This is a genomic window from Alteromonas sp. CNT1-28 (assembly GCF_022348345.1).
Taxonomy (GTDB): Bacteria; Pseudomonadota; Gammaproteobacteria; order Enterobacterales; family Alteromonadaceae; genus Alteromonas; species Alteromonas macleodii.
In genome coordinates, this window is sequence record NZ_JAKREZ010000016.1 from 57,672 (window position 1) to 115,342 (window position 57,671).

Here is a 57,671-nt window from a genome sequence, read left to right on the forward strand (position 1 = left end):
TGGCAGCCATTACTACCATACTGGGTATGATCCCGCTGTTTTCTGACGCGTTCTTCGCGTCAATGGCAGTTGTTATTGTATTTGGTCTGACCGTTGCCACCGTACTTACACTGCTTATATTGCCTGTGCTGCACTGTACGTTCCACGGTATTAAGTCAGAATAAAAAGTACGCACAACAAATTCGATTAGCTGTGCGCTAGTTCGTGTAGGTAGCACAAAAACGGGGCGGACCTAATATTGTTAACAGCCAGCATGAGGAGAGTCTACTCATGCTGGCTGCATACTATCGCTTAGCTGCAATCTATCCTTCTCAACAAAAACTACACCCACCAGTTTACTTTTAACAAAATTAGTTTATTATGGGTAAACTACACTGTGCAGTATACTTTTTATTTAAGGTGAGAGCATGCCCGTTTTTAATCGCACACGCTTTCTTGTTGGAGTTTTATTTATGACATCTTTCTGTGGTTCTTCAAACACCCTTGCTGCAAGCGCGCCGCAACCTGAAAAATTCACTAATACTCATATTGAATATAAAACGACGTGGCGAGACATGTGGAAAGTCACCAAAGCGTATTTTCGTGACAATAGAGATGCTGCAACGCCAACGTTTGACATACCCGTGTCGGCACTTACACCACAGATGCTTGACGCAGTTGCAGAAGACAGCGTGATAAAGCTGGGCCACTCTACTACCCTATTGAAACTTGCCGAGCGTTATATATTGATCGATCCGGTCTTTAGTGAGCGTGCTTCTCCCGTTCAATGGATGGGACCCAAGCGTTTCCACCAAGCGCCAATTTCACTGGAAGACTTGCCTAAATTGGATGCCGTTATCATAAGTCACGACCATTACGACCATTTAGATAAGGGCAGTATTGAAATACTAAAAAACAAAGTCGACGTGTTTATTACACCGCTAAAAGTAGGCAATCATTTACGTGACTGGGGTGTGGATGCAAATAAAGTTGTTGAGCTAAATTGGTGGCAAAGTACAAAGCTGAGCGACATTGAAATAGTGGCCACACCGTCTCAGCATTTCTCAGGGCGAGGTTTATTTGATAGAGACGAAACTCTTTGGGCAAGTTGGGTTATCAAGTCTGCAAATACCAATATCTTTTACAGCGGTGACTCGGGCTATTTTGACGGATTTAAAGCTATTGGTGAAAAGTACGGTCCGTTTGATTTATCGATGATTGAAACCGGCGCGTACAACGAGCTATGGTCTGACATTCACATGCTGCCTGAAGAGAGCTTGCAAGCCCATATTGATATTCAAGCTAGTGTCATGATGCCCGTGCACAACAGTACCTTTGATTTAGCACTACATAATTGGAATGAGCCTTTAATAAAAATCACAGACCTTGCTGGTGCTAAGGGTGTTCCCACCAGTATTCCTATCTTTGGCGAAGTTGTTCCAGTTAAGGGTGCAGGCGAAGCTCCGAACAAAACCTGGTGGTTAGACGAAAGGTGAGTAGCTAATAAACAGCGCTTGCTTCATTATTCTGGGCTTTAATTGCTCGCTTAACTCTATGTTTTGCAGTACATTTATTATTCGCCGCTTAGGCACTATTGGCGGGTATAACAAAAGCCTCAATCAAAGTGATAGTACTCGATTTGGTTGAGGCGAATAATAAATTTCTCAGTTAAAGGAGCTAACTGCTAGCAATGAAGCTGTCTAGTCAAATTAATTTGGGCGTTTTTGCCCTTATGCTTTTAGCATTTACGGTGTTGTCGAGTATTGAGCTAAGCGAAATAAAATCTCGCACTTCAGTGTCAATCGAGCAAGAAGCTGAAGAAGCACGGCTGCGTTACGAAACAACCGTCTTACAAACCTCTGCCTTGTCGTCTCAGTCGAAGCAATCAGTGATTGATGCCATGCTTCGTCAAATGGTATTGCAGCCGTTTTTATCTGCAGCCAAAGTCATTGATGTCGAAGGAAATGTGTTTGCGAAGTACGAGCGCTCGCCTAACACTATTGTTCCTAATTGGTACTTACAGCTGGACTCCGCACCTGCCGTTAACAAGAAAATTCCTTTTTCGAACAATGATGGTTATTTGTTAGTTACGTCAGACACGTCTTATATTTACACTGAAATCACCGCTATTCTCATCAAAAATGCTATTATCTTTTGTGGGCTATTTTTCGCCCTCGCGCTATATATCGTCACGGTAACCAAATTTGCTAGGCGCCCCATTGCCAACACCATTAAGAAGCTTAATGAGATAAATAGCCACGACTTCACCCCCTCGCAGGTAAATGCGTTTACAACAGATTACCGCCAACTTACCAGCACAGTGAACACCCTAACCACGTCGTTAGCATCAAAATTTAATGACATTGCTCAGCAATCTGAGCGATTCAAAACAGAAGCCAATAAAGATACATTGACGAAGTTGTCGAACCGCAGTGCATTCGAGCGACACACTCGCGCGCTGTTGTCTGACACGTCTAATTTCCAGGAAAAAGAGCTTATTCTCATCAGGCTCGCTCAACTTACCACTATAAATACTAAGTTGGGCATGTTAGCTGGTGACAATTATGTAAAATCTATCGCGGACTTTCTTGTGCATGAGGCGAAGCACAATTGCAAAAGTGGCTTTGTATTTCGGTTATCAGGCGGAGATTTCGCCTTGATAAGTGAAATTATGGGGCGGGACGAACGGGATTTGATGTTAGAAAATATGTCGAAGCAGTTTGCAAACGCCACGCCACTTCGAGATGGAAGCAAAGCAACGTGGATGGGCGTTACACGTTTTTCTAGCCAAATGTCGTTACAGCAGGTAATGGAAAGTGCTGACAGTGCGTTGATGGCGGCAATGAAAACGCAAAAAGGATGGCAGTTTTCTTCAGAAGTGTCTCAGGTTCATAGCAATACAAAATGGCGTGAGCGCCTCAATTACATCGTGGCGCAGCAATATGCCGATATTCTCATTCAACCCGTGATGAATGTAGAGCGAAACGCACCAGCATATTACGAAACGTTTGCTCGATTTAAAGACAAAGACACCAATGATGTTATACCCATGGCGCAACTTATCCCCGCATCAGAGCGATTGGACCTTATTCCTCAAGTCGATAAGTTGGTAGCAGGCATTGTGTTTAAAAAACTAACGGTAACGTCTCATCAGGTTGCTATAAATATTAGTAACGCCTCAATTGCCAACGGCGAGTTTAGAAAATGGTTAATTGAAGAGCTTCGAACACGGGAAACGCTATGCCCACGACTTATTTTTGAAGTCGAAGATGCAGCGCTTATTCACCATCGAGAAGTAGCCGAGAACTTTTGCCGTCAACTCATACAGCTGGGCTGTAGAATTACCATAGAACACTTTGGCGATAACTTTGCCTCGCTTGCGGGTTTAAGGGCAATTCAGCCTCAATTCGTTAAGCTTTCGGGACGGCTAACCCAGGGAATTCATACCAACAAAGATAATCAGTTATTTGTCTCTAGCCTTATCAATATTGCGAAAGGCCTTAATATCCATGTTATTGCGGAAATGGTAGAAAACGAGGCTGAGTCTGTTGCACTGAGCAAACTAGACGTTGAACACCAACAAGGCTATTACTTTTCTAAACCCTCACTTTGGACAATGTACTAAGTGTAAGCTCGCTGGTCTGAGGCACTGAACGTCAGGATAGGTATTGACGCTTTATGTGAGCCCCCGCGCTTTATACGACTTAATTGTGCGTAGATTCAATGAAACGTTTAAGGCGGTGTTGTGAAAATCTCTTTCATATACACCTCCTTTTAACCGCATTTACTGTTCGTTAAGCAGCTTTATAATGGCGTCAGAGCTAATGGGTTTTGAATACAGAAAGCCTTGCACATATTCAACGTTAAGAGACTTACAGTAGTTCGATTGATTTTGAGTTTCCACGCCTTCAACAACAATGTTTAAATCGAGTTTGTGACCAACATTCACGATAGCCTCCATTAACGCGCTATCGTAGGCATTTTCCGGAGCACCTCTTAAAAATGAACGATCTATTTTTAAGTGGCTAACGGGAAACTGTTTTAAATAACTAAGCGAAGAATAACCCGTACCAAAGTCATCAATCGATATTTCAACGCCTTGGTCGCGTTGCGCTCTCAAATTCTCTAAAATCGTATTGTCAGACTTAATGAGCACATTCTCAGTAAGCTCTAACCCAATATCTTTAGGCATTAAACCGTGCCGCTCTCGACACTCCCTTAGGCGTTCGAAATAAGCATTCTGCTCTAACTCTTTTCCTGAAACATTGATATCAACGCGAATATTAATGCCCTGCTCTTTCCATAGCTGTGCCTGTTTGCACGCCTTTTCTAACACCCAATTTCCAATGTGAACAATTAACTCACTGCGCTCAGCGATGGGGATGAAGATATTGGGTGGAACAGCCTGCTCCTCATCTTTAGGACGCCACCTTAACAGCGCTTCACACGATGCCACTTTTTCAGTGAGCAAATCGATTTGAGGTTGATACAAGAGTTCAAACTCATCGTTAACCAAAGACTCATGCAGATAAGCTGCGATACTTCGCTGTTGTCGAACTTTCTGACTTAAAGCGTGGGTGAAAAAATGAAAACGGTTTCGGCCTTCAGCTTTCGCCTGATACATTGCGACGTCTGCATTTTTCAGAAGATCATCAATCTCACTTCCGTCTTTAGGGTACATACTAATACCGATACTTGAAGTGATATGCACGTTTTCAGTGCTAAGTGCGAAGCTCTGCTTGAAACACTCAGTAAGTTTCTTAGCAATGTCAGCACTTTCATTTTCAGAAGTCACTTGTGTGGCGACAAAAACAAATTCGTCTCCACCAAACCGAGCCAGTAAGCCTTGTTCGCTTAGACAATCTGACAGCCGCTTAGAAACAGAGCGCAGTAATTCATCACCCCAGGTATGCCCAAGCGTGTCATTAACTTCTTTGAACATATCTAAGTCAATGAAAAACAAAGCGAAGCCAGACTCATTGCGCGATGCATCCTCGATGGACGACGTCAAAAACTGCTCTAACAGGCGTCGATTAGGCAACTCGGTTAACAAATCTGTGGATGCCATTCGCTCAAGTTCTTGCCTGATGTTGTGCTGCTCACTCAGGTCAATATCCACACAATACATTTCGGGTGAATCTGTGCCTTCTTTCAGCATGACGTGAGATGAGAAAACATGGATAGGCTCGCCACTTTTCTTCTCAAGCACGAGTTCGTCTGAAGGAATTGCCTCACCGTAATCTATCCATCGCTGATGTAACTTTATCACTTCACTTTTCATGAACGAGGGAATGATGAGATCTTCAAGTTTTTGACCTAGTGCTTCGCACTCACGAAAGCCATACATGTCTTCACTTGATTTATTCCAGTAGATAACTTTTCGGTGCTTGTCATATCCTTGCACCGATACCTTTGGCAAGGCACTAATAAGCTGAAGGAACCGCCTTTCAGCCGAACCATGTTGTTCAAATAACGGGGGCTCTTGGTATTTCTGTAAGCTCATCGTACTCCCGCGAGTGCTAAATTGTTAGATAGCAAAGATATAAAAACGGCCACCATTCTTTTAGTGTAGTCCAAATCACACAGACCACCCGACATTAAAAAGTTAAATTACTCATGAATATCGCTGAATAGAGAAAAAGGTATCAGTGCGTGTTACGCAGAACTTGAGTCAACAAAAGATGAAATTAAATCGTAAGATGGTGCGTCTACCCTGATTCGAACAGGGGACCTCTACCATGTCAAGGTAGCGCTCTAACCAACTGAGCTATAGACGCATATAGAATTTTGTTGCACCTGATAGGTAGGCGAATGCCAAGCAACGGCGCGTATAATACTTAGCACGAGCGTTGCCTGCAAGGAAAACTTATCAAATGACGATTCAAGTGACTAATTTGACAGCAATTAGCCATTTTCTTCAACAATTGCGATTAACTTAAATCATTTTAAATGGAAGCGGCTTGATAGCGTCCACTAAGGATCCGTCGTTAACAGCACGCATAAAATATTCACCCAACCTGTCGGTTTCTTTCAATACTGTTTGCCAATACTTGATGCGCGTTTTTGCATCGAGTACTTCAAAATCTTTCCTATCGGGGATTTTGCTATAAGGCAAATTAGCAACAAACGATGCCGAAGGCACAAGCATTACAACGTTATCGTAGCTTGAACGATGAGGCACTCTGCCCTTCAAGCCCTTGTCGAACCAGCCTGGAATGGGCTTGTCATAAAAATGGGGATATAACACTAAGCCATCATCTGGTCCGAAGGACAAGTCGAAATGGTAGTCAATAATACCGCCATCTCTATACATTCCGGCTGGCGCGCCTTCAATTTGCTGTACGCCCTCAATAACCACAGGAATAGAACCAGACGCTAGCAGCGCGGTATGAATATTTCCATGCGTTAAGGCATGGTACTGAGTAGGCAGTTGATACGGGTCGTTTATCGCAAACTCCGTACCCGGCGTTGAGAACACGTAGCGCTTATATAAACGAGAAAGGTGTCTTCGGTTCACTGTATTGGCCGCTGCACTCATCGCCAAGCCCGAAAGTTGCCTAAACTTACTTTCAAAACGAGTAGCACCTAAACACTTAGCAACGATCAGGTGCGCTTTAAAGCGGGAGTTAGACAGCACTTCTTGCTTACCTGCTTCATCCACCATTTCTTTCAGCAGGTCTTCAGCTTTAGCCGTAATTTCTCTAGGCGTAGGCTTATCACTGCTATAGGTCGTTGTTGAATAAGAAGAGGCTAGACGATTTATGGCTGCTAGGGGATCATTTTGAACAGCGCAAATGGTACGAAACGCACCTGCTGAAGAGCCAATCACATGAATTTGATGCTTAACGTTGGCAAACCACTCAGGGAACAGTACGCGGTCTAGACCAGCCAGAGAAAACCATTTCGGACCGCCAGATGCCCCCAGAAAATAGCTAAATAACTCAGGCGTAAACCCGTTTTTCATTATGGATTCACGTGCTTTTTTACCTGCGTATATTTCTAAGGGTGCCACTCTATGTCCTCGCTGTGCGCTAAATAGAAGCGCTGTATAAAGCGCTTGTTAAATATTTAGGGGGTAGCAAGCCATGACTTATAAATCCAATAACTTCCCCATATAATCAGTTTCGAGGGAATTTATCAGTTAAAGGCGCGAAAGTAACCTTTATAGCAATGTCCTCACATCTGCTCAGACCAGAATTTTCAAAGTCTTCACCCGAATCTTAAGGCGTTAGTGCATCTATCACTTTTACAAATATTCGATACTCATCCTCAGTGATATTTTCCAAACGCTTATTTTGCCAAGCCAAAATTTTAGGCAACAGCGCCCGATAGATTCGTTCTCCTTCCACTGACAATGAAATTAATGTGGCCCGTTTATCTCGCTTGCTCACACGCTTAACGATAGCATCTCGCTTAACCAATCGCTCCAGCGCTCGCGAAACCTGCACTTTATCTAGTCGTGTTGCAATAGCGATTTCTTTTGCCGTTAGCAGTGATTTTGGCGAGCTTTCATTTCGGCCGCCTAATGTGGCTAAGATTCGCCATTCTGGTTTAGTAAGTTTATATTCTGCATATTCTTTTGAGAGCGATTCACTTAAATCGCTTGCAAGCATGGCTACCTTGTAGGCAAGCATATCTTCTAACTGCATGTTTTAAGCCCTTATCACTGTATTACTCTTGCTATTTTTACTTCTGTGACCGCCTTAAAAGCCATGGTTGTTTTTCATTTACCTTAGGCGTTACTTATACCCACAGTGTCGCTACCATCGTTCGAGCGTTTAGGCGCGTTCAACATTAACTCAGGTAACTTTCACAGCTAACATCGTGCATTAAAAACACGCAATACGTGTAACCTTGTAATGGCCCTCACATAAAAGGTGTAAAGCTAGCGTACCAAATGACGTTGGCTCCATTCCCTCTACTCGCCCTTCGCCATTGATTTACATTTCATTTACCTCTAGCCTAAATCACATAGTTTCATTTGTAACTACTTTATTTTGCATTCATCTGTACAGCCACGTCGATGGCCGCCTATGAGAGGGTTTATGGATAATTTGTCGTATTTAACGGGTTTTAATAACGAGCACGAGACAGAGGCACTGCCGGGTGCCCTTCCTAAAGGCCAGTTCAGCCCACAAAAAGTGAATTATAAGCTTTACGCTGAACAGTTTAGCAGTACAGCATTTACTGCCCCACGAGCAGAAAACCGCCGCAGCTGGACCTATCGTTTACGCCCCTCTATTGCTATGGGCGACTTTGAAAAAATTGATAACGGCCTGTTAAGAACAGCACCTGAGTCTGATGTCCATTGCCCTCCGAATGTACTTAGGTGGGACCCTGTACCCTTACCAGAAAAAGACGTTGATTTTGTAGACTCGCTTGTCACCATTGCCACTAACGGTGACGCTAAAGCCCAAGTAGGTATGGGCATTCATTGCTACAGTGCCAGTGCTAATATGCAAAATCGTGTTTTCTACTCATCAGACGGAGAAATGCTTATTGTCCCTCAGCTAGGTGACATGCTGATCACCACCGAGTTTGGTAGGCTCAACCTGTCTGTAGGTGAAATTGCCGTTATTCCTCGTGGCGTTCGATTTTCGGTTAACCCTATAAATGGGCCAATTCGCGGATATATATGCGAAAACTACGGTCATCCTTTTGTGCTGCCAGAGCGCGGCCCGGTAGGCGCGAATGGCTATGCGAACCAGCGTGATTTTTGCTATCCCACGGCCTGGTTTGAAGATAATGAGACGCCTCACACTTTGGTAAACAAGTTCTGTGGAAATTTGTTCGAAGCAAAACTCGATCACTCTCCCTTTGATGTGGTGGCTTGGGTAGGTAACTCTGCCCCTTATAAATATGATTTGTCCCGTTTCAACGTTATGAACACCGTAAGTTTTGACCACCCGGATCCATCGATATTTACCGTGCTTACCTCACCATCTGAGCTGGAAGGTACGGCGAACGTTGACTTCGTTATTTTCCCTCCAAGGTGGATGGTTGCTGAAAATACTTTTCGCCCGCCGTATTACCACAGAAATATTATGAGCGAGTTTATGGGACTAATTGAGGGGATGTACGACGCCAAAGAACACGGTTTTGTGCCGGGCGGGATGAGCCTTCACAACTGTATGACTCCCCATGGCCCAGAAGCTGAAGTATTTGAAAAAGCCTCGAACGCCGAGCTTTCACCGCAGCGCTATGAAAACACGCTGGCGTTTATGTTTGAATCTCGCTATGCCATTGCGCCAACGGAGTTCGCTTTAAACAGTGATATTCGTCAACGAAATTATTTGGCGTGCTGGAAAGGCCTTAAAAAGTACTACGATGGTGAAAAATAAGCGCCCTGGGATTTGTAACGTTACACGTACCGATACCTAAACAAGCAATTGTACTGATTTTTGAACACTACCGACAAGCATCACCTTTGCTCAATAGCATTTATTTTCAACAAGTTAGGGGAAGTTAGCTTTCCCTAACTCAGCATCTCACTCACGGGTGAAAACAAAACGTTACAGCTTCGCTTTCCATGCCCAAAATCCTTGAACTCGACACCTATTGCTTGCTTTTTCACTGCGCCCTTACAATCAGGTAACAATTATAAAATGTGATTTACGTTGAGGATGTATCGCTATGGCTGATTTGTTTGAAAACCCTATTGGTTTAGACGGGTTTGAATTTTTAGAGTTCACTGCGCCTAAAAAGGGCATGTTGGAACCCATTTTTGAAGCTATGGGCTTTACCCTTGTTGCTCGCCACAAATCAAAAGACGTGGAATTATGGCGTCAAGGCGACATCAATTTATTAAGTAACTACGAAAAGAAATGTCATGCAGCCTATTATGCCGAAGAACACGGTCCATCAGCGTGCGGTATGGCATTCCGCGTTAAAGATTCACAGCACGCATATAAAGAAGTGCTTGCCCGTGGTGCACAGCCTATGGATACCCATACCGGTCCAATGGAACTGAAACTTCCTGCCATTAAAGGTATTGGCGGTGCGATGCTTTATCTTATAGACCGTTATGAAGGCGAAAATACCATTTACGACATCGACTTCAATTGGATTGAAGGCGTTGATCGCCATCCTGAAGGATGTGGCTTCCATACGCTCGATCACCTCACCCATAATGTGTACCGCGGCCGCATGAATTTCTGGGCAGGGTTCTACGAAAAGCTATTCAACTTTAAAGAAATTCGCTATTTCGATATTAAAGGTGAATACACGGGTCTATTATCGAAAGCAATGACGGCGCCAGACGGTAAAATTCGCATACCGCTAAATGAAGAGGCGGTTGGCGGTGGTGGCCAGATTGAAGAGTTCTTAATGAAGTACAATGGTGAAGGTATTCAGCATATCGCTTTCGCTTGTGACGACCTAGTGGCGTGTTTAGATAAGCTTAAAGCGAAAGGTATGAAGTTTATGACGCCTCCACCAAACACTTACTACGATATGCTTGAAGAACGTCTTCCTGGGCACGGCGAAAACGTAGATGAGCTACAAAAGCGCGGTATTCTATTGGACGGCACAACGGAAAATGGTGAGCCTCGCCTACTGCTTCAGATATTTTCTGAAACCGTTTTCGGCCCAGTGTTCTTTGAATTTATCCAACGCAAACAAGACGAAGGTTTCGGCGAGGGTAACTTCAAGGCACTATTTGAGTCAATTGAACGCGATCAGGTAAATCGCGGCGTGCTAAACAAGTAATTCGATAGCTAACACAATACTAGGGCAGCAAGTCTCATTACTTGCTGCCTTTTTCATAAAGCGCGCACGCAGCGCCGCTTGGGTCAATGATGACACAAAAGCTGTCTTTTCCGTGATGACGTATATCACCCGCCTGTTTTCCACCTTTGGAAGTAACTTCTTTCAACGCAGCATCTAGATTTTCTACGGTAAAGTAATTAATCCATCCGCTTGGGTACTGCGCGTTTACACCCTGCTTATGACAAATGCCGCCCACAGGTGTGCCGTCGGCCTTCATCATGACATAATCATTGTAGCCACCCATATCTATGGGCTCTTTCTTCCATCCAGTTATACCAGTCCGCATAGATAATTGCCCACTCAGAAGGCGCTGGCAAGTTTCCTAGCAAAGCGTGGGAATGCAGGAATGGCTGTTCCCTTTCAAATTCCCAGAATGAAGTCACCTTGATGTAGAGCCACTATACCTGCGGTAACACGCCGCGATTACGAACATTTTAACTCTCGCTGAGTGGGTAATTATCTATGCGGACTGGTATTTCAGCTTCATAAAAGCTGACAAGTTCGTCTGCGTTTTCTACCGTAATATCGCACCATGAAGAATCTGACATTGTCTCTCCCTCTGTTTTTTGTTTAGGGCTGTTGTTTTGTTAGGGCTCTATTTATGGTTGAGGCATTTTTTCTAGTCAGCGCTCTTGTTCTGGTTAGAGATCAAATACCCAGTAAGCTACATAACTGATAAGCGCAATGCCCCATTGCTTCAATAAGCAAAACCCAAGACTAAATTAACTACTAACAGTAGTACCTTACTGAATATTTGTTAACTAATAGATCATTTTAATGTACTGATGTTTTAAAGGTAAAAAGGCTAGAGTCTATTGACCTTTGCTGTACATCAAAGATCAACATGGCCAAAAGCGTTCGATCATTTGAATCTCGCGTTTTAGTAATACGCAAATTTCTGAAAAAAGCCATGGTTGTCAAGCTAAGAAATTGCAAAATTACAAAACATTTTTTATTTTAGTTGTAGACATGGCCTGTGGAAAATGCTTGTGAAATTGAGAATGTTATCCACTGAACATTGTTTGTACAGCTTATTTATCCCTTTAAATACATATACTTACAACAAAGCCCCAAACTACTCAACAAACTTATCCACAGATTAAGTGGATAACACGTAGCACTTAATCACAGTTAGTGGTTTAATGTGAATATCTTCGAAGTTATCTTTTTTTCGGTTTCTCATGCCCAAACAAACACTTTTAGTCAGAGAATCTTTGTTTACCATTCACAGCTTGGATCCTGAAACCAATATTCCCGCATCTGTACTTAATAGCCCTCTTTTTTTCTTAGGTAAAACAGAAGATGAACTATCTATTGTTGTGCCTGACTCGGTAGACGTACCGTCACTAGATAGTGATGAAGGTTGGCGTGCACTTGAACTGTTAGGGCCTTTGCACTTGTCCATGGTAGGGATCATGGCCCAAATCGGCCAAGTGTTAGCATCAGCAAAAGTGGCTATATTTGTGGTATCAACCTTCGACACTGACTTCTTTTTAGTAAAAGACAATAAACTAAAAGATGCCATTAGTGCGCTTAAGAAAGCTGGCTACTCGGTAAGTGAGGACGTTTAATACTGTGAATGCTAAGCAACTACAATATGCACCAGACAGTTTTACCAAGCAGTTTGTAACTTTAAGCCCATTTTCAGGACAAGTGGTTTCACTCTCAAACATTGACGATCCCTATTATAAAAGTGGCCTTATGGGGCCTGGTGCAGCAATAAGCTCAACATCAAATACTGTCTTATCGCCTTTCGCTGGTAAAGTATTGAGCGTTTCCCCGCTAGATTACGCTATCGACATACAGTCAAGCGCGGGCCTTAAATGCAAGATTAAATATGGTGGCGATACTAGTCATTTGCATGGCGCACAATTCGCCTGTTCTTTGAAGCGGGGCGATGAAATAAGACTTAAACAAGTACTTTTTACCGTGAATGCTGCATGGCTAAAGCAGCGCGGTGTTAGCAATACCTGTTCAATGACGTTGCTTAATGCAAATGCGCTTATCGGCGTGGTGCCTACGCATCAAAAGTTTGTCGAAGCAGGCGAAGATACGTTGTTGACACTTTACCTCTAAGGCCTGTTGACCTAATTGTAAAACAGGCTTTCAGCCCTGAATGATTTACTATTAAAAATCATCGCAAGTGAGTTTATCAACGTATCAACAGCTTGTATGATGGAGCACATTGAAAAACAAAAATGTACAGGCGCACTGTTTTCGGGCTATTGCGGTTTTCTATTTTCTCTAGCTCTTCGAAACTGCGCCACATAATGGCACTGTTCTAACCAGCGTCTTTCATTTACAAACAACAAAGTAGTACGGAATAAATCACCATGAGCACAATCCTTTATGGGATCCCAAACTGTGACACCATTAAAAAAGCAAAAAAATGGTTAGCAGACAACAATATCGCTTTCACATTTCACGATTACCGCAAGGACGGGATAGATAACGACTTTCTTGTACAAGCCGAGTCTGAGCTTGGCTGGGAAGCAATGCTCAACAAACGCGGCACGACCTTTCGCCAGCTAGAAGAGCAAGAGAAAGCAAATCTAGATAAAGACAAAGCCCTTGCCTTACTTGAGCTTCACCCTGCCATGGTTAAACGCCCTATCCTTCTTCACAACGACGCGTTTTATATTGGCTTCAAACCCGCGCAGTATGAGGAAATATTTTGTTAAACGACTCTGTTATTGAAATTGCGAAAGAATTAATAAACCGCCGTTCTGTAACGCCAGAAGACGCAGGTTGCCAAGAAGCCATGGGCGAGTTTTTAGGTGCTTTAGGGTTTAATAATGAAACCATGGTATTTGAAGACACGACGAACCTTTGGTCTCGCAGAGGTAAAGAAGGCCCGGTATTTTGTTTCGCAGGCCACACTGATGTAGTGCCTAGTGGCCCTGAGTCAGCATGGAAAACACCGCCATTTACCGCGACAGAAGTTGACGGCTATCTGCATGGGCGGGGCGCAGCTGACATGAAAGGCAGTCTTGCCGCTATGCTAGTAGCCACCCGCGAGTTTGTGAACAAATACCCTGATCACAAGGGAAGTATTGCGTACCTTATTACTAGCGACGAAGAAGGCCCTTTTATAAACGGTACCACCCGCGTTATTGATACCCTTGAAGCCCGCAATGAAAAAATTGATTGGTGTATTGTTGGCGAACCCTCTTCAACCAACGAAGTAGGCGATATTGTTAAGAATGGCCGTAGAGGTTCATTAACGGGTGATTTGATAGTAAAAGGTATCCAAGGCCATGTCGCCTACCCTCATTTAGCTAAAAACCCTGTTCATAGTGCAATGGCAGCCCTTGACGAGCTAGCTAAATCTCATTGGGATAACGGTAACGACTTTTTCCCTCCCACCAGCTTCCAGATATCAAACATTCACGCGGGTACAGGTGCGGGCAATGTGATCCCGGGCGAGATGCACGTTTGCTTCAACTTCCGTTTTTCAACGGAAGTAACCGACCAAATTCTCATTGAGAGAGTCACGGCAATTTTGGAAGCCCACGAACTGGAGTACGAGATTAAATGGACGTTTAACGGTCAACCCTTTTTGACCGATACGGGTGCCTTGTTAGAGGCCACTCAAGGTGCAATAGCGGCGGTTAAAGGAACACCTACCGTGCTGTCTACTGCTGGCGGTACATCAGATGGTCGCTTTATCGCGCCAACAGGTGCACAAGTGATAGAGCTAGGCCCGGTGAATGCCACTATTCACAAAATTGACGAGTGCGTGAAAATGTCTGATCTTGAACAGCTTGCTGATATGTACTTCGGTATCTTAGAACGCTTGCTGGCTAAATAGCCGCTATTGATGGTTATGAATCAAGTGCCAGAAAAAGCGTGGTTAGGCCAGCACAACGACTATCTCGTTGATGCTGGCAACGGCCATAGACTGCATCGCGACGTGATATCGCCGTTTCTTGCCATGCAAGATGCTGCGCAAAAAGACGGTATAGACTTACAGTTGGTCAGTAGCTTTCGTGATTTTGACAGACAAACTGCCATTTTTAACCGCAAATGGGCAGGTCAAGCACAGCTTCTTGATACCAATGGTGATGAACTGCCATTCGAGGCACTAAGCGATAATGAAAAGCTTCATGCTATTTTGACATGGTCAGCACTTCCCGGCGGCAGTCGCCACCACTGGGGCACTGACATCGACGTGTACGACAGAGCTGCCGTGCATAACTGGGGGGGCAAGTTTAATCTTGTCGAACGCGAATACCTTTCTGGCGGACCGTGCCATGCCCTTTCATGTTGGCTAGCTGACAATATGGAACAGTTTGGCTTTTATCGTCCTTTTTCTGTTAATACGGGTGGCGTCGCAGTAGAGCCATGGCATTTAAGCTTTCGAAACACAGCGTGTGCTTTCGAAAATGCCAGGCACTTAGATGGCTTTACGAAAGCCATCGAACAAAGCGATATAGAAGGCAAAACATGTATTTTGCCACAGCTACCTAGCTTGTATAATCGCTACGTATTGAACAAAGGGCTGTAGCCTACGGAATTTTTATGAGTACTACCTGGGTCATCATCATTATTGTTTTAGTATTGGGCGTTGTGATTGGGAATATCACGCTGCTTAAATACAGTGCTAGATTTAAATTTCCGACACCTTCTAAACCTTATGATGATAGTGACGACGATTCAAACAAGGACAGTGAAAGCGCGAATACATCCGTTAAAGACCAAGATAAAGACAGCAACACCCCTATGAAATAACCCTATCCTGATAGCGTCAATCGCGGCATTTTAATCGAAGCCTAAGTAAAGCTTTTATAATTCGAGGCTTTTATAATTAGAAGCTTTTACCCATTGTTTATGCCGACGCGGGCACTTCAGTATTAGGGCTCTCAATTATTCATTCACAAATCACTTTTCACATTTAAACACACTCTAAGAGGTTCTAGACGTGTCTAAAAAACAATCCTTACTGGGCAATATCGGCGTACAAGTTGTCATTGCTATGATTATTGGCACCGCTGTTGGCGCCTTTATGGGTGAAAACGCTGAAATGTTCGCACCACTAGGTGCCATTTTTATCAATTTAATTAAAATGCTGGTCATTCCACTGGTGGCAGTAGCGCTTATCTCTGGCGCTGCGGGGCTTGGCAACAGCACTAATGCAGGAAAAGTGGGGCTATCTACCCTTGCTTATTTTGCGTTAACGTCAGCACTTGCCGTAACACTGGCCCTCATTATGGGTGAAGTGTTTAAGCCAGGAATAGGTATCGACGTTTCTGCGGTAGAAGGTATGTTCTCTGGTGAATACGCCTCTAAAGGTGAGCTACCTTCATTTTGGGCTACCGTTACAGGTATGATCCCCACCAACGTATTTGCGTCGTTAACCAACGCGAACATTCTTCAAATTCTGGTGTTTTGCTTGTTCTTTGGCCTCGCCCTTTCTAAACAGCCTAAAAAGAACCGCGAGCCTATTTTAAATGGCGTGAACACTATCGTTGATGCCATGGTGTGGATGATCAACTGTGTGATGAAAATCGCGCCTATCGGCGTATTTGGTTTAATGGCAGAGGCAGTAGGAACATTTGGTTTTGCCGCGCTCATGGTGGTATTCAAACTCTTCTTGGTGTTTACTGCGGCAATTTTAGTATTTGGTTTTGTGGTTTACCCACTTTTGGTACAGCTATTTACAAAAACGTCGGCTAAATCATTTCTCGTGGCTATGAAAAAGCCTCAGTCGGTTGCTCTTTCAACCGCGTCATCCATGGCGACACTGCCGGTCACTATGAATACAGTAGAAAATGAGCTAGGTGTAAGAAACGCAACGGCATCTTTTGTACTGCCGTTAGGCGCCACCATCAACATGAGCGGAAATGCCATTTATTATGGCTTGGTAGCGGTGTTTTTTGCGCAGCTTTTCAATATAGATTTATCAATGGGTGCATATGTTGCCATCGTCCTAACCTCTACCCTTGGCGCGGTTGGTCAAGCGGGCGTTCCTGGGCCATCATTCTTAGTCGTTGCCGTGTTGCTTGCTGCCGGCATTCCCATTGAAGGTTTACCCCTGCTATTTGCCTTGGACAGAATTTTCGACATGATCCGCACTGCGCTAAATATTACGGGTGATGCAGCATGCGCAGTGATCGTAGATACGATTGCCATTGATGCTGATGCTATTGAAGAGCAGCCAATAGAAAATACGGCCAAGTAAAGCCTAGTCTTACAGATAGAAAAGGGCAGCAAAGCTTTTTGAAACGCTTAGGCTGCCCTTTTTTAATTGGATTGTGTCGCTTTTTGCTTATCGCTATTTTAATCGGCACTTAATTGATAAACGTTAATTCACCAAAGCATACGCCCTTCATAATCTTATAAAGGGGTTGTTTTCACCGCGGTACCGCTAATGCTCACCATAAGCATACTGCCTTTATCGCCAATCACTTGATAGTCTAAGTCGATGCCAACCACAGCATTGGCGCCCATACTTCTCGCCTCGTGCTCAAGCTCAGTAAACGCTAACTTACGTGCGGTGGTTAACTCTTCTTCATACGACCCAGAACGACCACCCACGATGTCGCGAATAGAAGCGAAAAGATCTTTAAATACGTTTGCGCCCATCACGGCCTCGCCCACAACAATACCGTAATAAGCTTCAATTTTATGCCCTTCAAGCGTTGGGGTAGTTGAAACAATCATGCGTAACTCCTTTTAATGTGAACTGTTTATTTGTCGCTATTAAGGGCGTGCGCCCTCTAGCTGTTGTTTTCAAACCACTGCTTAACAGACTTAACAAGTGCCTGAGCATCGTTAGTGTTATATGCCACTGCTGGCTGGTTGCCCCACACCGGTTTTGGCCACGCACAATCATTTTCAAAACGTGCGACGTGATGAACATGAAGCTGCCTTACCACATTGCCTAGTGCTGCCACATTAAGTTTAAGTGGTGAAAACAAGGACTGCATGGCTTTTGATGCCAATGCAGACTCTTTGAGTAAAGTAATCTGCTCTTCTTCTGACAAATCGATAATTTCCGCAATATCATTTTTCATCGGCACTAAAATGAGCCACGGAAACTGACTATCATTCATCAACAGTACACGACACAGCGAAAGATCACAGACAAAAAATGTATCATTGTGTAAACGGCTATCAAGTTTAAACATCTAGCTTATCCAACGTAGTAGGCACAACGGTTAACAAGGCGCGTTGCCCAATGGCCACTTTTGCATTCGGGAAAACAATGGCTTCGCCGTCCTGCTCTGCTATGTACTCTTTACCCGGTTCAGAAGCCAATACCGTGCCTTTAGGGTAGTCAGTGAAGTTTGGCGTATCGTCATCGAAATGAAGCGTAAACTGTTCTTCGTTTCGGTTTATAACTTGGTTCACGCGATAAATATCAAGGTCACCCATCTCAACTGTTGGCGCGTACTCGGTTTGAGTAATTAGCTGCGTTATCGCTTGTTTCGCATCTTCAAATCGACGCATATCGTTTTGCCCAAATGGACGCACTTTGCCAAGTTCAACCGTAAACGCGTGCGCGTTGTATTGATATGACGAGAAATAGCTAAAGGTGGTTGTCGAGCTTTCCGACAGCAATATGGTTTTCACGCCACACGCGGCGAGAAATGCCAGCTGCCCTTTGCTGTGTATTCTGTCATGAAGATAAGGATATACCGCAAACTTTTCATTTTTTGAGGCGCGAATTGCAGTGTGTAGGTCGTAGTGATATCGGGTGCCCTCACCCGCTTCGAAGAAAGACGCCACAGCGTCTTCAAGCTGTTTTGCACGAACGCGCTCTGCGTTCACTAAACCTTCGCCCTTCGAGTGAGCACCGCTAAACAAGCGGTTCATGTTCTCTTCAACGAAACGCTCTGCAATATCCATCGCGGGCAGGTTGCCAAATAAGAACAAAACATCATGTGCCAGCGTTATATTCCCTGTAAGGATCCCCTTAACCAAATCATCACAGATTTCGATAGGCGCGGTTTCATTACCGTGAACACCACACGATAAAACAATGCGTTTATTAGGCTTAGAGGTTGGCTGTACTGAAAAACTGATAATGCCAGGTGCGGTAATTGCGACGAGCGTACCATTAGCTAATGTAAATTGATGAGAGCGTTCAAATAATGCGGAATTACGGCGAGAAAGTGTTAAAAATTGGCCGCTTTCGATAAGTTCTTGCATAAGTGTGAGCTTTGTCTACGTTGTCTAATCTCGAATGCTTCCAGTGTACCCAGACAGGCCTTCAAAATCACGTTATCTCACTGTTTAATTCCCAGTAGCTGTAAGCATTGAACAACACAACTAAAGATTGCCGCACTTTCAAATACTACGCTTGAGCGCGTCTAGGCGAGTTGCCGATAATTATCTCTTGTTGGGTAAGCTGTACGAAATCATCGAATGGAATGGCGCGAGAGAACAGGTATCCCTGCCCTTGTGTAACCCCTATTTCTCTGAGTATGTGAAGCTGCTCTACGGTTTCTATGCCCTCGGCGACTACACAGCACTCTTTTGCATGCCCTATCACTTTCGCCGCTTCGATAATGGCGCGATTAACAGGGTGAGCTTCAAGTTCCATCACAAAAGACTTATCGATTTTCAGCGCATCCAAATCCAGATCTCGAATATAAGCAAGATTTGAATACCCTTTACCAAAATCATCTACAGAAATAGATACGCCTAAGCTTCGCAGCTCATCTAACTGCTTTTTCACCATTAATGAATTAGACAGTGCCACGTCCTCGGTAAGCTCCAGCTCAATTAACGAAAGCGGCATTGAATAGGTACGACTCAGCATCGTCAGGGTTGGAACTAACTGGTTGTCGTATAACTGTGTGGGAGAAATATTCACAGACAGCATTAAAGACCGCTTCATTAGGTCCAATTCCGAGAGCGCCCTAAAGGCTTGCTCAAGCGTCCAGTAGCCCAGTTCGCTCATCATATTATACGACTCGGCCGCTTCGATTAGCGGACCTGGAAATAAGACGCCATCAAGAGGGTGATTCCAGCGAAGTAAGCACTCAGCCCCCACTACTTCTAGCGTTGTCAGATCGACTTTTGGTTGATAGTAAAGCTCGAGTTCATTTTGTGCTAATGCACGTTTTAAATCTGCTTTTAGCGCCAAACTTCTGCCCGTGTCGGTTTTGTCTGACTTAGTCAACGCGAAGTAATTTTCGTATTTGTTTTCTTTTGCTTGTTTTAAAGCCGTTTCCGCTCGGGAAACAAAGGAAGTGATATCAAAGTCATTCTTAATACTGCACACCACACCTACGTTAAAGTCTGCAATAAAAGCCGTACCATCATAATGCATAGGCGTTTTGAAATGCTCGACTAAGCGTTCGAACATTTGTCGCATTACGGTTTCATTACTTTCATTAGGAAAAACGATGCCAAAAACATCACCACTGATACGGCCAATCGATACCGCAGTTCCAAATAGGAGTTGGATGCGGTTGGCTATTTCAAGTAAAAAGCGATCGCCTACATGAATGCCCAGACTGGTTGTAACATCAGAAAAACGCACTACATCGACCAGCATCAATGAAATAGAAGCACTGCGAGATGCTTGCTTCGAAATGCTATCGATAAACGCATAGCGATTGGGAATGGTTGCCAGTGATGTGTGTTGGCTCATGATGTTTTCCTTGAGCTTTACGCTTCGAGGTACTAAAAACAACTAGTTATATAAAACCATGGCGCTACGAAAGGCGCAACGACAGTAACGTATTATTTTGTATACCGTCTTATACTTTTGTACAACATTAGCCTAATATTGGACAAAAAACATGGCTGTAGTACTTATTTCTGGTGACGTTAAGAACAAACTGTGCCGTATTTTGAACCCAATACGAAACAATGAAGAAGTATTTAGAGGGTAATAAAAAACCCGGCGAGTGTACCACTGCCGGGCTATTTCTTTACGGTTCTGCGATTAGCTTTCAATCTTACACGGTGAAAGTTTCCAAACGCGTTCTACGTAGTCACGAATTGAACGATCTGAGGTAAATTTACCCATCTTCGCTGTATTGATGATGGCCATTTCTGCCCAACGCTCTTTGTCGCGGTATGCAGCATCAACTGCAATTTGTGCATCAGAATAAGCACGGAAATCTGCAAGCACCATGTACGGGTCACCGTTATCAAGTAAGCTTTGCTTAATTGACACCAATGCACCTGGTTTACCTGGCGTAAAGTAATCCGTTTCTAACCAATCCAGCACAGCTTTAATTTCTGGATCTTTATAGTAGTAGTCATGTGGGTTATAGCCATTCGCTTTAAGCTCGTTCACTTCTTCTACTGTAAGTCCGAAGATAAAGATGTTGTCATCGCCCACTTCTTCAGCAATTTCAACGTTTGCACCATCAAGTGTACCAATAGTTACCGCACCGTTCAGTGCAAGCTTCATATTACCGGTTCCTGATGCCTCTTTACCTGCCGTACTGATTTGCTCAGATACGTCTGCCGCTGGAATCATTTTTTCAGCGAGTGATACACGGTAGTTTGGTAAGAATGCTACTTTAATCTTGTTATTTACGCGCGGATCGTTGTTGATCTTATCCGCTACCTTGTTAATAGCGAAGATAATATCTTTCGCAAGCTTGTAGCCCGGTGCCGCTTTAGCACCAAACACAAATACACGCGGGTGCATATCGTAATCAGGGTTTTCTAGAATACGACGGTATAACGCCATAATATTCAGAAGCGCTAAGTGTTGACGCTTATACTCGTGCAAACGCTTAATCTGCACATCGAAAATGGCGTTAACGTCTACTTCTATATCAAGTGACTTGCGAATTTCCTCTGCTAGCAACTCTTTGTTCTCAAGCTTCACTTTCATGAACTGCTTCTGGAACGTTTTATTGCTCGCAAATTTAGCTAACCCTTGCAGTTTGTCTAAGTCGCGCGGCCAGTCTTCACCAATCTTTTTATCGATTAGCTTAGACAGCGCTGGGTTACACGCTTTCAACCAGCGGCGTGGTGTAATACCGTTGGTTACGTTAGTTAGCTTACCTGGATATAGTTCATCGAACTCTGGGAACAGAGACGACTTAACAAGACGAGAGTGCATTTCTGCCACACCGTTAACGGCAAATGAACCGATTACCGACAGGTGGCCCATACGAACCATCTTCTCGTTACCTTCTTCAATGATTGAAAGCTTAGCTTTCATAGCATTGTCGCCAGGCCACTTCTTATCAACCTCTGCCATAAAGCGGTGGTTAATTTCATAAATGATCTCTAGATGACGAGGAAGGATCTTCTCAATCATGCGCGCAGGCCACTTTTCAAGTGCCTCTGGCAGCAAGGTGTGGTTGGTATATGCAAATACTTTTGTACAAATCCCCCACGCTTCATCCCAGCCAAGCTCTGCGCGGTCAACAAGAATGCGCATTAGCTCTGGTATAGAAATAGCTGGGTGCGTGTCGTTTAACTGAATAACAACCTGATCGGCGAAACGGCTCCAATCGTCACCATGAGCACGCTTGTAACGACGGATAATGTCTTTAAGCGAGCACGAGCAGAAGAAGTACTGCTGAATAAGACGCAGCTCTTTACCCGCTTCGGTCTCATCGTTTGGATAAAGTACTTTTGAAATCGTTTCAGCTGATACATTTTCACGCTGTGCATCAACATAACCACCAGCATTGAATACGTCCCAATTGAAGTAGTCAGACGCTTCTGACTGCCACAACCGCAGTACGTTTACGGTTTTACCTTCGTAGCCTACAACCGGAATGTCCCACGGCACACCTTTAACAATTGAGCCAGGGTGCCATTCTTTTAGCACTCGTCCGTTGTCGCCGTATTTAGTCTCTACATAGCCGTAAAGCGATACTTCTTGAATAGATTCTGGACGGCAAATTTCCCATGGATTACCGTAGTCACGCCAGCTATCTGGACGCTCGATTTGCGCACCGCTTTTAATTTCTTGGCGGAACAAACCGTGCTCGTAATGAATACCATAACCTATTGCAGGTAATTCCATTGTCGCCAGTGAGTCGATGAAGCAAGCCGCTAGTCGGCCAAGGCCACCATTACCTAGCGCCATATCAGGCTCTTCTTCAAGAATGTCTGAAATTTCAACACCTAGCTCTTTCAACGCGCCACTAGCCACATCGAATAAGCCAAAGTTTTGCAGGTTGTTTGAAAGCAAACGGCCCATTAGGAATTCAGCAGAAAAGTAATGAACGGCGCGGGTGTCGTTCAGGTAATGACTTTTCTGGGTTTTGCGCAACCCTTCAAGTACTTGTTCTTGAATTGCAGCGCACGTTGCTTTCCACCAAGCGTGATTGTTTGCTTTGTTTTCGTCGGTGCCTAGCGTGCAGTGTAAGTGTTTAATAACCGCTGCTTTGAATGCAGCCTTATCGATCACTGGAGAGGGTTGCGTCTTGGTCGCTTTTGCGTTCATTTTGCGTCTCACTCTTAAGTAGAAGCGGTGTTTACACACCGAAAACGTAATTTAATTACAGAATAACTTCAGAATATGACAGCAATATAGCAGCGCTTAAACGATTATGTTGTAATAATTTTGTTAAAATAACAAAAAATCGCATGAATTCGTATGCATTCATGCGATTTTTAACAATTAATTTACAAGAAGGAATTTAAAGTGATTTGTTTTTGTACTTATTTAATTATTTTTCCGACTAAGGCTTCGGCTTCAGCAATTAGATCCTGTAAGTGGCTTTCACCATTAAAGCTTTCCGCATAAATTTTATAAATTTGTTCGGTGCCAGAAGGACGCGCTGCGAACCAGCCATTTTCTGTCGATACTTTAACGCCACCAATTGCCGCATTATTACCTGGCGCATGGGTTTGAACGGCAGTGATAGGCTCGCCTGCCAACGTATCGCTAGTGACGACAGATGCATCCATCGCCGAAAGCTTTTGCTTTTGTTCAAGTGTTGCTGCCACGTCAACACGGCTGTAAACCGGCGCTGCAAATTTTTCCGTTAGCGCTTTGTAGTGCTCGCCAGGATCTTTGCCCGTGATGGCTAGGATTTCAGCTGCCAGCAAACAAAGAATAAAGCCGTCTTTGTCTGTCGCCCACGTGCTTCCATTGCGTTCAAGGAAAATTCCACCAGCACTTTCTTCACCCGCAAAACCAATAGTGCTGTTTGATAAACCATCAACAAACCATTTAAAGCCTACCGGCATTTCAGCCAGAGGTTTACCTAAACTGTTGGCTACGCGGTCAATCATACTGCTAGACACCAGTGTTTTACCGATATTTAAATCGCTAGGCCATTCTGGACGGTGGGTATAAAGGTAGTTAATAGCCACGGCCAAATAATGGTTTGGGTTCATTAGGCCCGCACTTTTGCACACAATACCGTGACGATCGAAATCAGGATCATTGCCCCAAGCTAAGTCAAAGTTATCTTTCAGCTCGATAAGCCCTGCCATCGCATAGGCAGACGAACAATCCATGCGAAGCTTACCGTCTTTGTCGCGGCGCATAAAACCAAACTGTGGGTCAACCGCGTCGTTAACAACGGTAATGTCCAAGCCATATTTATCTGCAATTCGCGACCAATAACCTATGCCTGCACCACCTAATGGATCAGTACCTAACTTCAAGTTAGCTTTTGCAATCGCTTCCATGTCGATAACGCTTGCAAGATCTTCAATATAAGGTTCCATGAAGTCTTCTTCACGAACCAATTTGCGCGCGGTAGCTTGACGAATATCAATGCGCTTAACGTTTTTATTGCCATCGGCAATTAGTTCATTCGCGCGTTCTTGAATTTGCTTGGTTACGTCGCTATCGGCAGGTCCACCATGAGGCGGGTTGTACTTAAATCCACCGTCTGACGGAGGGTTATGAGAAGGCGTAATGACGATACCATCTGCCTTGTCGGTGTTACCTGCGCGATTGTAGCGAATAATAGTACGTGAAATAACAGGTGTCGGCGTATAGCCCATGCTTTCATTGTCTGCGCGCTGCACGACAACATTGACACCGTTTGCACACAAAACTTCGATAGCGGTAATCATGGCAGGCTCAGATAACGCATGGGTATCTTTACCAACGAACAGCGGACCGTCGATACCTTCTTGTTTACGATACTCTACCAATGCTTGGCAAATTGCACTGATGTGGGTATCGGTAAACGTAGCGTTGGAAGCTGTACCTCTGTGACCTGACGTGCCAAAAGAGACCGCTTGACCCGGGTCATTCATATCCGGTTTATAGCTGTAATACTGGCTCACTAACTGCGCTACGTTAATGAGTTGCTCTTTTGCTGCATGCTGTCCAGCCTGCGGATGTAATGCCATGAAAAAAATCCTTATTTAGAAGTTTCGTTGTTCTATACCTTGGCTTGCTATTTACCTTCTGAAGAGAAACGCGCAATCACGGTTTCAATAACATCGGGTTGATAGCCTAAGTTACGCAAAACTTGTTCCAGCATATTCGTTTTCTTGGCAGTATTGTTATTTGTTACCACCCAGAACGGGCTATCAGGGATAGCTTTAGGATTTGTACTGCTGCCGTTTTCCAACAATGCCGCCTTACTTGTCGCAAAGTACGTACGGTTTTTACCTTTTATACTTTCAACACGAGTAAAGTTTTCTGCATTAAGCTTGTGCGCTGCACTCAAAACAAACAGGAATTGATCAACGCGCTTGGTAAATGTGCCTAATGCATCTTTTGACACCGCTTCAAGAATGTCTCTTTTCGAGTGAGATTCTGTTGCTGGCGTTACTGAAGAAACTTCCGAAACCTTTTTAGCTGCCCTTGAGCTCGCAGGCGCTTTTGCTGCCGTTGCTTTAGCTGGAGCTTTCTTCGCTGCAGCCTTTGGCGCTGCTTTAACTGCTGAACTGGCTGTCGCTTTAGTAGGCGCTTTGGTTTGTACTTTAGTCGCCACTTGAGTTTCAACTTCGGGTGTTGACTCACTTGCGTTATCTGCGGTTTCTACAACGTCTGTACTTTTTGGTTCGCTTGTTTTTACAGATGTAGATGAAGCCCCACCATGCTGGACACCATGGGACACGGCACCGTCTTCAGGCAAAAGTAAACGTCTTAAAATTTGTGATGCACTCTCACCAATATGCTTCGTTTGGCTGGCGATGAAGGCATATAAATCGTCATCTATTTCAATGCTTTTCATAACTACTTCCTTTTTAAGAGGCACCATTATAGACAACACAGATAAACTACGCAGCACTTAATAACAGATGTTTTGCGGGAATCTATGCTAATAAGGTAAGAAAGTGACGTTTTACTGCTTCCCATCCCGTCGTATCTGCTGTCGATAAAGTCCATGTAAGCCGTTTTTACTTTTTTTAAAATAGACGTCGCCTTAACAACATTAAGAACATAGGAGAAACAACTCAACGAACCATCAAGTCGCTGATATACCTGCGTATAAAATTTAACAGGTAATTCAATAGAAAGCCTTTCGCTATCGTTGCTATTATTAAGAAGTAGTGACCTTCGAAACACCGCATTGTCGGCACTCGTTACCGTTCGCTAAACATGTAAACTAGAACATGAACTCAGACATGAACTTAAACATCATTGCGCAACATCCTTAGAAAAGCCTGAATCGCTTTCTCACTGTTTAATACGTAGTGTGACAGAGTAACTTTAAACTTAAGTGACAATTATATGCGCCAAGATATCATTAACGTACAGCGGGCTCTTAGTCAGAAAATTATTGGTAAAGATCACCAATTAAAACTCGCAATAACTTGTTTACTTGCCAATGGCCACTTATTAATTGAAGACTTACCGGGAATGGGTAAAACCACCCTTTCTCATGCGCTTTCACAAGTTTTTGGCCTACAATATTCTCGCATTCAATTTACTTCTGACTTACTCCCATCAGATATGTTGGGCGTAAACATTTTTCATAGTAATGAACAAGACGAGGCAAAGCGCTTTTCGTTTAGACACGGCCCTATTTTTAGCCAAGTGGTGTTAGCGGACGAGCTAAACAGAGCCAGCCCCAAAACACAAAGCGCTCTGTTAGAAGCGATGGAAGAGCGACAAGTAAGTATCGATGGTGTAACCCACGCGCTACCCTCTCCATTTTTTGTTATTGCTACACAAAACCCAAGCTATCAATCGGGCACTTATCCCTTGCCAGAGTCCCAACTCGACCGTTTCTTTATGCGTATCTCTTTGGGCTATCCAGCGTGGGAAGCAGAAAAAGCCATGCTATTGCAACAGGATGCATCAGCACCGCTTGCACAAATACTAAATGAGGAGAATTTGCGCGAGATGCAACGAGAGGTAGCCACTATTCATACCAGCGATGCCATTATTCATTACATTCTAAGATTGGTGAGTGAAAGTCGAGAAAGTAATGATTACCCTAACCCCCTATCGCCACGAGCGAGTAGAGCGATACTACAAGGTGCCAAAGCTTGGGCGTTTGTTTCCGGAAAATCATATGTTACTCCCGAAGATGTACAGGCCGTCTTCGTGGCCATTACCGCTCATAGGCTAACATTGTCTTCACATCAGTTGGCACAAGGGCAGCAAACCCATGCTTTTGACGGTGAAAAACTGAGCCAGAAATTACTCGATAGTATTGACCCACTGGCAGCCTAGCATTCATGAATTTTCGGAGCGCTAAAGGTGCGTAGAATGCCAGCTTCACTTTCGAATTACCTACAACGTAGGCTATTAAAGTGGTTAGACAGGCGAGTTCCGGCTTCTCACGAACATCACCTCAACTTAAACAGTATTTTTATATTGCCGAGCGGATTCGGTTGGTCTTTTATTATTCTATCGCTGTGTTTGTTTTTACTTGGCACTAACTACCAAAACAACTTGATGTTGCTGCTTAGCTATTTGTGCTTAAGCATTATGCTATTAACGCTGTTTTACACTCATCAAAACTTTGCGCGTTTAGCGCTTAAAGCGACGCCCCCCAGTCCATTTCACTGTAACTTACAGGGTGAATTGCAGCTTCAGGTTATCCCTCACGCGGCAGCGCCAACGAAAACGTGCAATGGTGTATTAGCAATAAAGTGGCTAAATACAGCACGCCCCATGGAAACCGCTGTTAATGCAAGCAATCAAGATACCTCAGTGGATCAGCAGACGTACAGCTTTTCTTTAAACGACAATGAAGTTACGGATACAAGACAAACGCAAACCCTCAGCGTGCCTCTTCCAATACCAGTACGGGGGCGATTTGCACTGGGCAGACTAACCATTGCATGCGATTTTCCGTTGGGATTATACAAATGCTGGACCCACCTCGATTTTGACCAACAAGTCACTGTCTATGCAAAACCTCAAGAAGGTCCGGTCACTGTTAATAAGGTAGCGAGTTCTAATGAGTCGGATAGCGTCAGTCAGGTTAACGACCTTACAAGTAACGAGGACTTCTACGCATTAAACGATTACGAAGTTGGACAGCCGCTTAATCGCGTATCATGGAAGCATGTGGCGAAAAACGGAAATTGGGTTTCGAAATCCTTTACCTCCTTGCAAAGCGACAGTTTTGTACTTTCAGTTCCCTCAAACATAGATGTGGAAACTGCCGTATCGGCACTTACCTATGCAACATTGTCTTGGACAGGCGCAGACCGGGTATTTGGAATACAGTACAAAGGGCTTAACATTGCCCCTGCTCACGGGGTAAAACATAGGCACGAATGTCTTAGTGCGCTTGCTTGTTTGAATTCGCATTCATCACAAGCTTCTTCAACCTTGAATAAAACGGTCTCAATATCTTCCATAAAGAGTGAAAGAGCGAGGTCAACGAAATGAACTCCGCTATTTTAAGCCGTTTATCACAATTAACCGTTGTTAAAAGCGTGTTTAGCCAACCAACGTCCGTGGCTGTGCTTATGCTCTGCATAGCATTCTCTTTTATTCTTTTCACTCTCACCGCGCCGCTTATGACATGGGTAATCATGCTAGGCGGATGTGCTGTGATAGTAAGGACGGCAGGCCTTAGTGCGTTGAATAGTTTGCCAACATCACGCACGGTTAATCTACTGGCGATATTGGCAGTGTTCGCATTATCGTGGTTTGGCTTCTCAGTAGGATTGCTTGATAGCATGATCAACCTATTGACCGTCGCGTGCGCGCTCAAAATCATGCTGGTTGAGAAAAAACGAGATTTTCACTTAATTGTATGTACCTGTTTGTTCTTGATCGGCTGCGGATTTATCTCGTCTCTAAGCGTATTTGCGTGGATTGGCTATACAGGAATACTGGCCCTGCTGCTATTCGCGACTGCCATTTATCACGGTGCAGGAATACCCAAATCAAAAAGCATTAAATTCGTGACCGTGCTTATTGTCCAAGCTTTCCCTATCGCGCTGCTACTGTTTTTACTGCTTCCCCAACTCCCTCCGCTTTGGCAGATGCCCACGTCAAAGTCGACTGAAACCGGGCTTTCTGACACGGTGACGCCTGGTGATATTGCGTCACTTGCAAGTTCATCTGAATTGGCTTTCAGCGCCACATTTGAAAACGCAGAAGCAGTCCCTGTTGCACCGTCCAGGTATTGGCGCGCTATGACCTTAGAACATTTTGACGGGAAAACCTGGTCTATTAGCGACAAGCGCAAACAGGCAGAGCAGCAGCTAGCTTACATGGGCAAGCCAACACCCTTGTCAGCTCTGGCCGAGGAAAATACGCCTCAAGTGATAAGTTATGAATTGATCGTGGAAGCCACACAGCAAACGTGGCTGTTTGCGCTAGCGCCTTCGACACCCAACAACCGCGAGAACAGTATTTTCGTAAGAAGTCTTTTTGATTTTACGTTAAGGGCGAATAGCCCAATATCCAGTAAAAAAGCGTTTTATCTGCGCTACTATCCAACTGCTCAAATCACTAGCGGAATAGGAAATTTTGAATCGCAACTAAACCTTCAGGTTTCCATGAATGGCAACCCTCAAGCCAGAGCATGGGGACAGACACTTGCCAAACAATACTCAAGCGCACAGCAAATAGTTAGCGCAATAATGCGTGAATTTAATCAAGGGGGCTTCCGCTACACCCTATCGCCGAACGCCATGCCTACCGACCCCATCGACCGTTTTTTATTTGAAGAACGCTCAGGTTTTTGTGCCCATTACGCAGGCGCCATGGTGTATGTGCTTCGTGCCGCAGGGGTACCGGCAAGAATGGTGACAGGCTACCAAGGCGGAAGCGCACTTAATGACAATGTGCTGCAAATAAGGCAGTACGATGCACATGCGTGGGTGGAAGCTTTTATTGATGGTGTGTGGATTCGACACGACCCAACGAGTATGGTGGCACCGTCACGCTTAACCTTCGGGCTTGAACGTGCGCTGGAAGAGCTTGGGGAGTCTCGTAAAGCCAGTATTTTGGGCGACCTTAGCAACGCTGCCATTTTTGCAACGTTACAAAGCTGGTTTCAACAGCTCGATTACTCATGGAGTAAATGGGTACTGGGCTTTGACAATACTGCGCAAACCAACATGCTTGAAGAATTACTAGGCTCGCTAACGCCGCAAAAAATGCGAGTTGTATTTCTTTCCGCCATTGGCCTAATTGGGCTTATTTTAGCACTTTATTTTTTACCCAAAACGCATCGCAACAAACTGTCGCCTTCACACAGAGTTTTACTAAACGCAATAAAATGCGTTGAAGCTAAAACAGGAAAAGAAAGAGGGAATAAAACCTTGTCCGCCTTTATGAGTGAAGTTAACCCTTTGATAAACGAAGATGCTACCAAGGCACTAACACTTCTGTGTGAACTATTTGAGCGTGAAAAGTACGCACACCGAACACAAGAGGCAAAAGTTTATCCAACCATGAAGCGTCAGCTAAAAATGTTAAAACAGGCATTAAAGTAGGAAATGGTTAAACCGGTTGCACCTTAAACACTCACACTCCCCCCTTTTTAGTGCAGACTAATTAATAGTGCCTTGGCGCAAGCGAACATCAATACAGCCACGAATTTACACAAGCCATTGTTTTAAATAGCAATAAATAACACATTTAGGTACATTTTGGTTATTGGCACTTTTTTAGCTTTGTACAAATGGATAACAAAAGTACGAAGGCGCTTATACAAGTATTAGTTGCCAACGGGCTTTAGAGTACAAAGGCGTACACATAACCGACGGTTTATTTGTTAGCTACCACAATGCATGAGTTTCGGACAAAGGCGTCCCCAGTTCTTTCTTACGAGAGCGCTGCGGACGCCTTTTTTTGATCTTCTGGAACGCATTGAAACAGTAAACGCCAACACACAGATGACAACTTATTAATAACGACAACGTGAGGTGAAACCATGGCTTATCTTCTCCCCGCTGAGTTTGCAACCAAGATGGTAGATGCAGGCGAAGCCAAAATTTATATGTCTACACGAGATACTCTAATTCGCGCTTATATGGCAGGTGCAATATTGGCCCTTGCCGCTGTTTTTGCCGTTACCATTGCCGTTCAAACCGGCGTGTTTCTTCTTGGCGCAGTGTTATTCCCAGTGGGCTTTTGTATGCTCTACCTTATGGGGTTTGACCTATTAACCGGCGTGTTTGTACTTACCCCACTCGCTTGGCTTGCACAGCGACCTGGCGTCACGCCAAAACAAATTCTACGAAATTGGGGATTAGTATTTTTAGGTAACTTTGGCGGCGCATTAACCGTGGCCTTTATGATGTCGTTTATTTTTACCATGGGATATAACGTGGATGGCGGTGCCATCGCGACTAAGGTAGCCAGCATTGGCGAAGCTCGTACATTGGGCTACGCAGAACACGGCGTTGCAGGCTGGTTCACCATTTTTATTCGCGGCATGTTGTGTAACTGGATGGTGTCGCTAGGCGTAGTGGGTGCAATGATTTCAACTCACGTTAGCGGAAAAGTACTAGCCATGTGGATGCCAATCATGCTGTTCTTCTTTATGGGTTTTGAGCACTCAGTAGTAAACATGTTCCTTTTCCCATTTGGCCTTATTATGGGCGGCGACTTCTCGGTTATGGACTACTTCATTTGGAACGAGATCCCAACTGCACTTGGAAATCTTGTTGGTGGCCTCGCCTTTACTGGACTAACCCTGTACACCACCCACGTTAAGACGCTACCCAAACGTACTATCCCTGTTGATAAAGCCGCTGCATCGCAAACACTGCCTATTTAATTAAGGCGCTTATCTTAAAGCCATCATGCCTTGTCCCTACAAGACACGTCATGATGGCGTTATCCGTTTCCTTGGAAATAACTAATTGGGCTCATAAATTAAATATGCAGGTAAGAAGCAATTAAACATGAATGAGCGAGCCGCGTTAAACACCCCAATTAACCCACCAGCTAACACGCTCAGTGTAAGTGCATTTTCTACAGCCGGCGTTAAAGCGATAAACCAAGATGCATACGCTTTTCATGTTTCTGATAACCCAAATCAAAGCAGCGTTTTTGTTATCGCCGACGGTGTAAGTAGCAGTACGGTTAGCCAAGTTGCTAGCGACTTTGCTACCAGTCAGTTTATTAAACTGTTTAATATGGCGCCGGAACAATGGTCGGTTAAGACGCGCGCTGAAACCATTATTAAAGAGATAAACGCGCTGCTTTACACTCGTACGCAAAGAAGTCCCTTTTGCTATACACCAGAAAAAGGTTATGTGTGCACGTTAACAGTGGCGGTGGTAACAGGCAATCACATGGATGTATTTCATGTGGGGGATTGTCAAATTCAGGCTATTTCTAAGAACGCACAGTCGCCTGTCTTACTCACAAAACCTCATCGTAAAGTATCGGAAAGTGAGCCTTCGCAGAGTTATCTTACTAAAGCATTAGGCATTCAAGCACATATAGATATCGACCACACAACACTCACCCTCAACTCATCGAGCACGTTTTCGATAAGTAGCGACGGCGTTTATGAGTTTGTTTCGCTACCCACCATTCTTATGAAAATCAGTGAAGCCGATACGCTTTCTGAAAACCAAGCTGCGTTGGTAGTACATGAGGCATTTACTAGAGGAAGCGATGACAACCTCACCTTACTTCTCGTAAAGGTTCTTGTAGCTAGCCATGATGGCCTAGACGATCACAGACACCCACTGTATACAGGCGTTTCAACTTCACCTCATTCATCTGTACTTAACAGGCCGTTGGGCAACCAACTGATAACCAATTCTGAGGTTTCTGATGCTGCGATTCATTACTCAAATCAGCAGTCTGATGAACATGTATGCGAAGAGCCTGCTGCCGCAAACTTTAAGACGGGTGATGATGTTGATGGACTGAAGCTAGAACGACAGCTTTATACGTCGGCCCGAAGCCATGTTTTTATTGCCACCAATTCGTCTTGTGAAGCTACGCACACAAACAGCCCTGTGGTTGTAAAAACACCGGCTACCGACTTTACCCTATCACCAGAAATGGTAAATGGGTTCCTAATAGAGAGCTGGTTTTCGAGACGGATTAATTCGGCACACGTTATTAAAAGCCCAACGTTTACTGATTTGGGTTTACCGTACCCTCCCTCTGCTTTTTACAGCGTAAGTGAATATGTACAAGGTCAAACGCTAGCTCAATGGGCTGTTGATAATCCTACGCCGCCATTAGAGCAAGTTAGAAATATAATCGAGCAGGTTGGTAAAGGTTTACAGGCAATGCACCGTCAGGGCATTGTTCATAGGGATATACGCCCTGACAATATTATTATTAGCGAACAAGGGCACTGTACAATTATAGATTTGGGTTCATCAGCCTTAGCCGATGCCCCAAGCCTCTATAGTGACACACCTATTCCTGGCGCTGCACTTTTTTCCGCACCTGAATACTTTTTAGGAAATGTTGGCACAGAGCGCTCTGATCTGTTCTCCTTAGCCGTACTCACCTACTATCTCTTGTGCGGGCGTTACCCCTATGGCACAAAGCTCGCTCACTGTCGCACGTTGGCCGAGCAGAAAAAGTTAAAATACCAAACCGCATTGGCTCCTAATCGGCCAATACCTAATTGGGTTGATAGCGCTCTTAAACGTGCTTTGCATGTGAACCCTGACAAGCGATTTTCTTCACTATCTGAGTTTCTTTTTTCGCTTCGCTACCCAAATCCATCACAACATACGGCGTACGAGCCGTTAGTAAAACGACACCCTCTTTTTGTGTACAAGGTGCTAATACTGGCACTTATTTTTAGCAATCTAGTTACGCTCATTTTGTTTAACTAACCCTTTAAGGAAATGTAAATGATTACATCGAGAACCCAAGTTACCGACATGATCCAGTCAGCCAAAATTTTAAAAGGCATAAAGTGGAGCCAGATTGCCGAAGTTGTTGGTCAATCAAAAGAATGGAGTACAGCAGCTTGCTTAGGACAAATGGCCATGACAAAACAGCAAGCTGAAGCCGTGGGTGAGTTACTTGAGCTTACCGACGAAGCGATTGCCTGGCTTCAAATCGTGCCTTACAAAGGCTCGTTACCCACAGAAGTCCCTACCGACCCACTTATTTACCGCTGGTATGAATTAGTGAGTGTGTATGGCACTACATTAAAGGAATTAATTCATGAAGAGTTTGGCGACGGCATCATGAGTGCCATTGATTTTTCTATGGATTTACAGCGCGAAAACGATCCTAAAGGTGACCGTGTCAGCGTAGTTATGTCAGGTAAGTTTCTGCCATATAAGATGTACTAAACGTATTTCAGGATGGGACACTCGACATAAAAAAAGCCGGTCATGCGACCGGCTTTTTAGTATTTCTTGAAGCGTAAGCTAACCCAAGGTCAGCTTACGTTCGCAAAGGCTAATTACTTAGCAGCTTTACGTGCTTTTGCTTCTTCAATTACTTTGTCAGCTACGTTCTGAGGACATGCTGAGTAGTGGCTGAATTCCATAGAGAACTGACCACGACCAGATGTAATAGTACGTAGGTGACCGATGTAACCAAACATCTCAGATAGAGGTACGTCAGCCTTGATACGAACGCCAGTAGCGCCAGCTTCTTGGTCTTTGATCATACCACGACGACGGTTAAGGTCACCGATTACGTCACCAACGTTGTCTTCTGGGCTGAATACGTCAACTTTCATCACAGGCTCAAGAATTTGAGGACCTGCTTTTGGCATTGACTGACGGAATGCACCTTTCGCTGCAATTTCGAACGCGATTGCTGATGAGTCAACTGCGTGGAAACCACCGTCGAATAGCTCAACTTCAACGTCTAGTACTGGGTAGCCCGCTAGAGGACCTACTTCCATCATACCTGCAAAACCTTTTTCGATTGCAGGGAAGAATTCTTTAGGAACGTTACCGCCCACAACAGTAGATGTGAACTTGAAGCCAGAGTTAGTTTCGCCCGGACGGATGCGGTAATCAATCTTACCGAACTGACCAGAACCACCAGACTGCTTCTTGTGCGTGTAGCTGTCTTCAACTGCTTGTGTGATAGTTTCACGGTAAGCAACTTGAGGTTGACCAACTTCTAGCTCAACGCCGTAAGTACGCTTCAAGATGTCTACTTTGATATCTAGGTGAAGCTCACCCATACCTTTAAGGATGGTTTCGCCAGAATCTTCGTCAGTTTCAACTTGGAAAGATGGGTCTTCTGCTACTAGTTTACCGATAGCGATAGACATCTTTTCGTTAGCGCCTTTGTCTTTTGGCTTAACAGCAATCGAGATTACTGGCTCAGGGAAGATCATTGGCTCTAGTGTACAAGGGTGCTTAGGATCACATAGCGTGTGACCAGTTTGAACGTTCTTCATACCAACAACAGCTAGGATGTCACCTGCTTGTGCTGAAGTAAGTTCAGTACGTTCATCAGCGTGCATCTCAACCATACGGCCGATACGCTCAGTTTTACCCGTTGCGCTGTTAAGAATAGTGTCGCCTTTGTTTAGCTTACCAGAGTAGATACGGATAAACGTAAGGGCACCGAAACGGTCGTCCATGATTTTGAACGCAAGTGCACGGAACGGCTCGTCAACAGATACTGTTGCAACTTCTCCAGTAGGCTCACCCGTTTCTTCGTCAGTTAGATCTTGTGGATCAACTTCTGTTGGAGAAGGTAGGAAGTCTACAACCGCGTCAAGAACTAGCTGAATACCTTTGTTCTTAAATGCAGAACCACAGTATGTTGGGAAGAACGCTAGGTCACGAGTACCTTTACGGATACAACGCTTGATGTCTTCTAGAGACGGCTCTTCACCATCCATGTAAGCCATCATTAGGTCGTCATCTTGCTCAACAGCAGTTTCGATTAGTTGCTCACGGTATTCGTTAGCCTTATCAACCATATCTGCTGGGATATCTACAACTTCGTAGTTTTCAGGAAGACCTGAATCGTCCCAGATGTACGCTTTCATGTCTAGAAGGTTAACAACACCTTTAAACTCGTCTTCGATACCGATTGGAAGCGTCATTACTAGTGGGTTAGCAGCAAGTACTTTCTTAACTTGGCCAACTACACGGTAAAAGTCTGCACCCATACGGTCTAGTTTGTTTACGAAGATTACACGCGCAACTTCTGATTCGTTAGCATAACGCCAGTTAGTTTCTGACTGAGGCTCAACACCGCCAGAACCACAGAATACACCGATACCGCCGTCTAGTACTTTAAGTGAACGATATACTTCAACTGTAAAGTCAACGTGTCCCGGAGTATCGATGATGTTCATGCGATGATCTTTCCAGAAACAGGTTGTTGCCGCTGACTGGATGGTAATACCACGCTCAGCTTCCTGCTCCATGAAGTCAGTTGTTGATTCACCATCGTGAACCTCACCAGTTTTATGGATTTTACCAGTAAGCTTCAAGATACGTTCTGTTGTGGTAGTTTTACCCGCGTCTACGTGGGCGAAAATACCAATGTTTCTGTAATGAGATAAGTCTGACATTAGTTCACTTTCATTGGTTCAGAGTAAAAAAACGGCCGGATTATAAAGGATTTCTATACCAGATTTACACCTTTTTTAGCATAAACCTTAAATTCGTTTGCCAAAATCCGCGCCACCATCAATTCTTTTCTTTAAGTATCAATAACTTATTAATTAATGACACTTTTTTGAAAAATAACAAAATCACACCTCATCTTTTGAAGTGCGAACAATTGTTACTGTAACTTCATCTCTGTCGTGGTAGAGATGCCTCACCTTCACCGCAAATGCATCTTCCAAGGCATTTAATCGGCCTCTTAGCAACGTCATGGCTTCAACTACAGTTTCATAACGTTGTTTCATAGGTAACTTTAAATTGAATATTGCGTGCGTTGCCCAGTGCTTAACTAACCAATCACCCATCAATTTAGCTACCCTATCGGGTTGCTCTATCATATCACATACCAGCAAATCTACACGACCAAATTGTGGTCGATAGGTAAACCCGTCTGCCGCGTGATGTTCAACCAAGCCCGTGCTCATTAAACTATCGGCTACAAGTCCATTGTCGATAGCTTCAACATACATTCCGCGCTTCACCAGCTGATATGTCCAACCACCCGGGCATGCACCTAGGTCCACGGCACGTCCACCGCTTCGAAGTACCTTAGCCTGCTGTTTGTCGCTCAGCATATTCACTAAAGCATCTTCAAGTTTAAGCGTCGAGCGGCTCGGCGCATCACTTGGGAACTTTAACCGGCAAATACCCAAGTGATCGCCACTAGCATGACTGGGTAATGTATAGCCAATGTGGCAAATCTCAAATGACTCAAAGAAAATATGTAGCTTTGGCTTACCTAAATTTTCCTTTGCGGTGAGCCATCCCGCTTTTCTTAGGGCTTGGCGAAGAGGAACAGTAAACTTTCGGCAGAACTTTGCGAGGGTTTTACCTTCTTCTGTATCTGGGTATTCGACGTCTATGGCGCCAAAAATTTGAAATGGTTTTTCTACCTCTTTTAGGGCTTCAAGCACTTGCCCTACTCTGTCTTCTTTTTCTATATCGGTAAGAGTGGCAAAAACTGCCACCAGCTGACGAGGAAAAATACTGTCGTAAACAGCAAACTGGGTAATGGTTTGCTCTAGCTGCGAGCCATCATATAAATGATAAAGCACAAAGCCACTGTTCTTCTTCGACACTGGGTAGCCATAACACTGGGCTTCACCGTAACGCGATGTAAGTTCGTTAGCCGTATCGTTTTCATAACCAGGTCGGCAATAACCCAAAATACTGGTGTTAGACATTACCTGCCCCCGGCGTGTGGTGAGTTTTGTTCTGCTCTTCTTTTTGTTGCTTGTTTAAATAATGACCTTTTATCAGTCCAATCACTAACAACACCCATCCAATAATAAAGAACATGCCACCCAAAGGCGTTATCGGGCCAAACCATTTAATACCGCTTATTCCTAGCGCATATAAACTTCCACTAAACAACACAGTTCCGGTAACAAAACAAAACGCTACACGATTAGCCCACATCGATGAGACAACGCCTGACAGCGCAGGCAAAAGCAGCAAGGCTAATGCGTGATACATTTGATAACGCACGCCAATTTCAAACGTGTTGAGCTGCTGTGCAGTTAATACGCTTTTTAAACCATGTGCGCCAAACGCACCTAGTACCACAGAAAGGCCCGCTAGCAATGCGCCAATAATAAGATAAGGTTTAGCAACGGTGGCAAACCTAAGTTTTTCAGTTTTCATTAAATTAGTCTTTCGCTCTGATTTCTAATTAACCATTAATTACTTAAATGGGCTTCAATAAAAGAAGCGGTAAGCGTGGCAGCGGTAACAATGTGTTCTTCCTGCGTTTTGCCACTTGCTTTGCGAGGCTTAAAACTGTGATCGCCGTCGTCCAAATAGGCGCACTCAATGTCTGTAGATAATACGCGACGCTTTTTGTAATCTTCTACTTCGCTCTTTGTACCAAAGGTATCTCGTTCACCCTGAATAATAAGCAAAGGCTTAGACGCCGTTTGCAGATGTTCGGTTCGTGTTTTTTCTGGCTTACCAGGAGGGTGAAACGGATAGCCCAGCGCTATCGCGCCTTTTACATTGCTCACCGCTTCGTACACCATGGTCGCCATACGCCCGCCCATCGACTTTCCACCGATGAACACAGGCAAGTTATGCAAGGCTTTGTTATCTTTGCTGCAGGTTTCAATCACCGCAGTAAAATGTGACATAAGTTTATCGGCTTTATCGGGAGGCCTACGCTTACCGGTAGCTTTTATGGTTTGCATATAGGGAAAGTTAAAAAGAACGGTTGATATACCTCTAGCAACCAGTTCCTTCGCAATGTCTTGCATGAACTCATGTTCCTTACCGGCGCCGGCTCCGTGGCCTAGTATCAAACACGCTAAGGGCTTATCGGCTTCATGCAATTCAATGTCAAAACTAGGCTGTTCAGCAATGGTGTTCAACTTAGTCATATTACAACAAGTCCTCTTGTTCAGCTTCGACCAGCGCTAAGATCCAGTCTCTAAATGCCGAAATCTTACCGAGTTCAGCCTGTGATTCCTCACACACGAGATAAAACGCATCGCGACTCTCCACGCGTTCTTCAAACGGCATAACTAGCCTTCCCGCTTCAATTTCCGGCCTTGCAAGTACCGTGTTACCCAACGCAATGCCTTGACCGAGTGCAGCGGCTTGCAAAACTAGCATGGAGTGACTGAAAACCGGTCCTTGGTTAACGTTTACGCCAACCACACCTACATGCTTCAACCAATTTTTCCATGCAGTACGGCTTAAGTCGTGAAGCAACACGTGGTGCCTTAAGTCAGACAGGCTGGATAAAGGTTTGGGGCCTTGAAAAAGCATTGGAGAGCAAAGCGGAGTTAGAAACTCTCGATGTAGCTGGTCGGCTTGAAGACCAGCCCAACGACCTTTACCGTAATATATCGCAACGTCTACATCGTCTTCTAAGAAGCCTTCATCGAAATCAACTGCCTTGATGCGTACGTCGATGTCTGGATGCGCCAAGCTAAACTTATGAATACGGGGTACCAGCCATTGGCTCGCAAAGCTGGGCGGCATCGCTACCGTGATAGCACCTTTACTGCCCTTCGCAAGTAGCCTTTCTGTCGCATCTTGTAAGTTTTTGAAGATATCTTTTAGCTCAAGAAAATAAGCTTGACCTTCTTCGGTTAGAAGCAGGGTTCTATTTCTTCGAAGAAATAGCTTCATCGATAAGAAATCTTCAAGCGCTTTTATCTGGTGGCTAACGGCAGCTTGCGTAACAAACAGCTCATCGGCAGCCTTAGTAAAGCTCAAATGGCGAGCAGCCGCTTCAAACGATTTCAAGGCGTTGAGAGGGGGTAAACGTCGATGCATATATCGTTTTTAATCCAGTGTGACCGAAGCATGACAAATTCATTAGTTTTTCTAATGACAACCCATACTTTTACTCGTTTTATTTTTCACCACCCACTGACTATAATTTACCCGAAATTAAAAAAGAACATTTAATTTCAGCATTTTATGATGAACATTTGTTAAACATTTTAACATTCATCAACAATTATTTAATTATTTTTATTAGGTGTGAAAATGAAAAAATTACTTTTAGCTAGTGTTTCTGTAATGGCTTTTGTAAGCGCTGCTGCAAATGCTAACGCACAACCAGAAAAGATCAATCTACAATCGTTAATCAACACAGCAATGACCAGCGTAAAAATGGCCGAAGTACTGCCAGAAAACGATGCGCACATTGTTGTGAAAAAGCAGTCTAAAGCGATTTTAGCTGAAGAGACGCAAGTTCAGCTTCACAAGAACTTATTAGCAATGACAAAAGGTGAAGAGCGCGTAAACGTTTCTGAAGCGGAATAAGCAACTCACACACCTGATACGCATGCCGGTGCTTGCACCGGCATACGCCATCAAATACTAGCTTAGGTATTACTTGTATCTAACGCGTCAAAACCTTTCACCAATTCATCTAGTGCTTTCATCTGCTGCAAGTAAGGCTCTAATTTTGCCAACGGCAGTGCGCAAGGCCCATCACATAGTGCTTCATCTGGGTTAGGATGCGCTTCTATAAATAGCCCTGCCAAACCTAATGCCATACCACTTCTGGCCAACTGTGCAGCTTGCGCTCTACGACCATCTGCAGACGTCGCTCGGCCACCCGGCATTTGAAGTGCGTGAGTCGCATCAAATATTACTGGGGCATATTCTTTCATTGCGTCCATGCCAAGCATGTCCACAACTAAATTGTTATATCCAAAGCAGCTACCACGCTCACAAAGAATAACCTTATCGTTCCCCGCTTCGCCTAGTTTTCCTATGATGTGACGCATTTCATGCGGTGCTAAGAATTGAGGCTTTTTCACATTGATAACGCTACCGGTTTTTGCCATTGCAACCACAAGGTCGGTTTGGCGCGCCAAGAAAGCAGGCAGTTGAATAACATCCACCACTTCAGCTACGGGAGCTGCTTGGTGCGGTTCGTGCACATCAGTGATAAGCGGAACGTTAAAGGTCGACTTAATTTCTTCAAAAATACGCAACCCTTCTTCCATGCCAGGCCCACGGTAAGAAGTCACAGATGAACGGTTCGCTTTATCAAACGAGGCTTTAAAAACGTACGGAATATTGAGCTTTTGCGTTACTTCAACATAGTGTTCTGCAATACGCATAGCGAGATCGCGAGACTCAAGTACGTTCATTCCACCGAACAGAGCAAACGGCAAGTGGTTGGCAACGTCAACGTTACCTACATTAATAATCTGTTGAGATTCAGACATTATCTATTTCCAATTAAATCTTAAAAAAGAGGTTGTTTGGTTACAGCAACCATAGCCGTTGCCATAAGCACAACAAGCGCTGCTACGAAAAAGCTCCATTTGCCTAACGCTGTTTTGGCTTTTTTCAATGCAAACAATCCAAACACTATGTACAGCACCACGCCCACAACTTTAAATGTGAGCCATGCATTAACTAAAGGATATTGAGACAAAATAATGCATAGCCAAATTGCGCTGGCTAATAGCACGGTATCAATGATATGAGGGAGAATTTTAACCCATTTTTTGCTAAGTGCTGTAGCGTCGAATTGACTCCATATAAAGCGAAAGACAAAAAATAATATGCTCAAGCCAACGGCGGTCATGTGAAGGTGTTTAGCCATCATGTACATAATGTGTTCCTGTTCTTATTAGATAGTAAGGCTGCTTCTGGTTACTTTAACACAGGTGTTAATTGAGCCGATTTAGTTTTACAGCAATGCAAAATTCAACAGACTCAGAATACGAGTAGCAGACTCAAAAAAACAGGTGCATGTAGCACCTGCCTTCGTTTTAATTATGGCGCCTGTTTAGAGGCTGTTATTGTAACGTATTACAGTACGTAAATAACGGAGAAATAAATCATTATGCGTCAGGGAATTGAGCTTGAATTGCCATAAAGGCCGGAAGGTCATTTAGCATACACTGAACTAAATCAGGGTCGAAGTGCTTGCCACTTTCCTCTTTCAATACGGCTTCAACCTTATCAATTGTCCACGCTGGCTTATACGGCCTTGCGTTTAACAGTGCATCAAACACATCAACTAACGTGGCAATACGGCTTTTTATATCAATTTCTTCGCCTTTAAGCCCGTCTGGATATCCCTTTCCATCCCAGCGTTCGTGATGTTGCTTTGCTAACATTGCTGCAAGTTGGATAGTGGGCCGGCTTGAATCTCGCAAGATCTGGTAACCAAATTCAGCATGCTGACGTATTTTAAATACTTCCTCTTCGGTTAACGGCGTCGTTTTGTGCAAAATAGATTTAGGCACTATAGACGTCCCAATATCATGGAGTGGCACGGCAAGGCGTAATGCGTGGATGTCTTGCTCGTTCAGCCCAACCTTTTCTGCCAACAGTTGCGCCATTTCAACCATTCTTGTGAGATTATTTGATGCATTTGACTCATGCTCTAACGCTCGACCTAAACGCTCAATTATTTCTTTCTGCGTCGCTTCAACATCTACGGTTTTAAGTACGTTGTCAAAAGCAAGCTGAACACTGTCTGAAAAGCGTTTTACCAGATGACGATCACTTTCCCCTATTCGTCTCGGTAATCCTGACAAGTACAAGAGTGCGCCATTGTGGCTTTTACTGTTGCAATAAGCCACAACGTGATCTTCTGCATAAACAATTTGCTTATCGCGCATAGCTCTTGCGCACAGGGCATATTCTTGTGCGCTAATCGCGTCTTTTAAAGGCACCCCTTCCTTACTGGCGTACTCACCGTTGCCAGCAAAAACATATAGTTCGTCGTCACCCAGTTTGTTGTTGCTGGTATTAATAGTACGCGATGTGGTTGCCACCGCTGTAGTAATGTAAGCAGCATCCTTTGAACAGCCCAGAATAGACGCCAGCTGTTGAATGATGCCCTGCATGAACTTTTCGAGGGAACGAGAGGAAAATAAATCCACAGACGCATCTATAATTTTTTCAAGGCCGCGTCTATTTTCTTCGATAACGATAATATCTCGATATGAGCGGAGCGCTGCAATGATAACAGTAAAAAGTTTTTGCGCGGTCAGTTCGGTTTTCGACTTGTAGTCGTTGATGTCGTAATTAATGATGACATCTTTTTCAGGGGCTTGGCCAGGTTGTCCAGTACGCAAAATAATACGCGTGAAATGATTGTCTAATTCGTTACGAACATACTCCGCCACTTTAAGACCGGCGTCATCAGTCTCCATAACAACATCAAGTAACACAACGGCGATATCATCATGGGTTTTGAAAATGGCCTTCGCTTCCTCTCCGCTATAGGCACTAACAAACTCAAGGGTTTTGCCATTTAAACTAAAGTCATTTAGCGCCAGCTTGGTAACGGCGTGTACTTCGGGTTCATCATCAACAATGAGTACTTTCCAGCTACCCAGATCATCTACTTCATTTTCATCGTCATCTTCTGCGAAAAGAAAGTCATCATTCATCTGGTACGTCCTGTAGTGTAAGAGATTGTTTAACTTAGTGCTTTTTGAGGTCTTACAACCGCTTAATAGATACTAATGTAAAACAAAATATTAGCAAGTTTGCAATTAAATTTTGATAACTACAGGAAAGATAATTTCTTTGGAAGTTGAAAACTACTGCCACTGTCCTAGCGTTACACGGTCATTGTCGCCGTAGTCTTTAACAGTTTTGACGTCTACAAATCCCGCATCTACGAGCAAAGCGTTGACCGCAACCCCTTGGTCAAAGCCGTGTTCGAATGCAAGTAAGGCACCTTTATTGAGATATTGCGGCGCGCTATTGATGATGTGTTTTATGTCGTCTAGGCCGTCAGTGCCCGAGGTTAATGCTGTTTTAGGTTCAAAACGCACGTCGCCCTCATTAAGGTATGGACTGGATTCTTCTATGTAAGGTGGGTTTGAAACAATAATGTCGAAGGTTTGACCTGCCAGCGCACTAAACCAGTCACTTTGCACAAAATGCGCATTGGCTATGCTATTAGCTTGAGCATTGCGGGTAGCAAGCTTCACCGCCCCCTCTTGGTAGTCTACGCCAGTAACGGATGCTTCTGGCAGTTCGCTCGCTAATGCCAGCGCAATGGCGCCCGTACCTGTTCCCAAATCACAGATAGATAAGGATGCAGAGGATTGTTGATTTGCCCAATTGAACACCTGCTCAACCAATACTTCTGTATCCGGTCGTGGAATTAATGTATCTTGCGAGGTAAACAGTGACAGGGTCCAGAAATCACGCTTGCCGATAATATACGCCACGGGCTCACCCCGTTTACGCTTGGCCACATCCGCTTCAAACTGCGCTTTTTGGGCGGCATCCAAGGTTTTATCAGGCCATGTGAATAGGTAAGTTTGTGACTTACCTAGAATGTTCGCCAACATGACTTTGGCATCAATAGAGGGTGACTCCCCACCCTCTAGTTGTTCAGCAGCCCATGTTAAGGCGTTGTCTATGCGCATTGTTTTTCTATAAACAGTTTGTGTAACAAGAAAGCGTTATTCGTCAGACAGAGAGGCCAGTAGATCGGCCTGATGCTCTTGCAAAATTGGGTCGATAAGCTGCTTAAGGTCACCTTCCACCACTTCGTCTAAACGATAAATAGTCAGGTTGATACGGTGGTCGGTTACACGTCCCTGCGGGAAGTTATAAGTACGAATTCGCTCAGAGCGGTCACCGCTACCGACTAGGCTCTTACGAGTAGAAGCCTCTTCTGCTGCACGCTTTTCTTCTTCAATCTGATTTAAGCGCGCTTGAAGTACCGACATCGCTTTCGCACGGTTTTTGTGCTGTGAACGCTCGTCCTGACATTCCACTACCAAGCCTGTTGGCAAGTGAGTAATACGAATAGCCGAGTCGGTTTTGTTAACGTGCTGACCACCCGCACCTGATGCACGGAAGGTATCGATGCGAAGCTCTGCAGGGTTAATTTCAATTGCCTGCGACTCTGGAATTTCTGGTAATACCGCCACAGTACATGCCGAGGTATGGATACGGCCTTGTGATTCGGTTTCTGGTACACGCTGTACGCGGTGACCGCCCGACTCGAATTTCAATACGCCGTACACGCCATCGCCGCTAACATTCGCAATGACTTCTTTATAACCGCCATGCTCGCCTTCATTGGCGTTAACCAACTCTACACGCCAGCCACGACTTTCGGCATAACGGCTGTACATGCGGAACAAGTCACCTGCGAATATTGCCGCTTCGTCACCACCCGCACCAGCGCGAATTTCCAAGAAACAGTTGTTATCATCGTTAGGATCTTTTGGCAGGAGTAGCACCTGAAGTTCAGTTTCAAGGCGTTCAATTTCCGCCTTGGCATCTTTCATCTCTTCCTGTGCCATCTCGCGCATTTCAGCGTCATCTTCGTTCAACATTTCCTGCGCTGAAGCCAAGTTTTCTTGTGCTTGCTGATAAGCATTAAAGCCTGCCACTACATCTTCTAGCTGACTAAACTCTTTTGACAAGTTGCGAAACTTATCTTGATCGCCGATAACTCCAGGGTCGCCTAACAACGCCTGAACTTCTTCGAAACGCTCGACTAAGTGTTCGAGTTTCCTAACTACCGACTCTTTCATATGCTTCTTATTACCTTATTTATTATCGTCTGACGAAAAGTCAGATAAATCTAATGCCTGTCCCATCCATCGGCTCAATGCCGGGTCATCGTGCATGGCAGCCTCGCGTAACGCTAAGGTTGTTGGGTGCAATAGCGTATTGGTTAATTTATACGCCATTTCTTCTAATACCGTTTCGGCATTTTTACCTTCCGCTAATTGCGCTTTGGCTTTTTCCACAATATCGTCACGCTGTGCCATGCCTTTTTGGCGATACTGTCTTACTAAATCTATCGATTGCTGCGACTGCTTCCACGTCATGTAGTCGCCAGCTTGTTTGTCGATGAGCTTTTCCGCTTCTTTTGCTGCTTGCTCGCGGTTTTCTAAATTCTTCTGAACAATATGCTGCAGGTCATCAACAGTATAAAGATAGGCATCGCCTAGCTCGTTAACCTCTGACTCAATATCTCGTGGTACCGCAAGGTCCACCAGAAACATCGGCGTATTTTTGCGCTGTTTAAGGGCTTTCTCCACCATACCCTTGCCAATTAAGGGCAGTTGGCTAGCGGTAGAGCTTATCACGATATCAAAGTCTTTTAAGTGCTCTGGCACTTGCGATAAGGTAAACACACTCGCATCTAGTGTTTCGGCTAAGGCTTCTGCTCGCGCTACAGTTCTATTCGCCACCGCCAAACAGTTCACGCCCTGCTCTTTCAAATGCTGAGCCACAAGTTCAATGGTTTCGCCAGCTCCTACTAATAACACTGAACGTTTTGGTAGTTCAGCGAATATATGCTTGGCCAACTGAACGGCTGCATAAGCCACGCTTACCGCGTTTGCACCTATATCTGTTTCACTGCGAACTCGCTTCGCCACTGAAAACGTATGTTGGAACAGCTTATCAAACTCGCTGCTCACCATACCTGAGTGTTTTGCATCACCAAAAGCCTGCTTCACCTGCCCCAAGATTTGAGGCTCACCTAAAATCAGTGAATCAAGTCCGCTGGCTACGCGCATAATGTGCTTTACCGCTTCATCCTGCGCGAGCACATAGCTGTTACTGGCAATCTCTTCTACATCTAAATGATGGAAGTCACTTAACCATTGTAGAAGCTTTTGGCCCGTATCGTCTTGAGTATTAACGTATAGTTCAGTGCGGTTACACGTCGATACAATCACAGACTCATCTACGCCTTCCAGCTTTTTTAAACTCGCAAGCGCTTCCACCAGAGAATCTGGTGTAAAGGCCACTTTTTCGCGAAGTGCTACTGGTGCTGTTTTGTGGTTAATACCGAGGGCGAGTAAAGTCATTAAAATCTGTGCTGGCAACGTCGGAGCGGCATTGTACGAAAAACCCAAAATGATTGAAAGTGTTGGTGAAACTGTGTTCCCATAATGTCACAATTAAATGTGTTTTATTTTTATACAGGTAACGCGCCTTAATGATTCGCTTTATTTCCCTACTGTTGTTTCTCTGCTTCGTACTGAGCGCATGCACAACCGCTCCCAAAGGCCCAGAAAACGCGGTAAACCTCACGGCGCAACTTGAAAAAGTTGCTGAAGTACATCAGTGGCAAATGCGCGGAAAAATTGCATTTCGCCAAGGAAAGGAAGCGGCCAGCCTGAATTTAGTCTGGAAAAACGATTCCGGTGATTTTGATTTTCGATTAACCAATTTTCTAGGAGTAAGTCTGGTTAACCTTAACGTTACCCAGCAGCAGTCGGTATTAGAGGCTGACGGTGAAACGTATGTAGATGCTTTACCAGAACCACTTATTTACCAGATAACGGGAATGGTAATTCCGGTGGAATCACTATTGTCTTGGGTAAAAGGACTACCGCTGGACGGTGATAAATTCACCCTAACTGAAAAAGGATTGGTTAATACCCTTGAAAGCTATTGCCAAGGTTGCCGCAATTGGCAAGTTGCTTACGGTAATTACGGTAGTGTTGAACTAATTGATGGCACATCTGTATGGTTGCCTCACAGCATAACGCTTACTCAAAACGAAACGCCCGAAATGCCTAAAACTCAGCTTAAAATTAAAATTTATCAGTGGACTCTGTAGTGAACGCATCTGTTTCTAAACATAAAGATTGGTGGCCTTCTCCCGCCAAACTAAATCTTTTTTTACATATTCTTGGCCGCTACGACAACGGCTATCATCAGCTTCAAAGCCTTTTCCAAATGCTGGATTATGGCGATACGCTCGCCTTTGACATAAGCACAGGCGATACAAGTATTCGCATGGAAACACCTCTTGATGGTGTGCCAGACGATGACAATTTAATTGTAAAAGCAGCACGACTGCTGGCAACAAAAACAGAATGTAATAAAGGTGCCGTTATTTCGCTAGACAAGCGCCTTCCTATGGGTGGAGGCATTGGTGGAGGCTCATCGAATGCTGCAACCACATTAGTGGCGCTTAACCACCTATGGAACACTGCGCTAAGTGAAGATGAACTTGCTGAACTCGGGCTAGCTTTAGGCGCTGATGTACCTATTTTTGTGCGAGGTCTAACGGCATTTGCAGGAGGTGTGGGAGAAGAGATAACGCCAGCTCCCCAAAGAGAACAGTATTTTCTTGTAGCGAACCCAAATGTTCATGTCAGCACAGCCGAAGTGTTTACCTCGCCCGATTTGCCCAGAAATACACCTGCAATACGTTGGGAAGACTATAAATTTGAAAAAACTTGGAATGATTGTCAGCAATTAGTCGCGAATCGCTATCCTGAAGTTGCAAAATTATTACAGTGGTTGGTACACTACGCACCGTCGCGAATGACGGGCACAGGTGCATGCGTGTTTGCCACTTTTTCTGACTACACTTTAGCCGAACAAGTTAGGGCTCAAATGCCTGAAGCTTGGCAGAGTTTTGTCGCAAAAGGTGTGAATCGCTCACCACTATTAGACAAATTAGAACAACAAAGATAGCGTGTACGCCACATCGGACAAGAACTTAAAAATTGGGGTATAGCCAAGTTGGTAAGGCAGCGGGTTTTGATCCCGCCATTCGTAGGTTCGAGTCCTGCTACCCCAGCCAAACCTCTTTTATCAACGCACTGAGGAACCACTTGTGCCAGATATGAAGCTCTTTGCAGGTAATGCCGTACCAGAACTTGCCCAGAAAGTTGCCGATCGCCTCTACACCAAACTTGGAAATGCCAAAGTTGGCCGTTTCAGTGACGGTGAAATCAGCGTAGAAATTCATGAAAACGTCCGTGGCTCGGACGTTTTTATTATCCAGTCTACGTGTGCGCCTACTAACGATAACCTTATGGAACTTATTGTGATGATCGACGCACTACGTCGCGCATCAGCTGGTCGTATTACAGCAGTAATTCCTTACTTTGGTTATGCACGCCAAGACCGTCGTGTTCGTTCAGCTAGGGTGCCTATTACTGCGAAAGTAGTGGCTGACTTCCTGTCTAACGTTGGTGTTGACCGCGTACTTACTATCGACCTACACGCCGAACAGATTCAAGGTTTCTTTGATGTTCCGGTGGATAACGCATTCGGTACTCCTATCCTTCTTGCTGACATGGTAAGACGTGATTTTGCCGACCCTGTAGTCGTTTCTCCTGACATTGGCGGTGTTGTACGTGCACGTGCTACTGCGAAACTACTTAACGATACCGACCTTGCCATTATCGATAAGCGTCGCCCTAAAGCGAACGTGGCTCAGGTAATGAACATCATTGGTGATGTAAAAGACAGAGACTGCATCATTGTCGATGACATGATTGACACAGGCGGTACGCTTGCAAAAGCAGCAGAAGCGCTTAAAGCGCATGGCGCGCGCCGTGTTTATGCTTACGCGACTCACGCTATCTTCTCAGGTAACGCTGCAAACAATCTAAAAGAGTCTGTTATTGACGAAATTATCGTTACCGACTCTATCCCATTAAGTGCAGAGATGAAGCAAATTGGAAAAGTAAAACAGCTTACTTTATCTGAGATGCTTGCAGAAACTATTCGTCGCATCAGCAACGAAGAGTCTATTTCAGCAATGTTTGAATACTAAAATTTAAATATTGTTACTCCTACCAAAGAGCTGGCCCATGTAAGTGGCGCCGGCTTTTTTTTACCTTTCTTTTTTCTTTAAAAGCAAACTGTACCTTTGCATAGTACATCAATCCAAATACGTTCTCTTTACGTCTTAGATATATTCTATTGCCACTTTCCAACACGTTAATGTGACTTTCTTTTCATCTACTTTAGGTTTAACGTTAAGAATTGTTGCGCGTTAAAACTACTATGAAGGACATAAAATGAAAACAAAAACACTATGCCTTGTTGCAGTAATTACTGCCCTTTTAAATACAACGGGATGCTCTGGAGATGACGACTCAGTGAAGCAAGCAGAACTCGAGAAACAAGGAACTGAGATGAAAGAAAAATCTTCCACAGTTCAAGCTAATGATAAGAGTTCTATGCCCAAGGAACTGGTAGCCGAACCTGTTACCCAGGCTGAAGCAATAGAAGATAATGCAAAAGGTGAAATGACTATGAAGGGCAGTATTATTTATAAAGATCTCGAAGGCGGTTTTTACGCTTTTATTGCTGAAAACGGCGATCGTTATACGCTACATGGTTTAGATGAAACTTATCAAAAGAACGGCCTTGTTGTGGAAGTTAAAGGTACGCCTAAACCTGATATGATGACCTTTACGCAATTCGGTACGGTGCTTCAAGTATCAAGCGTTAAAGTACTCGATACCAGTAAAGTCATTGATAACCTGCAAACACAATGATCGTGAATATTGCTTTGCGTGTAGCAAATTACTTATAAAGGTAATTAAGCTAGCGATTTAGCAATTATAGAATTTTTGCTTACGCGTTAATGTTGCGAAGCAACACTTAAAAGGACGGTTATTGATGATAAATGCATATGCCGCTAAAGAAGCGGGTGGAAAACTAGAAAAGTTTCAATACGACCCCGGTAAGCTTGGTTCACATGATGTTGAAATAGACGTTGAAAGCTGTGGTATCTGCCACAGCGACCTAAGCATGCTCGATAATGAATGGGGCATGACAGAATATCCCTTTGTGCCTGGTCACGAGGTTGTCGGCACAATTAGCCAAATAGGTGAACATGTAACGTCACTTAAGTTGGGACAGCGTGTCGGTTTAGGCTGGCATTCAGGCTACTGCAATAGTTGTAGAACCTGCGAAGAAGGCGATCATAACCTGTGTGCCGATGCTACGATGACCATAGGTGGTCGTCACGGTGGATTTGCAGATAAAGTGCGCGCCCAAGCACGTGCCGTCATTCCCCTTCCCGATGCTATCGATAGCACAAAGGCAGGCCCTCTTTTTTGCGGAGGTATTACCGTCTTCAACCCATTAGTCCAGTTTGGTATTAGTCCTACCAGTGAAGTGGGTGTAGTTGGTATTGGCGGCCTGGGTCATCTTGCCCTGCAGTTTTTAAATGCGTGGGGATGTAAGGTAGTAGCGTTCACTTCAAGCGAATCTAAAAAGAAGGAAGCGCTAGAGCTAGGCGCGTCAGATACAATTAATAGCCGTGATGAAGATGAAATTAAAAAAGCGCGCGGTCGGTTTGACTTAATTATTTCAACCGTAAATGTAAAGCTTGACTGGAACTTGTACCTATCTACATTGGCACCGAAAGGCCGACTTCACTTTGTAGGCGCCACCCTTGAACCTCTAGATATTGGTGCGTTTAACTTAATCGGTGGTCAGAAAAGTGTGTCAGGTTCGCCAGTGGGAAGCCCTGCGACCATTAAAACCATGCTAGATTTCGCCGCACACCACAATATTGAACCTGTGACCGAAACCTTCAAGTTTGATGACGTAAATGAGGCAATTGCGCGATTAAGAGAAGGTAAAGCCCATTACAGAGTGGTGCTGACGAAGTAAACGCTTGTGTAAAAAGTTGCTATGTTCCCAAGGCCTGTTGACCTTGTGAAGCCATAGGAAAGAGACATTAACGGTCAAGTTAGTCTTCACAAAGTGCTTTTTCCTATAAATATGATAGAAGCGCGCCAAGGTGCGCTTCTTCTATTGTGAGCAACGTGAACACTCACATTTGCTTGGTTGGATATTTTATCTGCCTTTGTAATTGTATGTTTTGGTAGGTGGTGTTAGAATTCGCCGCCCTTGAATTTTGGGCTGGTGTTTTATTGCGCATAAAAAGTTATTTTTAAACGTAATTCACATCATTTTACAGTGGGTTTTGGTCGCAAAAGCTCACATCATTAGACTTATATTTTTGGAGACAGACAATGTCTGAAGCAAATTTCAAACTAGACGCTTCTGTTCGTACAGACCTAGGGAAAGGTGCGAGCCGCCGCCTACGTCGCGAAGATAAGCTTCCTGGTATCATCTACGGTGGTGAAGAAGCACCAGTTTCTATCACACTAGATCATAACAAAGTAAACAACTCTGCTGACTTTGAAGCGTTTTATTCTCACGTTCTTGAGATTAACCTTGACGGTAAAGTTGTTGAAGTTCTAGTTAAAGATATGCAACGTCACCCGTTCAAGCCAAAGATCACACACATTGACTTCCAACGTGTAATCGCTGGTCAAGACGTTCACACTAACGTACCACTTCACTTCGTAAATGAAGAGAAATCTGCAGCTGTTAAAGCTGGCGGTATTGCTGAGCACCACGTAACTGAAATTGAAGTTACTTGTCTACCTAAGAACCTTCCTGAGTTCATCGAAGTAGACATGGCTGGTGTTGAAATGGGTCAAACGCTACACCTTTCTGACCTAACTCTACCTGCTGGCGTTTCTTCAGTAGAACTTGCGAAGAACGACGAAGCTCACGACCTAGCGGTTGTAACTGTTAAGCCTGCTCCTAAAGCGGCTGAAGCAGAAGAAGACGGCGAAGAAGCAGCTTCTGAGGAATAATCCTCTTGGCTGATATCCGCCTTATCGTGGGTCTGGGTAATCCAGGCCCCGAATATGAAAATACCCGACACAATGCCGGTGAATGGTTTCTCAACCAACTAGCCGACACCTACAACGCCCCGCTAAAACCAGAAACCAAATTCTTCGGTAAAACTGCTCGCATTACAGTTGCAGGCAAAGATATCCGTTTGCTCTACCCCACTACCTTTATGAATAAAAGTGGACAAGCCGTAGCAGCACTGGCTAACTTTTACCGCATAGAACCAGAACAAATATTAGTAGCGTTTGACGAGTTAGATTTACCCCCAGGTGTTGCAAAATACAAAGTGGGCGGAAGCTCTAGTCAAAATGGCGTACGTGACATTGTGGCTAAAATGGGTAACAACAAGAATTTTTTGCGTTTGCGCATAGGTATTGGTCATCCAGGTCATAAAAGCCGCGTTACCGGCCATGTTCTTGGAAAACCACCAGCAGAAGAAAAAGCAGCCATTGAAAGTGCCATCGATGAAGCGGTACGTTGTACAGAAATTTTGCTGAAAGAAGACCTTAAGCAAGCACAAAACAGGTTACACTCGCACAAAGGGTAAACCTAGCCAGTTATCACTTTTCCAAACTAAGGATCCATACCATGGGTTTTAAATGCGGTATTGTTGGCCTACCAAACGTAGGTAAATCAACACTTTTCAATGCATTAACTAAAGCAGGTATTGAAGCGGCAAACTTCCCGTTTTGTACTATCGAGCCAAACACAGGTGTTGTTCCTGTGCCAGATCTTCGTTTGGACAAGTTGGCTGAAATCGTAAAACCTCAGCGCGTTATTCCTACTACCATGGAATTCGTAGATATTGCTGGCTTGGTTGAAGGTGCCTCTAAAGGTGAAGGTTTAGGAAACAAATTCCTTGCTAACATCCGTGAGACTGACGCTATTGGTCACGTAGTACGCTGTTTTGATGATGAGAACATTGTTCACGTTGCAGGTCGCGTTAGCCCTAAAGACGATATCGATGTTATCAACACCGAGCTTGCACTTGCTGACTTAGAAACAACAGAAAAAGCACTTCACCGTGTTGCTAAGCGCGCAAAAGGTGGCGATGCTGAAGCTAAGTACGAAATGAAAGTGCTTGAAAAGATTAAGCCGCACCTAGACGAAGGCTTGTTACTACGTTCACTTGAACTGACTAAAGAAGAGCTTGCGGCAATCAGCTACATGAACATGCTTACCCTTAAGCCAACCATGTACATTGCCAACGTGAATGAAGACGGTTTTGAAAACAACCCGTACCTTGATCAGGTTAAAGAAATTGCAGCAGGCGAGAATGCGACTGTAGTTGCAGTATGCGCGGCAATCGAATCTGATATTGCTGAGCTTGAAGACGACGAACGCGAAGAGTTTATGCAAGACATGGGTCTAGAAGAACCAGGTCTTAACCGCGTAATTCGTGCGGGTTACAGCCTGCTTACGCTACAAACCTATTTTACTGCAGGCGTAAAAGAAGTACGTGCGTGGACCTTCCCTGAAGGCTCAACTGCACCACAAGCGGCAGGTAAAATTCACACCGACTTCGAAAAAGGCTTTATTCGCGCTGAAATCGTAGGCTACGAACACTTTGTTGAGTTCAACGGCGAGCAAGGTGCGAAAGACGCGGGTAAATGGCGTTTAGAAGGTAAAGACTATATTGTTAAAGACGGTGACGTTATTCACTTCCGCTTTAACGTGTAATTTCTATTGTAGAAATTAGCACTGTTTACTAAAGCCACCGCAAGGTGGCTTTTTTGTTTCTAGCGAATAATTGTGAAGCGCACATAGGCCTGATATAACTAGTAAAAAACTAACGGCTTTTGTAATGACTATTAATCAGCTTTGCGCTTCACGCCCTTTAACTTGCAGCAAATCACAGCACGCCAAACGATTTTCTGTTTTAAGAACCTCAATTAAAGCGTTGTGCTTGTTAAGCCTGGCTAATTTTTCTTTTGCCAGTGAACCTCAAACTAATCCAGTGAATTCACAAATCAGTAGCGATGCTGTTGAAAAGGCACCAGCATTAGCAAGTAACACTGCCAGTTGGTATCAAGTTCCTCAGAGTAATACTGTGACGTTTAAAACTGCATATGGCGATGTAGTTATTGCGCTTCACCCTACCCTTGCACCAAAACATGTGGCCAGGTTTAAAAGTTTAATAGACGCAGGCTTTTATAACGAACAAGCATTTTATCGTGTAGTAGACGGGTTTGTGGCACAGGCAGGCAGCAACGATACGCATGACGCATCACAATTTCCGCCGAATCTGCTTAAACCTATTAACGCTGAATTTACGCAACCGCTTAATAGCAATGTAAACGTGGTTGAGAATCAGGATATGTTTGCGCCTAACACCGGATTTTTAGATGGCTTTCCAGTAGGCATTGATAAAAGCCGAAAAGAAATGTGGGGGCTTCACTGCCCAGGTGTTGTGGCGTTTGCTCGCAATAGCGAGAAAGATACAGCCAGTACGGAGTTTTATATTGTGATTGGGCAAGCACCACGACACTTAGACAGAAATATGTCGGTCGTTGGTCGCGTACTGCACGGTATGGATGTGCTTCAAAAGTTGCCGCGAGGAAATATGGACAGAGGTGGCGTTCTAGATGATATAACGCAAGAAAGCAAAATTAAGCAGGCTTTTGTGCATGCAAACAACGCGGCACCTTATTTCTTACAAACGCCGCATCATGAAGAATATAAAAAACGGGCAAACACAGGAAGAAACTTAGATAACCCGTTTTTTCATGACAATACGTATGGCCCGCGCCCTATTGACGTATGTTATTACCAAACAAAAACCAGTAACAAAGCGTGGTAAATAGCTAACTTTTTTCGTGCAAGTTGTTCAATTTCACGGCTTTTTGCGCGTATTTCGCCCTAATGCGCACACTTAATGAGCATTTAAAAAAAGTTAGTAAAAAAGGGGTTGACGGTTGCCAGTCATATACGCATAATACGCGCCACTTCCTGAGAGGGAAGAGAATAGCAAGGCTACGTAGCTCAGTTGGTTAGAGCACATCACTCATAATGATGGGGTCGCAAGTTCGAATCTCGCCGTAGCCACCAATTCTCACTTATCTCTTTTAGGAAAGTCTAGCTGCGCGGAAGTGGTGGAATTGGTAGACACGCTGGATTTAGGTTCCAGTGCTTCACGGCGTGAGAGTTCAAGTCTCTCCTTCCGCACCACGACTGGGGTATAGCCAAGTTGGTAAGGCAGCGGGTTTTGATCCCGCCATTCATAGGTTCGAGTCCTGTTACCCCAGCCATTCTTTTTGAATGACTATTATAGCTAGCGTCTACGCGGAAGTGGTGGAATTGGTAGACACGCTGGATTTAGGTTCCAGTGCTTCACGGCGTGAGAGTTCAAGTCTCTCCTTCCGCACCATTTGGGGTATAGCCAAGTTGGTAAGGCAGCGGGTTTTGATCCCGCCATTCATAGGTTCGAGTCCTGTTACCCCAGCCAAATTCTTGAGAAGCCGCTCATCGAGCGGCTTTTTATTGAAGATAAAAGTTTAGGCTACGTAGCTCAGTTGGTTAGAGCACATCACTCATAATGATGGGGTCGCAAGTTCGAATCTCGCCGTAGCCACCAACTTTTACTTATTCCTTAATTGGAAGTCTACATTGCGGAAGTGGTGGAATTGGTAGACACGCTGGATTTAGGTTCCAGTGCTTCACGGCGTGAGAGTTCAAGTCTCTCCTTCCGCACCAATATTGGGGTATAGCCAAGTTGGTAAGGCAGCGGGTTTTGATCCCGCCATTCATAGGTTCGAGTCCTGTTACCCCAGCCATATTCTTGAAAAAGCCGCTCTTTTGAGCGGTTTTTTTGTTTGTACTCTCGTATTGTTCAGCAAATGTGTTCTTCTCCCCCATGAATGAATAAATTTGCTATATGCGAGCATAAAACGTCATAGTTTCAGTACGTTTTCATTGTCCAATCATTTAATTGTCGTGCTAGTATTGGTTTTTTATCGATATAGCTCGGCTTATTCCAAGGTTTAGCAAATAAAAGTTTGCTTAAGCCGAAGCGTTTGTTCTGACAACGCACCTGTCATGTTCAGTTCATTTCTACACGCCGAGCAATAATTAAAACAATAACGAAGGAAAGTGCGTGATAAACGAATTCGTTTCATTAGTTAACAATATTCTTTGGGGAGACGGTCAGGTACTTATCATTATGCTGCTTGCATGTGGTATCTGGTTTACCGTTAAACTTGGCGGTGTGCAGCTTAGGCACTTCGGCCATATGTTCAGCCTACTAAAGGGCAGTAACACTTCTACTAAGGATGGGATCAGTTCATTCCAAGCTTTATGTACCAGCTTATCGGCTCGCGTAGGCACGGGTAACTTAGCTGGCGTCGCGGTTGCTATATCTCTAGGCGGTGCTGGCGCTATTTTTTGGATGTGGATGATTGCCCTTTTAGGTATGGCCACTGGCTTTGCCGAAAGTGTACTAGGTCAGCTATATAAAGTCCGTGACGAAAACGGCGAGTTCCGTGGCGGTCCCGCTTATTACATCAAGCAGGGTTTGAACAAAACCTGGCTTGCAGTCGCATTTTCTCTATGTTTGTTCTTTGGCTACGGCTTTGTCTTTAGCGCCGTTCAAGCCAATACTATTACCGATGCATTAAACAATGCATACTCATTCCCCACGGAATATGTAGGCCTAGCCATTATTGCACTGGCAGCCTTAATCGTCGTGGGAGGCCTTAAAAGCATTGCGCGCTTTGCCGAGTTTGTGGTGCCATTTATGGGAATAGGCTACGTGCTTGTGGCTTTGGCTATTACCTTCATTAATATTTCCGAACTGCCAGCCATGCTGCTCGATATCGTTAAATCAGCATTTGGCTTGCAGGAAGCTGGCGCTGGTGCACTCGGTGCGGCCATTAAAAATGGTATTCAGCGCGGGCTTTATTCAAACGAAGCAGGCAGCGGCTCTGTACCGCACGCTGCGGCGAGTGCTGTGCCAAACCCTAATCACCCCGTATCACAGGGTTACATTCAGATGCTAGGCGTTTTCTTAGATACACTCGTGCTATGTACGTCTACTGCCTTCATCATTTTACTTGCTGGCGGTTCAAGCTCTGATCAAATGGAAGGCATACGCCTAACCCAAGATGCGATGAGCAGTCACCTAGGCGAAGGCGGTACTGATTTTGTGGCTGCCGCCATCAGCTTATTTGCATTCACGTCTGTAG

At 44.4% G+C, this 57,671-nt stretch carries 51 protein-coding genes and 10 tRNA genes (2 of these 61 cut by a window edge); 38 read left to right on the forward strand and 23 right to left on the reverse strand.

Features of this window, described 5'->3' with window-relative positions:
- From MHN02_RS11375 to MHN02_RS11385, 3 genes are all read left to right on the forward strand, one after another.
- Positions 1–164 carry the 3' portion of an efflux RND transporter permease subunit gene (locus tag MHN02_RS11375; RefSeq protein WP_239246143.1) on the forward strand. It extends 2,884 nt beyond the left edge of the window, so the window shows 164 of its 3,048 coding nt (coding positions 2,885–3,048); its start codon lies off the left edge, out of view; its stop codon occupies positions 162–164.
- A 243-nt stretch (positions 165–407) separates the two neighbouring features.
- Positions 408–1,475 carry an MBL fold metallo-hydrolase gene (locus MHN02_RS11380; RefSeq protein WP_080986465.1) on the forward strand — a complete coding sequence of 356 codons (1,068 nt, stop codon included), beginning with the start codon at positions 408–410 and terminating at the stop codon, positions 1,473–1,475.
- Positions 1,476–1,669: 194 nt separating this feature from the next.
- Entirely contained in the window at positions 1,670–3,604 is a 1,935-nt protein-coding gene (locus MHN02_RS11385) for an EAL domain-containing protein (protein WP_061485506.1), read from the forward strand.
- Positions 3,605–3,763: 159 nt separating this feature from the next.
- Here MHN02_RS11385 and MHN02_RS11390 read toward each other — a convergent pair whose 3' ends face one another.
- From MHN02_RS11390 to MHN02_RS11405, 4 genes are all read right to left on the reverse strand, one after another.
- Positions 3,764–5,482 (reverse strand): EAL domain-containing protein, encoded by a 1,719-nt coding sequence (locus MHN02_RS11390; protein WP_239246147.1) that lies wholly within the window; start codon positions 5,480–5,482, stop codon positions 3,764–3,766.
- 197 nt (positions 5,483–5,679) lie between these two features.
- Positions 5,680–5,756, reverse strand: a tRNA-Val gene (locus tag MHN02_RS11395).
- Between the two features lie 158 nt (positions 5,757–5,914).
- On the reverse strand, positions 5,915–6,991 hold the full coding sequence (locus MHN02_RS11400) for a patatin-like phospholipase family protein (RefSeq protein ID WP_239246150.1): 1,077 nt from the start codon (positions 6,989–6,991) through the stop codon (positions 5,915–5,917).
- 208 nt (positions 6,992–7,199) lie between these two features.
- Positions 7,200–7,628 carry a MarR family transcriptional regulator gene (locus MHN02_RS11405; RefSeq protein ID WP_239246153.1) on the reverse strand — a complete coding sequence of 143 codons (429 nt, stop codon included), beginning with the start codon at positions 7,626–7,628 and terminating at the stop codon, positions 7,200–7,202.
- Positions 7,629–8,024: 396 nt separating this feature from the next.
- On the opposite strand from MHN02_RS11405, the gene hmgA reads away from it, so the two are divergent.
- Both hmgA and hppD read left to right on the forward strand, forming a co-directional pair.
- Positions 8,025–9,320 carry a homogentisate 1,2-dioxygenase gene (gene hmgA, locus MHN02_RS11410; RefSeq protein ID WP_239246156.1) on the forward strand — a complete coding sequence of 432 codons (1,296 nt, stop codon included), beginning with the start codon at positions 8,025–8,027 and terminating at the stop codon, positions 9,318–9,320.
- 292 nt (positions 9,321–9,612) lie between these two features.
- On the forward strand, positions 9,613–10,686 hold the full coding sequence (gene hppD, locus MHN02_RS11415) for a 4-hydroxyphenylpyruvate dioxygenase (protein WP_014949049.1): 1,074 nt from the start codon (positions 9,613–9,615) through the stop codon (positions 10,684–10,686).
- A gap of 37 nt (positions 10,687–10,723) precedes the next feature.
- On the opposite strand, the gene MHN02_RS11420 is transcribed toward hppD, so the two are convergent.
- Positions 10,724–11,032, reverse strand: coding sequence for a VOC family protein (locus MHN02_RS11420; protein ID WP_231506449.1), 309 nt, complete (start codon positions 11,030–11,032; stop codon positions 10,724–10,726).
- Between the two features lie 895 nt (positions 11,033–11,927).
- Between MHN02_RS11420 and MHN02_RS11425 the strand changes: the two genes are divergently transcribed.
- From MHN02_RS11425 to MHN02_RS11455, 7 genes are all read left to right on the forward strand, one after another.
- Entirely contained in the window at positions 11,928–12,317 is a 390-nt protein-coding gene (locus MHN02_RS11425; protein WP_014949047.1) for an ACT domain-containing protein, read from the forward strand.
- 4 nt (positions 12,318–12,321) lie between these two features.
- The gene (locus MHN02_RS11430) at positions 12,322–12,822 is read left to right on the forward strand and encodes a PTS glucose transporter subunit IIA (RefSeq protein WP_239246159.1); all 501 of its coding nucleotides are present in this window, start codon (positions 12,322–12,324) and stop codon (positions 12,820–12,822) included.
- 257 nt (positions 12,823–13,079) lie between these two features.
- Positions 13,080–13,427: an ArsC family reductase gene (locus MHN02_RS11435; protein WP_039216211.1), complete on the forward strand. Its 348-nt coding sequence runs from the start codon at positions 13,080–13,082 to the stop codon at positions 13,425–13,427.
- Positions 13,421–14,557, forward strand: a complete 1,137-nt coding sequence (dapE, locus tag MHN02_RS11440; protein ID WP_239246162.1) for a succinyl-diaminopimelate desuccinylase — start codon at positions 13,421–13,423, stop codon at positions 14,555–14,557. The genes MHN02_RS11435 and dapE overlap by 7 nt, the downstream gene beginning before the upstream one ends.
- 9 nt (positions 14,558–14,566) lie before the next feature.
- The gene (locus MHN02_RS11445) at positions 14,567–15,253 is read left to right on the forward strand and encodes a M15 family metallopeptidase (protein WP_187447306.1); all 687 of its coding nucleotides are present in this window, start codon (positions 14,567–14,569) and stop codon (positions 15,251–15,253) included.
- Between the two features lie 14 nt (positions 15,254–15,267).
- Positions 15,268–15,477 carry a DUF2897 family protein gene (locus tag MHN02_RS11450; protein ID WP_014949042.1) on the forward strand — a complete coding sequence of 70 codons (210 nt, stop codon included), beginning with the start codon at positions 15,268–15,270 and terminating at the stop codon, positions 15,475–15,477.
- Between the two features lie 190 nt (positions 15,478–15,667).
- On the forward strand, positions 15,668–16,927 hold the full coding sequence (locus MHN02_RS11455) for a dicarboxylate/amino acid:cation symporter (protein ID WP_239246165.1): 1,260 nt from the start codon (positions 15,668–15,670) through the stop codon (positions 16,925–16,927).
- Positions 16,928–17,082: 155 nt separating this feature from the next.
- Here MHN02_RS11455 and MHN02_RS11460 read toward each other — a convergent pair whose 3' ends face one another.
- The 7 genes from MHN02_RS11460 to seqA form a co-directional block, all read right to left on the reverse strand.
- Positions 17,083–17,409, reverse strand: coding sequence for a heavy metal-binding domain-containing protein (locus MHN02_RS11460; protein ID WP_014949040.1), 327 nt, complete (start codon positions 17,407–17,409; stop codon positions 17,083–17,085).
- Between the two features lie 56 nt (positions 17,410–17,465).
- Complete coding sequence (locus tag MHN02_RS11465; protein ID WP_014949039.1) at positions 17,466–17,876, reverse strand: HIT domain-containing protein; 411 nt, start codon at positions 17,874–17,876, stop codon at positions 17,466–17,468.
- Entirely contained in the window at positions 17,869–18,900 is a 1,032-nt protein-coding gene (gene astE / locus MHN02_RS11470) for a succinylglutamate desuccinylase (RefSeq protein WP_239246168.1), read from the reverse strand. The genes MHN02_RS11465 and astE overlap by 8 nt, the downstream gene beginning before the upstream one ends.
- Before the next feature lie 145 nt (positions 18,901–19,045).
- Entirely contained in the window at positions 19,046–20,350 is a 1,305-nt protein-coding gene (locus tag MHN02_RS11475; RefSeq protein ID WP_039230212.1) for a bifunctional diguanylate cyclase/phosphodiesterase, read from the reverse strand.
- A 297-nt stretch (positions 20,351–20,647) separates the two neighbouring features.
- On the reverse strand, positions 20,648–23,125 hold the full coding sequence (locus MHN02_RS11480; RefSeq protein ID WP_014949036.1) for a glycogen/starch/alpha-glucan phosphorylase: 2,478 nt from the start codon (positions 23,123–23,125) through the stop codon (positions 20,648–20,650).
- Positions 23,126–23,343: 218 nt separating this feature from the next.
- Positions 23,344–24,996 (reverse strand): phosphoglucomutase (alpha-D-glucose-1,6-bisphosphate-dependent), encoded by a 1,653-nt coding sequence (gene pgm, locus MHN02_RS11485; RefSeq protein ID WP_061485424.1) that lies wholly within the window; start codon positions 24,994–24,996, stop codon positions 23,344–23,346.
- A 47-nt stretch (positions 24,997–25,043) separates the two neighbouring features.
- Entirely contained in the window at positions 25,044–25,829 is a 786-nt protein-coding gene (gene seqA / locus MHN02_RS11490) for a replication initiation negative regulator SeqA (protein WP_239246171.1), read from the reverse strand.
- Between the two features lie 500 nt (positions 25,830–26,329).
- On the opposite strand from seqA, the gene MHN02_RS11495 reads away from it, so the two are divergent.
- From MHN02_RS11495 to cynS, 6 genes are all read left to right on the forward strand, one after another.
- Positions 26,330–27,277 carry a MoxR family ATPase gene (locus MHN02_RS11495; RefSeq protein ID WP_101564052.1) on the forward strand — a complete coding sequence of 316 codons (948 nt, stop codon included), beginning with the start codon at positions 26,330–26,332 and terminating at the stop codon, positions 27,275–27,277.
- Positions 27,278–27,313: 36 nt separating this feature from the next.
- Positions 27,314–28,447, forward strand: a complete 1,134-nt coding sequence (locus MHN02_RS11500) for a DUF58 domain-containing protein (RefSeq protein ID WP_239246173.1) — start codon at positions 27,314–27,316, stop codon at positions 28,445–28,447.
- The gene (locus MHN02_RS11505; protein ID WP_239246175.1) at positions 28,444–30,510 is read left to right on the forward strand and encodes a DUF3488 and transglutaminase-like domain-containing protein; all 2,067 of its coding nucleotides are present in this window, start codon (positions 28,444–28,446) and stop codon (positions 30,508–30,510) included. The genes MHN02_RS11500 and MHN02_RS11505 overlap by 4 nt, the downstream gene beginning before the upstream one ends.
- Positions 30,511–30,950: 440 nt before the next feature.
- Positions 30,951–31,799 (forward strand): formate/nitrite transporter family protein, encoded by an 849-nt coding sequence (locus tag MHN02_RS11510; protein WP_014949030.1) that lies wholly within the window; start codon positions 30,951–30,953, stop codon positions 31,797–31,799.
- A gap of 127 nt (positions 31,800–31,926) precedes the next feature.
- A complete protein-coding gene (locus tag MHN02_RS11515; RefSeq protein WP_239246177.1) occupies positions 31,927–33,837 on the forward strand; it encodes a protein phosphatase 2C domain-containing protein in 1,911 nt (636 codons plus the stop codon).
- 18 nt (positions 33,838–33,855) lie between these two features.
- A complete protein-coding gene (gene cynS / locus MHN02_RS11520; protein WP_014949029.1) occupies positions 33,856–34,305 on the forward strand; it encodes a cyanase in 450 nt (149 codons plus the stop codon).
- Between the two features lie 113 nt (positions 34,306–34,418).
- On the opposite strand, the gene fusA is transcribed toward cynS, so the two are convergent.
- From fusA to MHN02_RS11545, 5 genes are all read right to left on the reverse strand, one after another.
- Positions 34,419–36,506, reverse strand: coding sequence for an elongation factor G (fusA, locus tag MHN02_RS11525; RefSeq protein ID WP_039225640.1), 2,088 nt, complete (start codon positions 36,504–36,506; stop codon positions 34,419–34,421).
- A 183-nt stretch (positions 36,507–36,689) separates the two neighbouring features.
- Positions 36,690–37,787 carry a 23S rRNA (cytidine(2498)-2'-O)-methyltransferase RlmM gene (rlmM, locus tag MHN02_RS11530; RefSeq protein ID WP_239246179.1) on the reverse strand — a complete coding sequence of 366 codons (1,098 nt, stop codon included), beginning with the start codon at positions 37,785–37,787 and terminating at the stop codon, positions 36,690–36,692.
- The gene (locus MHN02_RS11535; protein ID WP_239246181.1) at positions 37,780–38,247 is read right to left on the reverse strand and encodes a DUF423 domain-containing protein; all 468 of its coding nucleotides are present in this window, start codon (positions 38,245–38,247) and stop codon (positions 37,780–37,782) included. The genes rlmM and MHN02_RS11535 overlap by 8 nt, the downstream gene beginning before the upstream one ends.
- 35 nt (positions 38,248–38,282) lie before the next feature.
- Positions 38,283–38,975, reverse strand: coding sequence for an alpha/beta family hydrolase (locus MHN02_RS11540; RefSeq protein ID WP_239246183.1), 693 nt, complete (start codon positions 38,973–38,975; stop codon positions 38,283–38,285).
- A gap of 1 nt (position 38,976) precedes the next feature.
- A complete protein-coding gene (locus MHN02_RS11545) occupies positions 38,977–39,879 on the reverse strand; it encodes a transcriptional regulator GcvA (protein WP_239246185.1) in 903 nt (300 codons plus the stop codon).
- Between the two features lie 216 nt (positions 39,880–40,095).
- On the opposite strand from MHN02_RS11545, the gene MHN02_RS11550 reads away from it, so the two are divergent.
- Positions 40,096–40,374: a hypothetical protein gene (locus MHN02_RS11550; protein WP_014949023.1), complete on the forward strand. Its 279-nt coding sequence runs from the start codon at positions 40,096–40,098 to the stop codon at positions 40,372–40,374.
- Positions 40,375–40,436: 62 nt separating this feature from the next.
- Here the strand turns inward: MHN02_RS11550 and kdsA are convergent, their stop codons facing one another.
- The 6 genes from kdsA to hemA form a co-directional block, all read right to left on the reverse strand.
- Complete coding sequence (kdsA, locus tag MHN02_RS11555; protein WP_061485402.1) at positions 40,437–41,291, reverse strand: 3-deoxy-8-phosphooctulonate synthase; 855 nt, start codon at positions 41,289–41,291, stop codon at positions 40,437–40,439.
- Positions 41,292–41,311: 20 nt separating this feature from the next.
- Entirely contained in the window at positions 41,312–41,677 is a 366-nt protein-coding gene (locus tag MHN02_RS11560) for a SirB2 family protein (protein ID WP_230598726.1), read from the reverse strand.
- A gap of 238 nt (positions 41,678–41,915) precedes the next feature.
- The gene (locus MHN02_RS11565) at positions 41,916–43,478 is read right to left on the reverse strand and encodes a response regulator (RefSeq protein WP_014949020.1); all 1,563 of its coding nucleotides are present in this window, start codon (positions 43,476–43,478) and stop codon (positions 41,916–41,918) included.
- A 153-nt stretch (positions 43,479–43,631) separates the two neighbouring features.
- Positions 43,632–44,471 carry a peptide chain release factor N(5)-glutamine methyltransferase gene (gene prmC / locus MHN02_RS11570; protein ID WP_239246188.1) on the reverse strand — a complete coding sequence of 280 codons (840 nt, stop codon included), beginning with the start codon at positions 44,469–44,471 and terminating at the stop codon, positions 43,632–43,634.
- Positions 44,472–44,507: 36 nt separating this feature from the next.
- A complete protein-coding gene (gene prfA / locus MHN02_RS11575) occupies positions 44,508–45,593 on the reverse strand; it encodes a peptide chain release factor 1 (protein ID WP_014949018.1) in 1,086 nt (361 codons plus the stop codon).
- Between the two features lie 15 nt (positions 45,594–45,608).
- Positions 45,609–46,883: a glutamyl-tRNA reductase gene (gene hemA, locus MHN02_RS11580; protein WP_239246190.1), complete on the reverse strand. Its 1,275-nt coding sequence runs from the start codon at positions 46,881–46,883 to the stop codon at positions 45,609–45,611.
- Positions 46,884–47,014: 131 nt separating this feature from the next.
- Between hemA and lolB the strand changes: the two genes are divergently transcribed.
- The 19 genes from lolB to MHN02_RS11675 form a co-directional block, all read left to right on the forward strand.
- Positions 47,015–47,641: a lipoprotein insertase outer membrane protein LolB gene (gene lolB / locus MHN02_RS11585; protein ID WP_239246192.1), complete on the forward strand. Its 627-nt coding sequence runs from the start codon at positions 47,015–47,017 to the stop codon at positions 47,639–47,641.
- Positions 47,641–48,507 carry a 4-(cytidine 5'-diphospho)-2-C-methyl-D-erythritol kinase gene (gene ispE, locus MHN02_RS11590; protein WP_239246194.1) on the forward strand — a complete coding sequence of 289 codons (867 nt, stop codon included), beginning with the start codon at positions 47,641–47,643 and terminating at the stop codon, positions 48,505–48,507. Before lolB ends, ispE begins: the two co-directional genes overlap by 1 nt.
- A 33-nt stretch (positions 48,508–48,540) precedes the next feature.
- Positions 48,541–48,616, forward strand: a tRNA-Gln gene (locus MHN02_RS11595).
- Between the two features lie 33 nt (positions 48,617–48,649).
- Positions 48,650–49,597, forward strand: a complete 948-nt coding sequence (locus tag MHN02_RS11600) for a ribose-phosphate pyrophosphokinase (protein WP_014949014.1) — start codon at positions 48,650–48,652, stop codon at positions 49,595–49,597.
- A 247-nt stretch (positions 49,598–49,844) separates the two neighbouring features.
- On the forward strand, positions 49,845–50,327 hold the full coding sequence (locus MHN02_RS11605; RefSeq protein WP_239246197.1) for a ribose-phosphate pyrophosphokinase: 483 nt from the start codon (positions 49,845–49,847) through the stop codon (positions 50,325–50,327).
- Positions 50,328–50,451: 124 nt separating this feature from the next.
- The gene (locus tag MHN02_RS11610; RefSeq protein WP_239246199.1) at positions 50,452–51,453 is read left to right on the forward strand and encodes an NAD(P)-dependent alcohol dehydrogenase; all 1,002 of its coding nucleotides are present in this window, start codon (positions 50,452–50,454) and stop codon (positions 51,451–51,453) included.
- Between the two features lie 365 nt (positions 51,454–51,818).
- A complete protein-coding gene (locus MHN02_RS11615; RefSeq protein WP_239246201.1) occupies positions 51,819–52,451 on the forward strand; it encodes a 50S ribosomal protein L25/general stress protein Ctc in 633 nt (210 codons plus the stop codon).
- A gap of 5 nt (positions 52,452–52,456) precedes the next feature.
- A complete protein-coding gene (pth, locus tag MHN02_RS11620) occupies positions 52,457–53,038 on the forward strand; it encodes an aminoacyl-tRNA hydrolase (RefSeq protein WP_014949010.1) in 582 nt (193 codons plus the stop codon).
- Between the two features lie 41 nt (positions 53,039–53,079).
- Positions 53,080–54,171 (forward strand): redox-regulated ATPase YchF, encoded by a 1,092-nt coding sequence (ychF, locus tag MHN02_RS11625; RefSeq protein WP_014949009.1) that lies wholly within the window; start codon positions 53,080–53,082, stop codon positions 54,169–54,171.
- 277 nt (positions 54,172–54,448) lie between these two features.
- Positions 54,449–55,291, forward strand: a complete 843-nt coding sequence (locus MHN02_RS11630) for a peptidylprolyl isomerase (RefSeq protein ID WP_239246203.1) — start codon at positions 54,449–54,451, stop codon at positions 55,289–55,291.
- 171 nt (positions 55,292–55,462) lie between these two features.
- Positions 55,463–55,539, forward strand: a tRNA-Met gene (locus tag MHN02_RS11635).
- A gap of 35 nt (positions 55,540–55,574) precedes the next feature.
- Positions 55,575–55,659 (forward strand) — tRNA-Leu (locus MHN02_RS11640).
- A 4-nt stretch (positions 55,660–55,663) separates the two neighbouring features.
- Positions 55,664–55,739, forward strand: a tRNA-Gln gene (locus tag MHN02_RS11645).
- A gap of 34 nt (positions 55,740–55,773) precedes the next feature.
- Positions 55,774–55,858 (forward strand) — tRNA-Leu (locus tag MHN02_RS11650).
- A 2-nt stretch (positions 55,859–55,860) separates the two neighbouring features.
- A tRNA-Gln gene (locus MHN02_RS11655) sits at positions 55,861–55,936 on the forward strand.
- Between the two features lie 52 nt (positions 55,937–55,988).
- Positions 55,989–56,065: transfer RNA gene (locus tag MHN02_RS11660), tRNA-Met, on the forward strand.
- Between the two features lie 34 nt (positions 56,066–56,099).
- Positions 56,100–56,184: transfer RNA gene (locus MHN02_RS11665), tRNA-Leu, on the forward strand.
- 4 nt (positions 56,185–56,188) lie between these two features.
- Positions 56,189–56,264 (forward strand) — tRNA-Gln (locus MHN02_RS11670).
- Between the two features lie 320 nt (positions 56,265–56,584).
- Positions 56,585–57,671, forward strand: partial view of an alanine/glycine:cation symporter family protein gene (locus MHN02_RS11675; RefSeq protein ID WP_061485388.1) — the 5' portion only. Its footprint extends 320 nt past the window's final position; 1,087 of the gene's 1,407 nt are visible here — the first part of the coding sequence; the start codon lies at positions 56,585–56,587; the stop codon falls past the right edge of the window.

What these genes read in the sequence shown, in the direction of transcription:
- rlmM (WP_239246179.1), bottom strand. Translation starts at nt 37,787, where the DNA reads ATGTCTAACACCAGTATTTTGGGTTATTGCCGACCTGGTTATGAAAAC.
- hppD (WP_014949049.1), top strand. Translation starts at nt 9,613, where the DNA reads ATGGCTGATTTGTTTGAAAACCCTATTGGTTTAGACGGGTTTGAATTT.
- MHN02_RS11380 (WP_080986465.1), top strand. Translation starts at nt 408, where the DNA reads ATGCCCGTTTTTAATCGCACACGCTTTCTTGTTGGAGTTTTATTTATG.
- ychF (WP_014949009.1), top strand. Translation starts at nt 53,080, where the DNA reads ATGGGTTTTAAATGCGGTATTGTTGGCCTACCAAACGTAGGTAAATCA.
- MHN02_RS11425 (WP_014949047.1), top strand. Translation starts at nt 11,928, where the DNA reads ATGCCCAAACAAACACTTTTAGTCAGAGAATCTTTGTTTACCATTCAC.
- MHN02_RS11615 (WP_239246201.1), top strand. Translation starts at nt 51,819, where the DNA reads ATGTCTGAAGCAAATTTCAAACTAGACGCTTCTGTTCGTACAGACCTA.
- MHN02_RS11420 (WP_231506449.1), bottom strand. Translation starts at nt 11,032, where the DNA reads ATGCGGACTGGTATAACTGGATGGAAGAAAGAGCCCATAGATATGGGT.
- MHN02_RS11405 (WP_239246153.1), bottom strand. Translation starts at nt 7,628, where the DNA reads ATGCAGTTAGAAGATATGCTTGCCTACAAGGTAGCCATGCTTGCAAGC.
- MHN02_RS11385 (WP_061485506.1), top strand. Translation starts at nt 1,670, where the DNA reads ATGAAGCTGTCTAGTCAAATTAATTTGGGCGTTTTTGCCCTTATGCTT.
- fusA (WP_039225640.1), bottom strand. Translation starts at nt 36,506, where the DNA reads ATGTCAGACTTATCTCATTACAGAAACATTGGTATTTTCGCCCACGTA.
- hemA (WP_239246190.1), bottom strand. Translation starts at nt 46,883, where the DNA reads ATGACTTTACTCGCCCTCGGTATTAACCACAAAACAGCACCAGTAGCA.
- seqA (WP_239246171.1), bottom strand. Translation starts at nt 25,829, where the DNA reads ATGAAAAGCATTGAAATAGATGACGATTTATATGCCTTCATCGCCAGC.
- MHN02_RS11450 (WP_014949042.1), top strand. Translation starts at nt 15,268, where the DNA reads ATGAGTACTACCTGGGTCATCATCATTATTGTTTTAGTATTGGGCGTT.
- kdsA (WP_061485402.1), bottom strand. Translation starts at nt 41,291, where the DNA reads ATGTCTGAATCTCAACAGATTATTAATGTAGGTAACGTTGACGTTGCC.
- MHN02_RS11460 (WP_014949040.1), bottom strand. Translation starts at nt 17,409, where the DNA reads ATGATTGTTTCAACTACCCCAACGCTTGAAGGGCATAAAATTGAAGCT.
- hmgA (WP_239246156.1), top strand. Translation starts at nt 8,025, where the DNA reads ATGGATAATTTGTCGTATTTAACGGGTTTTAATAACGAGCACGAGACA.
- MHN02_RS11465 (WP_014949039.1), bottom strand. Translation starts at nt 17,876, where the DNA reads ATGTTTAAACTTGATAGCCGTTTACACAATGATACATTTTTTGTCTGT.
- MHN02_RS11480 (WP_014949036.1), bottom strand. Translation starts at nt 23,125, where the DNA reads ATGAACGCAAAAGCGACCAAGACGCAACCCTCTCCAGTGATCGATAAG.
- pgm (WP_061485424.1), bottom strand. Translation starts at nt 24,996, where the DNA reads ATGGCATTACATCCGCAGGCTGGACAGCATGCAGCAAAAGAGCAACTC.
- MHN02_RS11550 (WP_014949023.1), top strand. Translation starts at nt 40,096, where the DNA reads ATGAAAAAATTACTTTTAGCTAGTGTTTCTGTAATGGCTTTTGTAAGC.
- MHN02_RS11445 (WP_187447306.1), top strand. Translation starts at nt 14,567, where the DNA reads ATGGTTATGAATCAAGTGCCAGAAAAAGCGTGGTTAGGCCAGCACAAC.
- prmC (WP_239246188.1), bottom strand. Translation starts at nt 44,471, where the DNA reads ATGCGCATAGACAACGCCTTAACATGGGCTGCTGAACAACTAGAGGGT.
- MHN02_RS11495 (WP_101564052.1), top strand. Translation starts at nt 26,330, where the DNA reads ATGCGCCAAGATATCATTAACGTACAGCGGGCTCTTAGTCAGAAAATT.
- MHN02_RS11565 (WP_014949020.1), bottom strand. Translation starts at nt 43,478, where the DNA reads ATGAATGATGACTTTCTTTTCGCAGAAGATGACGATGAAAATGAAGTA.
- MHN02_RS11535 (WP_239246181.1), bottom strand. Translation starts at nt 38,247, where the DNA reads ATGAAAACTGAAAAACTTAGGTTTGCCACCGTTGCTAAACCTTATCTT.
- MHN02_RS11510 (WP_014949030.1), top strand. Translation starts at nt 30,951, where the DNA reads ATGGCTTATCTTCTCCCCGCTGAGTTTGCAACCAAGATGGTAGATGCA.
- MHN02_RS11475 (WP_039230212.1), bottom strand. Translation starts at nt 20,350, where the DNA reads ATGAGCCAACACACATCACTGGCAACCATTCCCAATCGCTATGCGTTT.
- MHN02_RS11560 (WP_230598726.1), bottom strand. Translation starts at nt 41,677, where the DNA reads ATGATGGCTAAACACCTTCACATGACCGCCGTTGGCTTGAGCATATTA.
- MHN02_RS11505 (WP_239246175.1), top strand. Translation starts at nt 28,444, where the DNA reads ATGAACTCCGCTATTTTAAGCCGTTTATCACAATTAACCGTTGTTAAA.
- MHN02_RS11435 (WP_039216211.1), top strand. Translation starts at nt 13,080, where the DNA reads ATGAGCACAATCCTTTATGGGATCCCAAACTGTGACACCATTAAAAAA.
- MHN02_RS11610 (WP_239246199.1), top strand. Translation starts at nt 50,452, where the DNA reads ATGATAAATGCATATGCCGCTAAAGAAGCGGGTGGAAAACTAGAAAAG.
- MHN02_RS11500 (WP_239246173.1), top strand. Translation starts at nt 27,314, where the DNA reads ATGCCAGCTTCACTTTCGAATTACCTACAACGTAGGCTATTAAAGTGG.
- astE (WP_239246168.1), bottom strand. Translation starts at nt 18,900, where the DNA reads ATGCAAGAACTTATCGAAAGCGGCCAATTTTTAACACTTTCTCGCCGT.
- MHN02_RS11515 (WP_239246177.1), top strand. Translation starts at nt 31,927, where the DNA reads ATGAATGAGCGAGCCGCGTTAAACACCCCAATTAACCCACCAGCTAAC.
- MHN02_RS11390 (WP_239246147.1), bottom strand. Translation starts at nt 5,482, where the DNA reads ATGAGCTTACAGAAATACCAAGAGCCCCCGTTATTTGAACAACATGGT.
- MHN02_RS11545 (WP_239246185.1), bottom strand. Translation starts at nt 39,879, where the DNA reads ATGCATCGACGTTTACCCCCTCTCAACGCCTTGAAATCGTTTGAAGCG.
- lolB (WP_239246192.1), top strand. Translation starts at nt 47,015, where the DNA reads ATGATTCGCTTTATTTCCCTACTGTTGTTTCTCTGCTTCGTACTGAGC.
- MHN02_RS11540 (WP_239246183.1), bottom strand. Translation starts at nt 38,975, where the DNA reads ATGACTAAGTTGAACACCATTGCTGAACAGCCTAGTTTTGACATTGAA.
- MHN02_RS11605 (WP_239246197.1), top strand. Translation starts at nt 49,845, where the DNA reads ATGAAAACAAAAACACTATGCCTTGTTGCAGTAATTACTGCCCTTTTA.
- cynS (WP_014949029.1), top strand. Translation starts at nt 33,856, where the DNA reads ATGATTACATCGAGAACCCAAGTTACCGACATGATCCAGTCAGCCAAA.
- prfA (WP_014949018.1), bottom strand. Translation starts at nt 45,593, where the DNA reads ATGAAAGAGTCGGTAGTTAGGAAACTCGAACACTTAGTCGAGCGTTTC.